The following is a 49,976-nucleotide window of genomic DNA, read 5'->3' on the forward strand; positions in this document are numbered from 1 at the left end:
CGGCGTCTATCTCGATATTAGCCATCGTGGAGCGGACTATATCAAGCGCAAACTGCCGAGTATGTACGAACAGTTTCACGCTCTCGGTGATGTGGATATCACCAAACAACCTATGGAGGTCTATCCAACCATCCACTATACCATGGGCGGAGTAAAAGTAGACCCTGAAACCTGCGCTACTACAGTCCCCGGGCTCTATGCGGCGGGAGAGGTCGCTGCAGGACTTCATGGAGCCAACCGGCTCGGCGGCAACTCTTTATCTGATATTCTCGTCTTCGGAAAACGTGCAGGAGAACATGCTGCTCTCTACGCGAAGACGGCCACCTTAGGCAAAATAGATGAGAAACAGATCGCGGAAGAGGAAGACTATCTCCTCTTACCGCTAGAGACAAAAGAGGGTGAAAACCCCTACGATATCCATCGCGAGCTTCAGGATACCATGCAAAAACATGCCATGATCGCGCGAACCGAGAAGGGGCTTCTTGAAGCGCTCGAGAAGATTCAAGAGCTACAAAAACGCGCGGAACATCTTCACGTAGATGGAGATCGCTGCTTTAATCCTGGTTGGCATGCTGCTCGTGAGGTACGCTTTATGCTGAAAACTTCCGAAATTATCGTACGCTGTGCTTTAGAACGCAAAGAGAGCCGTGGCGCCCAGTGGCGCCTCGACTATCCCGATCGCGATGATGCATTCTGGGGTAAACATAACCTGATTGCAGTGAAAGATGGGCAACGCATTAAAATAGAGCCGCGTCCCCTGCCCGAAATGCCTGAACGATTAAAAGCGCTCTTTAAGTGAGCAACGAGGCCAGAGTAAACGCTCGCACGCATTCAAACGAGGAGAAAAACCGATGGAGAAAATTACCCTCCGTGTTTTTCGAGGAGATATCAATGGAGGCCACATGGCCTCCTACGAGGTGCCCGTACAACCAAGCATGGTTGTGCTCGACGCCATCCATTACATTCAACAGCACATTGACCCCACATTAGCCTGTCGCTGGAACTGTAAGGCGGCAAAATGCGGCTCCTGCAGCGCCGAAATAGATGGAAAACCACGCCTGATGTGCAAAACACGCGTAGACCAATTTCCCTCCGGCATTATTACCGTCGGCCCCATGCGCACCTTCCCTCTCATTAAAGACCTCGTGACCGACGTATCCTGGAACTATCGCATCGCAGCCAAAATTCCACCCCTGCAACCCAAACCGGAATTCGCAGGCAAACCCTTCCGCATGCAACAGGCCGATGTAGAGCGCATTCAAGAGTTCCGTAAATGCATCGAATGTTTCTTGTGTCAGGACGTATGCCATATTCTACGCGAGCATAATCGTAAGGATGCTTTCTTTGGCCCTCGACAGATGGTTCGCATCGCTGCACTAGATATGCACCCCATGGATAATCTCAATCGGCGAGAACAACTTCAGGGCGAAGCCGGAGTCGGAATGTGTAACATCACCAAATGCTGCACCGAAGTCTGCCCTGAGCATATTCATATTACCGATAATGCCATCATTCCGCTGAAGGAACGCGTTGCTGACGATTACTTCGATCCCGTTACTCGTATCCTCCGACGTATCGGTGTTATTCAACACGAACCGAAGCAACCCTTAAGCAGTGTGCCCGAAAGCCAGACTCAAATTATCAGTAAAAGTCCACGCCCTGGTAAGTAATTAGCCCCTCTCTTTAGGTACGAGCCGGCACCATTGACAAGGCTGCCGGCTAACCTTTCCTAGGGGTCATAAATCGCTCATACAGCTCTTCGGAAAAACGTCGTGGTTTGCCGCTCGCACGCTCGATCAACATCTGTAGCGTCTCGGCCTCTGTCAAAAGTTCCTCACCACGCCATACCTCATATCCCATTCGCAACAAACTGTGCCGACACTCCTTAGGCCATGTTCGCACAACCACCAAGTCCTCATAATATGCCGGCTTTATAAAACGACAGTGCAGTTCCACCACGGGCATGGCGTAGCCGTCACGCTCCATCTGCGCATAATCAATGCCTCGCTCGCGGCAAAATGTGCTTCGGGCCGCCTCAAACCATATAGGGTAGTTCGAATGGTGAACCACTCCCATCGGATCGCATTCGGCATATCGAACGCGAATCTCAGTCTGAGAACCTCTTTCCGGTTCCATTCCTTCCTTCATAGAAATGTGCGCGCGGAAACCATGTCACCTCGAAGCAAAGCGAGAGGACTCTTCGGCTTTAGCCGACAGCGGAAGCGCGCCCTCCTTTCTCTGTTGGTAGTTAGCGAATAATTGAGTATACTTCGGTATACGCGATATGTTGAGTCCAAAGGACAAATTGAATACGTCTGGCGGTTCCACTGAAACTGCTTCCTACGCCGCAACAAGCCGAGGCACTCCGCCGCACTCTCGGGCATTTATCGCCTATAAGGCAGCATTGAAAGGGGTTCCTGTTCACTATGTTGACCTTCGTAATACCTCTCGCACCAACTGTGGGCATTGTGCGAAAGAGAACCGTAGAACGCAGTCTTCGTTTGTGTGCACCGCCTGCGGCTTCGAAGGCCTCTCAGCTTCGCTTTCGAGGTGACATTCCTGGCGGATGGGATTGCGGCGGGCAATATTGCCTGTCGGGCCGCCGTAAACCGGCCGTACTGCTCGGAGACCGGTGTTGCATCGAGAGCACAGCGGGTGCGCCAGAGCAAAGCCGCAGCCTTTAGGCGTGCGGTAGTTTACGGTTGGTTCGACTCCAGTTCCGCATCGTAGGCAGAATGAACACGTACCGGAATGCGTATGAGAAAGACATTGCCGCCATGGTCTTCATCGGCTTTCACCTCTAGCCTTCCTTGATGCAATTCGATATAACGACAGGCTAATGAGAGACCGAAATCCCATTCCAGACCTCCTACACCATTAGGCTCCTGCTCCACCGAAAGCCCGTAGATGGCAGAAAGCTTTTGTTGGGGAACGGGCGCAGCAGAATCCTTCACCAGAATAGTAAGTTCCTGCTCCGTCACCTGAGCGTTTAGCCTGACGCTCCCCTCCTTTCTACTTGAGCGCAGGCTCCCAAGTATCATCTGATAGACAATATGTCGAACAAGGCTCTCATCGGCGATAATCCAAGGTAAAGGAGAGTCCAAATCAGACTCGAGTTGCACACCCTGTCGCTGAGCTAAGGGCTTCAGCATTGCGACGATCTCCCTTAGGGAGACGTTCAGATCGAAGAGTCGTGGGTGCAGCTCCCTCCTTTCATCCTGCACTCTCAGCAGGTCGAAGAGATTATCGAGTATCTCTTGCAGATGGAGAGAGGCGTGATAGATATGCCCAAGTGCAGTTTGTTGCGCTTCGTTTAACGGTCCATAAGTCTCCTCCTGCAAAAGCTCTGTAAAACCTAGCAAAGTCGTAAGCGGGGCACGGGCATCATGGGAAGCGTTCGAGAGGAATCGCATAAGCCGATGACGCCTTACCACTTCCGAGTCACGAAGGGCGATCTCTTTTGCCTCACTTTTATGCAAGCGTAGCGAAGCAATACGCAAGAGGAACTCGTTGATGTGGGCCGCGTACTGATAGGAGGCCAGTTCCCCACCCTCAGGCATCTCACAAAGATATTTCATAACCAACCGCTCGAGCACCTTGAAACAAGTGCTCAAATCGCCCCATGCAAGCGGCATGTCCGCGATCTTCCCCGCTAGCAGTCCCTCTTCTTCCGCCACCGGTTCTGAAGACTGTTGTAGCAGATGGGTTTGCACAATACAGTCATGGATTTGAAGGACCATCCGTCGCAGTTCACCACGAGGCCCAATCAGAGAAGGGTCTAAATGCCACAAAATTCGACTGACCTCTTGGCCCCATTCGTTCAGCAGTTTACGACGATGGGATAAAAGCCATTGGGCTGCGACCTCATTTGGTGCAACGTTCTGCATGGACATGACCTGTTAATGTTTCTTCTGTAAGGCCTGAATAACGTCGTTGGTGATATCGTTGTCGGAATAAACGAGGGTATCGGCACTCCATACCTCATGAATACCTTTTTTCTTCGCTACCTCGGCGACCACGTTGCGCAACTGCTCTAACTGGTCTTTGCGGCAATCGTCTACCGATTGAAGCGCCTTATCGCTAAGCTCCTTGTCAATGCCCGGCAACACGTCCTGCACATACTGCTGCTGACGCGCCTGCAGCGTCTGCAGCGTGGTGCGGTCGGCCGGAGTTAGCTCCTTATCCGGCTTGGTAATGAGAGAATTTAACTGTGCACTGCGCTGATCGGAAAGGTTCTGCAGCTCCTTTATGCGTGCCTGCTGCGCCGGGGTTGGATTGTCTAAAGTAATAAGATGTAAAAACTCACCCAACTCTTCCGGGGTTAGAAAAGCCACGCGTCTTGCCAAGCGCGACTGATCGGCTGCTTTCAGCATGGCATCCTGATACTTCTGCTCAACAATGGTAGGCGCATCCGAAGCCTCATAGACTCGCTGCATATCTACCCTTGCAATGTCGGATCGAAGCAGTGGCGATGAGGTGCCCTGATTATCTCCGGCGTTAACACGAAGCCCTCCCGCCGCAATCAACAGTGCAAGCGTAAACGCACCTATATGTAAGAACGTCGTTCCCTTCACTCCGATTCCTCCTTCACTCGTATGACTTAAGGATGATACGTAACCACCCGTCGCCCTTCCACACGCAACCACCTCGACGTGCGTATTTCCACAGCCTCCACATAGGCCCTATGCTCTTCGGGTAAAAGTCGCGCAGCCAGCGTCTCCGGCGTATCCTCATCCAACACCGGTATCGCACGCTGCACGAGAATAGGTCCCGTATCGTAATCATTATCCACAAAATGAACGGTGCAACCGGTCACCTTCATGCCGCTTTCGATGACGGCCTCATGAACCCGTTTTCCATACATTCCCTTCCCACCAAACAGCGGCAGCAATGCCGGATGGATGTTAAGCACGCAATAGGGATACGCTGCCACCACAGGCTCAGGAAGCCGAAGGAGGTAGCCCGCTAAACAGACCAAGTTAATCGCATATCGGCGCAGAATACGCAGGAGCGCCTCGGCATAGGCCTCTTCTTGCCCCTCGTACTTTCTTGGCGAAACAACGTGAACAGGCACTCCGGCGTCGCGTGCTCGTGCCAACGCGGGGGCCTCTGCACGTGTTCCAACCACAACCTGAACCTCACCACGGATTCGTTGCTCCATACAGGCATCTAGCAGCGCCTGCATGTTGCTGCCTCGCGCTTCTCCCGACACCAAGACCGCTATCTGCGCCTCCCCTAAAGGCTCTAAAATCTCCGTCAAGCCAGCTTACCCCCATTTGAGTTCTCACTATCAACGCGTGATCACCCGTTCTATTAGACACTTCTTAGAACGCTGTGTTGGAAGATTCTAGCGCATCCACAGGCCAATTTGTGCAGATGAAACCACCCTGTGCTATAATGATCGGGGTAAGGGCTATTTGGGCAAGTAAAGGCTTCCCTCAATTTGGGTGAGGAGATAGGTTCTGACGATGATCTGCAAACACTGCGGCATGGAAAGCACCACCACCGATCGATGTAGCGTCTGTGGGCTTCCTCTACAATCGCCTCAAGAAACCGCAGAACAAACCACCGCGGAGGTTACTAAAGAGAGCGAGCCTGAGGCCGATTCTACGGCCGCGTCACCTCCCAAGAAGGAGATTATTAAAGCTCATCGTCCCGCTCCCGCCATCGTTCCCCCAGCCAAAAAACACTCCGCTCCCGCCTTTGGTGCCGCCAAACACACCCCTCCTCCTGCCGTTCCTCCTCCGTCGCGTCGCCTGGCCTCCCTATCGGAGATTCTGGAATCGAAATCTACTACCGACAGCATACCGGCACCGGCCTACTCCAATAAGGCACCCGATCCTCTCGCCTCTGTTCTTGCCAACCTGAAGCTCCCACAAAAAGAAACAACAGATACTCAAGCTACTCCTCCTAACGATAACACCCTAACACCAACCGAGACCGCTCTGCCAACCGCTTCTATCGTTCCGTCTCAACCACCTGCACCCGTTGAGTCGGCACCTGCAACAACTCCTCAACAGGAGCCATCTCAACCCACGCAACCAACTCCGCGCCCAACTGCGGCGGAAGAGTTGGAGGCCTATGCCCCGCCCAACCCATGGCCGATCACGGCACGTTATGCCGCAGTGCTTGCCTTACTGCTCGCCTTTGCCGGGCTGTTCCCCCTCTACCAAAAAAATCTGTTTTGGGCTCCCATGCTGCTCGCGCAATTTCTTGGAGGTCTCTTGTTGCCCGTTATGCGCGTTGTTCCATGGTTCGATGAAGACCCTGACGATCTTCCCCTGGCCATCGGCCTGATCTTCTTTTTCGGCCCTCTCATCGGCCTCGTCGTCTACAGTATCATCTCCTTGTTACGGCATAACACCAACCCTGGCCTCGTGGGTTGTCTCATCGTAGGCAGCCTGTCGCTCCTCGTTGTTCAGCCGGCGTGGTTAGGTCACCTAGATGCGCAATGGCTTGCTCCCTTCGCCGGAGTACAAACAAATCCCCTTTTGCTCATCGCTCACCTCGCCATGGGCTGGTCACCCATCGTGGTTATCATTGGCTGGATATTTGCCGGCGTCTTCCATAAACTGTACGAGTGAAGCAGCCTACTCAAGAATCCTCTCTACCTAGCCTACAATAAAGCAGAATTCACTGCGTCAGGTAGAGGCCTCCCTCCTTATGGACAAACGAATCCGTGTTCTTATCGTGGATGATAGTGCCCTTATGCGCCTTTTGCTTGCCAAACTGCTTACCTTCGATCCGCAGATTGAAGTGGTGGGTACTGCTTCTGACCCGCTTCAGGCCTCTCAAAAAATTGAGGAACTCTCCCCTGACGTGATCACACTCGACGTGGAGATGCCCCACATGGATGGGCTTACTTTCCTGGCCAACCTTATGAAAGCACATCCCATCCCCGTGGTTATGGTCTCCTCTCTAACTCAACACGGATGCGAAACGACGATCAGAGCGCTTGAGCTTGGAGCAGTAGATTTCTTCCCAAAACCTACTCTACAACAGCTCAACACATCAAACACTGCGGCCCTAGAGTTGCTCACAAAAGTGAAGACCGCTGCATCTGCCCGTGTCGTTACTCAGGTAGAAAACCCATCCAAGGCTCTCGCTGCGAGACTGGCGCCTCAGCAGCTCATGCATCAAGTGATTCTCATCGGCGCCTCTACCGGTGGCACGGAGGCCATACGCGAAATCCTCACCTCGCTCCCCCCTAACATTCCCGGCATCGTCATGGTGCAACATATGCCTCCCGGCTTCACGGCCTCATTCGCCCAGCGCTTAGATAAACTGTGCGCCTTTCGTGTAAAGGAGGCACAAGACGGCGATAGGGTTCAGCCAGGTCTTGCCCTGCTCGCTCCAGGCGATTTTCAAACCACCCTGCATCGCAATTACACCGGCTATCATGTGCAGGTACAAAAATCCGAGCCGGTAAATCGGCACCGCCCTTCTGTAGATGCTCTTTTCAACTCGGCCGCCGAGAGCGCCAAGGCCAACTCCATCGCCGTACTGCTTACCGGTATGGGAGAAGATGGGGCGCGTGGACTTTATCAATTACGACAAGCCGGAGCCTTTACCATCGCGCAAGATGAGGCAACAAGTGTGGTTTTCGGCATGCCGCGAGCCGCCATTGCGCTCGGTGCCGCTGAGTTCGTCCTCCCTCTGCCCCGCATCGCACGAGAGATCATTCGCCTGCTAGAGAGCATGCAACGCCCTATGAGTGCTTAATCCTTCATAGGGGCCTTATCCGCTTCATGAGAGAGGACTTGGCATTCCATGAACATTCTCTGAGCGTCGGCCTGCTTATGTGTTCGCAAAAAGGCAATCGCAAGCAAGCGAGCGACACGAGCGCGCGCAAGTAAGTGTTTTTGACTATAACCCCCATCCGCATCGGGGAGAGCAGTGACATGCCGAGCTTTCAGTAGGGTCTCGACAGCCTCTCGGTTTCTTTGCAGCCTTAGATAAACGGCACCTAGTTCAGTTAACGCAAGGGCATCTTGGGGTTGCAATGCAACCGCCCGTTGAAGGGCCTGCAGTGCTTTCAGCTCATTAGATGCGCCCGGCTCGTTGTTCAGCGCCCATCCAAGCAGATACCAGGCACGACCGTCGTTCGGGTTAAGCAGCACACAACGACGAGCCTGTTGCTCCGTCAGGCGAACGTTCTGCGCCTGTTGGAAGATATTGGCTCCATGCAACCATATCGTGGCGTTAGAAGGGGCATAACGCTCCGCCAAGAGAACTTCCTGAATACAATCCCCAAGATCGCCACTTTTACCGTAGGCAGCAGAAAGTAGATCGTGGGCCACGCCCGAATGTGGCGATTGAGCCACCGCCTGTTTCGCGGCTTGCAGGGCACATGGGGCATCATTTATTGCCAAACAGGCCTCGGCTAAAACCTGTTGTGCCTCTGGAAACTTGGGATTCTTGCTCACGAGGCGCTGCAATAAGGGAACCGCTTGTGCCGCATGGCCCGTTTGGGTGTAAAAACGCCCTAACTGAAAGTAGGTGTAAGGGAACGAAGGATACTCCACCAAAAGCTGCTGCCAAATGGCAACGGCATGCCCGTAGTCACCCGCCTCCGCAAGATGAACCGCCTCCATATAGCGGTGCATAAGGGACGCCGGTTCAGTAAGGCGCATTCGAAGCCAAACCGCAGCACCGATAAGAATGGCCGCAACCATGAGACAAACTTTGGCTCGAGCAGAGCAGCTTGTCATCCTATAGCAAAGAACTCGCAGTCCCTATTTCGCCTATGGGGCAGTAGAACGGTTGCTCTGCGAATGCGCCGCACTCGCTGCCGGTGGGGGAACCTTATAATCCATCGGCTGTGTTTTTGAACCGCCCCCTCCCCCGAACACCTTGATTCCGATGAGGATGAGGATAATGAGCACCACAACGAAGACGATCCCAGCAACAACTGGGTTCACATTCTGTCGCATTTTCTTCTCCACTTGAGTGTTATTACACAGGGGGAAAGAATCACCTCTCCCCCCATGCTTCCAGGATTGCTGTTAGTTTGTTGGCTGACTACACCCCTTGTCGCTATAATTCTGGTCATACACCTTCGCGCTACGAAACGCTCCGTAGTATAAACCATTCACAAAACCCTGTCCCGCATCTGGTGCGGGCACGCTTAGCACGCCAAACTTGGCATGTCCATCAGCATAAGCGAAGTTTTGCCCATTGAAGTGCCGTGGGTTTCGCGAGTTCCCTTTGAAGTCACCGTACCCAGCCCATACCGAAAGGGGATCAGACCAGTCCCAATAGAAGGCATACCCCCCATTGCCATTTGGTTGACAGGTATGCCAGTTCCATGCATATCGATCATCGCTGATAATAGCCAGATCGGCGGGACTTTGAAGTCGCGCAAGCGTGTAGGGTCCTCCCTGGTCTCCATTTTCATCAAAGATGAAATCGCTCAAGCCATACGTAACACGATAGTTCGGTGCGGTATATCCCCACGTGCTGAACAGCGTGTCGCTGTTGCTGGGGCAGCTGAAAAGCTGCTGGTTTTTGATATAGGGCATGAGCAAATCGCTCCACCACACGGTAGGACAGGGAGCATTTGGATTAGGGGGACATCCGGTATCTCCGGGGTTTTGATGCCAGGGCAACTGGAAAAAGGTCTCATCGTAATCTTGCACATACATCATAGTAGCCAGCCCGATCTGTTTGAGATTAGATAGACACGAGATCGAGCGTGCCTTCTCGCGAGCCTGTGCAAACACAGGGAACAGAATTGCCGCAAGAATCGCTATAATAGCGATTACTACGAGCAATTCAATGAGCGTAAACGCTTTTTTGCCTTGCATTACTATTCCTCCGATTGAGTTGTTTTTAGGATGCTTTGTGCCTTGCATAACAAAGCACAAAAGGTTTGTTCGCGCCTCATTGAGGAGGCGCCGTCGATTCCCTGGCGATGAGACTGCAAGACAGGAAGATTCTGTCGGGGTCGGAAAGCTTCATCGCTCCTCGCTCATGCATCTCCTGCAGCTTTTTAATCGCCTCACGCCCCATGACCTCTAGCGGCTGCTTTACCGTTGTTAGCTTAGGTACCGCGTGTGCTACTGCTGTCGGATCGTCGAAACCAACGATAGAAAGCTGCTCCGGAACCTTAATTCCCTCTTCTTGAGCAAGCTCTAGCAAAGTCCGCGCCAGAAAGGGGCCGGCGGCCAAAAAAGCGGTTGGACGATCCGAGGCCTTCAGCAGTTCGCGCAGCCTTGTGCAAGTCGGTTCCGCGATACCCTCCGCCGTTCCGGCATCTAACATCCAGTCAGGCCGAAACGGCAAGACCTTTGCTTGCAAGGCGGCCTGAAATCCTAGAATTCGGTCTTGGGTGTTGATAGCATTCGGCTCGGCATAGATCAAACCGATCTTGCGGTGCCCTAAACGAAACAGGTGCTCTACGGCCATTTCTGCGCCTTCGCGGTTGTTACTATCTACACAGGGCAGTGGCACCCCTTGCCACGAGGCTCCCACAACCACAGCCCTAGCCCCCTCGGCGGCAAGAGCGTGCAACCCTTCCACATCCTCTTGGCGTGGCGCTACTATGATCCAGCCGGCACTGTGATCCGAGCGCCAAAAACGCACGTAATCACTTCCACGTACATGCTGCAGCGTCAGCGTTACCTCCAATGGACTCACTTGGCAGCGCATCGCCAATAAAAGCGCACAAAGGTACTCGTTGTCGGCCACCATCTCGGTAGGGCCTACGGTAATTACATGATAGATGATGGGCGTTCGACGGCGAGGCCAGTCTAAGGGCCGTTCACGCTTCCCGCGCCCCCCGCCGACAGAGGTGTCCTTTACAAAGGTGCCCCGCCCGACTTCCCTCACAAAAAGCCCTTCCTCTACCAAAGCCAAGATAGCCTTATTTACCGTCATTTTGCTGACCCCCAGACTGCTGGCGATCTCCGTCTCCGCCGGTATTCTGTCTCCGGCCTTCCAGACACCACGGTGCACGAGGTCTCGAAGAATCTGCTTTACCTGGAGATGACGCGGTAAAGGACCGTCCCTCACAACGCGAACGGCTTTGAGCCCAACCATCATTGGCTTTGTAGAACGTGATGACATATCTTCCTAGCTACCTAGTAGTATATACTCATTTTAGCAGAAATATCGTCTCTTGTCAAGGGTTTTCCGAAAAATTTTTGAGGCTATCCCGCCCGCCCGTCATAAACGATACGCCCTCCGATTATCGTCAGGCGCACCGTCCCCTCCTCGTCCACAACTACCAGATCGGCATCATAACCGGGGGCAATGCGCCCTTTCCGATGGTTCAGCCCTAAAGCACATAGGGCATTATAGGATGACATGAGGACCCGCTTTCGCAAATCATAACCTCCCGCGTTGTAAAATGCGCGCTCGAGGGTCAGTAAGCTACCGGCCAAAGTTCCATCCGGCAAACGTGCCGCACCGTTAGAGACCACTACCGGTAAATCGCCTAAGGAAAAGCTATATCCATCCGGCATCCCCGCCCCGGGAATGCCATCGGAAATGAGAATAACCCCTCGCGCTCCCTTAGACTCCACGATAACCTTACAAACGGCGGGATGTACATGAATGTTATCCCAAATCAGCTCCGCCACCAACTCCGAGCGAGCAAGAGCCGCCCCCAGAACACCCGGTTCCCTGCTCTCCATGCCACGCATCGCATTGCCACAATGAGTTACATGACGCGCTCCAAACCCAATGGCCCTATCTACATCGGCATAGGTGGCATTGGTATGGCCAATAGAGACAATAATACCTTCTTTTGCCAACAGCCTCATGAGTCGATCCGCCCCCGGCAATTCAGGCGCCAGTGTCATAATACGCACCACCTCCAAATAAGGCCCCGCCCAACGTAGAAAATCGTCACAGTCCGGTACCAGAATGTACGCCTCCGGCTGCGCACCCTTTTTCTGCGGATTAATGTAAGGTCCTTCGAGATGACAACCGAGAATGCGGGCACCCTCGTAGTCCCCACCTCGCATCAGACGGTGGATTACCTCCAATACGGCGGTCAACCGCTCTCTCGGGCCGGTAACGGTAGTTGGTAAATAGCCGGTTACCCCATGTCGTGCAAGATGATACGAGACTTCCTGCATCGCATCCTCGTCTGCTTCCATCACATAGCGCCCAGCCCCTCCGTGAACATGAATATCCACAAACCCCGGCACAAGGAACCAACGGCGAGCATCTATGTCCGCTTCTTCAGGCCGAGTAGCGCTATCCCATGATTCCACTTCGGTTATTCGACCATCTTCCAGAACCACCATAGCCCTCTCTCGGACATAGAGAGCGTCTGCAACCTTTCCCGCCAATAAGCGCATTTCTCGCACCTCCGATTTGTCGCAGAAAATTCAAAAAAAGCTTGACAAGTGGAACTCTCGTTAAGTATACTGCGTATGAAAGTCTGGCGAAGCGTATGGTGCTCGCCGAAAAATAAAAAATGGGAATTCACCTCGATAGGTGAGGCTCCCGCATACATATAGGCCACTGCCCTTTCGTGTCCAGAGACACTCTAAGGGTTTAACAGGTACTCCCGTTCGAAGGGTCTACCTAACGTGGCTGAGGCCTCTGGCCTCTAAGGTACGCGGTGCCAAAACTTGAGCGAGTGGGGTTCGTTAACCTTCTAGACCGAATTCAACGGCCCGCTTCTCGCTCAAGAGGCGGGCTTTAACCTTTTCTTCTTGCCCAACAGCCGATGGCACACGGAGAGTCTAAAGGAACTATGGATACCAATAGTATCGAGCCTCCAAGTAACGGAGGCAAACCACAATTAGGCCGTGTAGCCGGCGGTATGCTCCTCTAGCCTCATAGGCTATCTCTTGCACGTCCGCTCGGCTCACGGCAGGGCCGACGGGACGTGTGAGGTGATGGCTTTCTTCTCCTCAATCTCCATCTCTTCCCGTCCCTCATCCTATAGCGTCTTGTGCGCTGCCTTGTAGGTAGGTGTAAGGCGTATTGCGTCTCATGGAGAGGCTTTATCCCCTCTTTCAAAGACGTGATCGCGCCTAACAACCTGCCCATAAAGGCGATGCCCGACGTCGGTAGGCTAACCTCAATTTCTCTGAGAGGAGGGTAAAGCCATGCTCAAAATGGTCTGGTTAAAAAATGAAATGGGGCAACTGGTGCCCAAGTGGGTTGTGGACACCGAGTCGCATCCACTTACCTATCTGTTGGAAACGGCTCAGCCCCAGCCGATACATCACGTGTACCGCACAACCAACCGGGTCACCGAAGTGCAAGAGACGCCGACAGAAGACCCTGTCGAATGGGCGCCTCTGGGTCAGCACGAAAACATAGGAATGGCCGCAATCGTTGCCTAAAAGCCATCACTTCAATTAGAGGACGGGAAAATGACTATTCTGAATGAACAAACAAAAACCAAAGGCCGCGCCGTACGTGGCCGTTGGCAGAAGGAGTTACTTACTTTTCTTCTGGTGTTCGGCCCAGGCCTAATCGTTATGGAGGCCGACAACGACGCCGGAGCGGTGTCCACCTATACACAGGCCGGAGCGCAGTATGGCACCCATCTTCTATGGGTGCTCCTGCTGCTCCTGCCTATCACCTATTTTGTCCAAGAGATGGTTGCACGGCTAGGCATCGCCACCGGGCAGGGCCATGCGGCCATGATCTATCGGCGGTTTGGGAAATGGTGGGGCTTCTTCTCTCTGATGGACCTCCTCATCGTTAACTTTCTGACCATTGTCACCGAGTTCGCGGCGATCTCTCTGGCCTGGGCCAAAATGGGGGTAAGTCCCTATATTGCTGTACCGCTCTTTGCTATCGGCTTGATCGTCCTGGTGGTTACGGGTCACTACCTGCGCTGGGAGCGTCCCACCATCGTCCTCTGTCTGCTCGATTCTATCTGGCTTATCGTCGCGATGCTGTGCCATCCCAGCCCAAAGCAGGTTATCCACGATTCGGTCGTCCCCCACATTCCCCCTGGCGGGCTAACAACGAACCTGGTCTTTCTCGTTATCGCTCTGGTAGGAACAACGATCGCGCCATGGCAACTCTTCTTCCAACAGTCGTGCGTGGCCGATAAACGCCTTCGCTTTTCCGACCTTAAGTGGGAACGGCTAGACACATTCCTCGGGGCGTGCTTCACTATCATCGTCGCCGGCTGCATGATCCTTGCCGGAGATGCAGCCTATCGCCACCATATCAACTATACCGATCCAGCTCAAATGGCCGTGGCGCTCGGCCCAACGCTGGGGCCCTTCGTCAAATACGCCATCCTGCTGCTCATGTGCAACGCTGCCGTTCTCGGCGCCACCGCAGTTTCTCTTTCTAGTGCATGGGCGTTTGGGGAGGTTAAAGGCTGGAAGCATACCCTTAATGCCACATTTAAGGAAGCTCCTGGCTTCTATACGATCTATGCTATCTGCGTGCTCTTGGCGGCGGCCATCGTCCTCATCCCAAAAGCTCCGCTGCAGCTTATCATCATCAGCGTGCAGGTGCTTGCCGGCATCATGCTTCCCGCCGCTATCGTCTTTCTGCAACTGCTGCTTAACGATCGCGAGCTTTTGGGAGAAGAGTTCGCCAATAAGCCGTGGAACAACTGGATTAACTGGATTATCATCATCCTGTTGTTCACACTCTCTTTTATCCTCGCAGCTCAAGTGATCGCGCCCAACCTGTTCCCTGCGTCGTCCTAAAACTAATCACTGCAAAGGAGGTTTCAAAATGGCCGTGTCTAAACTGATAAACGATGATAATATCTACTATGTGGTTCATCCGCTTGATGATGATCCCGAAGAGAAGCGCGATCCGGAGAAGGCCGGGCCTATGCCCATGAGCCGCAGCGTGAAGTTCTCTCTCATCACCCTGCGCGCTTACCTGATCATTATGGGACTGCTGCTGCTCTATCGCCTCATCGCCCAAATGCATCTCTTTGGCAGCCATGGGCCACATAGTTAGGTTGTCGTCCCGATCCACAAGAAGCAGCGATGTTTTATTGGTACCCAAATGAACCAATTCGCGCCACCCCTTACGGATCGGGACGCGAGAAGCCTTCATTAAGCAAATTTAGTACCAAAGCACGAATATCAATAATATAAAAAGGAGGAACCAAACGTGATCCGATTTCGACTCGCATCCTGCCCGATTCTCCTCGGCATCCTCTGTGCCTTAAAGTCGCCAGCTCTTGCCGATGTGATCGGGCTTAACCAAATACCAACTCCCCCAACCCACCCAAAAGGCGTGCTGAGCATAACCCTTCAAGCTCAAGATGCTCACATAGGAACCCCTTGGCAAACCCAATTTGAACTTGGGCTTACAAAAAATCTTTCCATAGATTGGTTCCATAACTTCACGCCCACTCAAGAGGACTTAATCAACTTTCAGTATGCCCTCGTCCAACTAAAAACAGGTTTCACCGTTACCACGGGGCTTCTGAACTGGCCTATCTCCCATGGTGGGCCTCAAGAACTGTTTGAGTTTGGCACCAACGCGGGCCGCCAGCAGTGGGTTTTAGGTGCCATATACACAGGCCACCAAACCGAGCCTATCGTCGGCTTTGGCTACCAAATATCCTCGCACTTCACTCTCATGCTTGACCATCAAGGCGGAGGGGAAAACGCGAGCACCATCGGAGGTACCTACTACCTCACTCAAAACCTTAGTCTTAATCCCGCCGTCTACATCAGCAACCACGGCCATCATCGCCTGTTTCCCTATGCCGTTATTTCTTGGAGCGTACAGTTGTTTAAGTAGGCACCCATTTCCCACTTCTTGGGGATATCCTTTTAGGATATCCCCTTTTTCTTATTTGCCTGTTTGGTAATACAACTTAGAGAATTCTAAGCTGCAGTATTTGTGCTTTTATCTACCAAAGCCGTTTATAATAATTAGAGAACACGGTTGGAGACGGAATGATGTCCCCAAGTCAACCCACCCATTCAGCCTACCCTACCGACGCGGGTGAAAATCTCACCCCCCATACCGCCGGAGAGAGACGGGGAGTTCTGCGGCAAATCCTTCTTTGCTTATTACTGCTTGAGATAGCCATTCTCCTGTTTATCCTGCGGCGGGAGGGCACTTTCACCTCCCTTTTCACCCGATGGATCGCCGCCCACACCTCTATCGGCCAAGCCCTTCCTCTATCTGACTACAAGGCCGTGATGAAGAACGATCCAGCACTCGGTTTCCTGCTTCCGAACACCCCGATAGGAAACTGCATTCGGAAGTTACATGTTGTCAAGAGACCTTATCTGCTGGTGTTTGTTGGTGATTGTGCGAGTTGCCTTAGCATTAATCTGGCAGATTGGCAACACGCAGCTATCAGATATTCTACTCCGCTACTGGTTCTCACCACAGCATCGCCGAAAGAGGCAAAGGCATTTCTTAAGCAACAAGGTGTCCATCTGCCGATTGTCAGCGATCCCAAAGGGCAACTCGTTCAAGCGCTAAACGCGGTCTGGCGTAGACGAGCCTATCTCTTCTCATCCCAGAACCGGCTTCTGTGGCTTGGCAAGGATGCGCCATTTCCAACCAATCCATTCACGCAACCGGCATTTTTACATGTGCTAGAGGAGCCTCACCGATGAAACGTTCTGAAGGGTTTACTTTAATCGAAATCCTGCTGGTCGTTGCCATTCTCGCCGTCCTGGCCGGCATCCTCCTCGCCGTGCTCGGCCCCGTTCGTGAACGCGCACGACAAAACACCTGTGTCTCAAACCTCCATCAAATCGGCATCGCACTCACCCTCTATCGTCAAGACTGGGATGGCGCCGATGCTACACGGGGTGTGCCGATGACCAGCGCCCAACTCGGACTGCCGGTAGGAGTGGAGGGTCTTCGCACATTCTTCTTTTCCTACGTTAAAGACCTCAATCTCTTCCGCTGCCCCGACGCCTACCCTATCAACGACCCGAACGTACTCAACCGTCATAACTACGGCTTCGAATGCGACTGGTCATCCGTCCCCGAACCCGAGGTGCCGGAACCCCAGCGATTCGACCAGTGCGTCGCCAGAAGAGGAGAGGAGGTTGTGCTTGTCACCGATGTCAACCACAATGACTTCTGGAACCCGCTTAAAGGCACTCCCCAACCCTCCGATCGGTATGAGGCGGCCCCTTATCTTACCCGCCCCCGCTGGGCTACACAACGTGTTATTCTGCTGCGTCTCAATAATCAGGTGTCCAACGAACTCGTACCGATACACGCGCTTTGCGTGAATGGTGGATGTCCACCCGACTATAATGGACTTTGATAGTCTGAGAAGCTGAAAACAACTAAGGACGAAAGGAGACCAATCACCAATAAGGGAATGCAGAGAGTGTTTGCACACTCTCTCCTCAGATACTCTTTTTTGAGGTAATCCCTATGCAAGCGATTCTGAAAAAATACCCGACGCTGCAGCATCACAAACGAGCTGTCGCCGCAGGGGCTGTTGCTGCTGGCATCATCCTCGCGGTGGGCATTATTCTCTCGTTCGTCTATCTCTATCTAAAAACTACGCTAGTCAGGATGAAATCTGAGGTGATCAGAGCCATCCAGGATGAAGACGCTGTCGCTCTATGGCGTATGGCAGACCCGATGGAACGACAACGGCTTAACCTTACACCGGGGAACGCTATACCTTTTTAAAAAAGACTCTCTGGAGTGCCGGCCCACTAAAGCTGTTTCGAGAGCACAAAGAGACGACTTCGCCCGACCTCGCGGAATGGACCACCTTCTGGACGGCTCCAAAGCTTTCTCCTCAAGATGCGGAAACGCATTCCCTGGCCATCCCCATCTTTCAAAATCCTAACGGTAGCTGGAAACTGAATCTCAGTAGCCTGCTTGCTTTTTCTTGTATCTGGAAGACCGGATCGGTTAGCGATGGCTTCGCGATGTATCCCAAATTGGCAAAACAGCTTGGGATAAGAGGCGTCCTTGACTATCATTCCGCTGAGTACGTTCTCTTTAGTAAGTAGAAAGTCGTTGGAATGCGTGTGGCGATCTTCCAACCAAGCGGTTTCCTGCGGCGGATGAGCTTATCACACCTTACACCTCACCCGAATACTACATGCCTGCACTAGCATCCTCGGCAACAGCTCCCACGATGAAAGAGGAAACCGACTACCATGACGACACATAAATGTGAAACATGCTTCCGAAAGCTTCTGCAGCACTACATGAAACACTTCAGCGTCCCTCTTCAAGATCGAGGCGATTGTGAGCAGTGTGCCGTTATCAAGCTCTTTCTCCGCCACGCGCTTGGCCGCTGCACCTCGCCAGAGGAATGCGATTCTCGTCAACCTTGGCTGGCCAAAGTTGCCCACAGCGCCGTGCTAGACTATAAAGAAAAGCAAGGCACAATACAAAAACATGAGGTCTCATTTACCTCCCTGTGCAGCGACACCCTCAACCCACTAGACCACGTTCCCGCCCCATCTCCCACTCCCGAAGAGGTGCTAATCGAGACAGAGAGCCGGGCGCAGATGCAACAGGCGGTACAAGAAGCGCTGCAGAGTCTCACCTCAGGTGAACGTCGGCTGCTGATCGATCATTTCCAAAATGATCTTTCCGTTAAAGCCATCGCACAACGAGATGGTCTCTGCGAGCGCACCGTTCAATACCGACTGAAGAGGGCTAGAACGCGCTTCTTAGATTCTCTCGCCCGCCTCTCCAACTCGTAATAAACTTATTCTCCCTATCTCCCAATTCCCCTTGCCGGCTCCTGACATCTCAAAAATAGCGATTTTCCGGTAAAATAGATTCCGCTATGTCAGAAATCTTTGTCAAAAATCTCAACGCTCTCATCGTATCGCGAGTGGCACCACATAGCCCGGCAGCAGAGGCCGGTATTCGCCCGGGCGATCTTCTCAAACGCATCAACGATAAACCGATCCTCGATATCCTCGATTACCGGTTTTACGCTGCCGATGAGTCGCTCCAGCTCACGATTCAACGTGACGGCCAAGAGATGCAAATCGCGCTCTACAAAGAGCCGGAAGAAGACCTTGGCCTGGAATTTGAACACGAATTAGGCGATAAGGTGCATACCTGTAAAAACCGCTGCGTCTTCTGCTTCATTCACCAACAACCCAAAGGCATGCGACGTTCTCTCTATCTCATGGATGATGACTTCCGTCTCTCCTTCATGCACGGCAATTACGTTACCCTTACCAATATTACCGCTCAAGAGTGGGAACGCATTCTTGAACAACGCCTCTCACCCCTCTATGTCTCCGTGCATGCCACCGATCCCATCTTACGCGCCCGCCTTTTGGGCAGAAAAGAGCCGGCACCCATCCTACCCCAGTTGCGCCAATTGGCCGATAACCGCATTGACGTCCACGCACAGATTGTTCTCTGCCCCGATCTCAACGATGGCCCCGCTCTCGACCAAACCCTTGTTGAGCTTGCCGCCGAACATCGTGCGATTACCGGAAAGCGAGCAGGAGTCTGCTCGGTTGCCATTGTTCCTGTAGGGCTTACCCGTTTCCGCTCCAAACTTACACCGCTTCGCTGTGCCGACCGTGACTACGCACGCGCGCTCATCGCGCAGGTGTACCACCATACACGTCGCTTTCGTAAGATGTTAGGCACACGTTTCGCTTGGCTCGGCGACGAGTGGTACTATGTGGCCCAATATCCCTATCCAGGTCGCGCGCACTATGAGGAGTTTCCTCAGCTCGAAGACGGCATCGGCACCATGCGCCTTTTCCTCGAGGAACTGCGCCGCATCACACCACGATTGCCCCGTAAGGCACCCTACCCTGTATCGGCCACCCTCGTTACTGCCGAACTGCCGGCCGCTCAAATCCAACAGATGGCCGACCTTTTCAATCGTATAGAAGGCATCGCCCTGAATGTCTGTGTGGTGAAAAACCATTTCTTCGGGGGCAACATCCATATCGCCGGCCTACTCACCGCACAAGATATCCTTCATCAACTGGCGCAGTTTCCTAGCTGCCGTTCAACGGTATTTATTCCTAGCATCTGTCTACGAGATAACACCCTCTTTCTCGATGATATCACCATCGCACAGGCTCGAGAATCGTCAGGGCTAAATCTGCAGGTTGTAGGCAACTCTCCACGAGCGCTTGCCGCAGCCCTAGGCCTACTTCATCCCAAGTCCTCTTCCCCTCGAACACAGGGTTCGGCTTGGGTTGTAGACGAACAGCTTGCAGAATACCAAATGGCCACATAGACGCTGTGCCAGGACATTATCCAATAAAAATCCGAAAATAGTTTTTAATGTTCATACGTACTCTTTATATGAGGGCCGTCGCCGATGCAGCACGAACCGCTCGAAAGCCGCAAACCAAATCGTAAATTGCGACACAAAGTTCAGTCGCCGCTGTTCTTTAATCGAGAACTGAGCTGGCTTGAATTTAACGCACGTGTGCTTGATGAAGCCAATAACCCCCGCAATCCACTGCTGGAACGATTGAAGTTTCTGGCCATCTTTAGCAGCAATCTCGATGAGTTCTTCATGATCTATGTCTCCGGCATGCGCGAACGGGTGAGCCAAGAGACCGGAAAACTGCCCACCGAACAGAGTTATCTCGACGATCTTCGCGCCATTAAAGCGCGCCTCGAGCCGCTTCTTAAAGCCCAATACGACTGCTATCGTGCTCTTCTTCCTTGCCTAGCCCAACACGGCGTTCATATTGATAGCTATCAAGACCTCGGTGACAAAGAAAAAGCGGAACTAACAACCTACTTTGAAAAACAGGTCTTTCCGGTGCTAACTCCGCTCGCGGTGGACCCCGGCCACCCATTCCCGTACATTTCGAACTTAAGTCTTAGCCTGGCTGTCATCGTACGCGACCCCTACTCACATCAAAAACGCTTCGCACGTGTTAAGGTTCCGGAACCTTCCGCCCTTCCCAGAATGGTGCTTGTTCCAGGCCATCGCTACCGCTACATCTACCTTGAAGAGCTGATCATGGCACATCTGGACAGGCTCTTCGTGGGAATGGAGATACTGGGGGCCTATCCTTTTCGCATCACTCGCAACGCAGACCTCGAGCTTCAAGAGCATGTCGCCACCGACCTGCTGGAGTTTATAGAAGAAGCGCTCGTGCGCCGCCGCTTTGGTGAGGTCGAGCGAGTGGAGTTCACCAGCCAAATGCCCGAAGAGATACGTCGCACGATTATCGCGGGAGTTAAAGCCCTGGAAGAAGAAGTGTATACTGTAGACGGTCCGCTTGCTCTAAATGACCTCATGCCCATCGCCTCGCTCGACATCCCCGAACTGCGTGACCCGCCCTTTACCCCCTCGATCCCTCCCGCCCTGCGCGGTGGCCAAAACCCGTTCGATGCTATTAAAAAACAGGACATTCTGCTGCACCACCCCTATCAGTCATTCGACTGCGTTACCGACTTTCTGCGCGCCGCTGCCGACGACCCTAATGTGCTCACCATCAAGCATACCCTGTACCGTACCAGTGGCGACTCACCTATCCTAAACGCCCTCATGGATGCCGCCCTCAACGGCAAGCAGGTGGCCTGCCTAGTAGAACTTAAAGCGCGTTTCGATGAGGCAAATAACATCACCTGGGCGCGGCAGCTTGAAAACGCAGGCGTGCATGTGGTCTACGGATTGCTTGGCCTTAAGACCCACTGCAAGGTGACTCTCGTCGTGCGTCGGGAGGCAGATGGCCTTCGCCGCTACCTCCATGTCGGCACGGGAAACTATAACCCCCGTACCGCTACCGTCTACACCGATATCGGGCTTCTTACCTGCGACGACGATTTCGGTGCCGATGCTACCGAGCTTTTTAACTACCTTACCGGTTACTCACATCAGAAGAACTACCGCCGCTTCCTCGTCGCTCCAATCAATCTCCGATCTCGACTACTGGAGCTTATTGAACGCGAAATATCCGTTCACCGTGCAGACACCCCAGGGCGCATTATCGCAAAAATGAATGCGCTTGTAGACCCCGAGATCATCCAAAGCCTCTATCGAGCCTCTCAAGCAGGCGTTCAGATTGACCTCATCGTGCGCGGCATGTGCTGCCTCCGCCCAGGAGTGCCAGGGCTATCTGAAAACATCCGAGTCATCAGCATCGTCGGGCGCTTCCTCGAACATAGCCGAATTTTCTACTTCCGCAATGGCGGAAACGAAGACCTCTATATCGGCAGCGCAGATTGGATGCCGCGTAATCTTGATCGCCGCATCGAGGTTGTCGTTCCTATCCTCGACCCAAACAACCGTAAAGAGCTTCTGGAGGTCCTCCAAATAATGCTCGAGGATAACATGCAAGCCTGGGACCTCCATCCCGATGGATGCTACACGCGCCGACACCCGGCGCTTGGGGAAGCCGAAAGAAGCTCACAACGTATCTTGCTACAGCGATTAGCCAATGTATAGGAGCGCCACCCCATGTCTCTCACACCCCGTGAACGACAGGAGCAGTGGGAACTAAGCTATCTCGCCCCTTGGGCGGCTAAGGCCGCTCTCTCGCGGGGGCGCGAAAAGCCGGAACCGCCCGACTCCGTCCGCACGGCCTTTCAGCGAGATCGCGATCGCATTCTCCATTCCAAAGCGTTCCGGCGCCTGAAACATAAAACGCAGGTCTTTATTGATCCAGAAGAAGATCACTACCGTACGCGATTAACCCATACCCTCGAAGTCGCCCAAATAGCCCGCACCATCGCCCGCGCCCTGCGGCTGAACGAAGACCTTACCGAGGCCATCGCCCTCGCCCATGACCTAGGACATCCCCCATTTGGCCACGCCGGCGAGGAGGCCCTCGATGCCGCCTATCGTGAGTTCGTTCCCGATGCAGGCTTCCGCCATTATGAGCAGAGCCTGCGCGTGGTGGAACTGCTAGAATACAGAACGGACTTCGTGCCCGAAGAAAATACCGATCCCTCTGACGGAACCCCTAAGCAGCCCGGCTTGAATTTAACTTGGGAGGTAAAAGACGGCATTGCAAGGCATAGTAAAGGGAAGGCCGACCTTAGTCAGGAAACAGACCTGCCCACTACCCTAGAAGGTAAAGTCGTTCGGATTGCCGATCGGGTGGCCTACATCAATCACGATATAGACGACGCCATCCGGGCAAAAGTCATCACCTACTCCGATCTGCCCCAAGATATCATGAAAACGTTGGGGCGTTCTTATTCACAGCGCATTGCCAGAATGGTGGAGGATATCGTGCTTACAAGCTCCGACCGTCCCGACGTCACAATGTCTGCAGCGATGTCGGAGTGCGTTGATCGCCTCAAAGACTTCATGTTCGAGCGTGTCTATTGGAACGCGGCTAAGGGGAACGAGGATTTAAGGAAAGCTCAGCACGTCATCCGCGCGCTTTTCCACCTGTATATGGAGCAACCGGAGCTTATGAAAGGCGAGACGCATCTACGTGACTGCTCGCCAGCCGAACGTGCCCAGTACGTATGCGACTTCATAGCCGGCATGACCGACCGCTACGCCGTTTCCCGCTTCGTGGCCCACTTCGTTCCCAAACCTATTCGACGTGACGGAATGCCTACTTCTTAGCCGGCGCAGTTGTCGTCCCTGAGGAACTCGAGTTAGATGTTGTAGCCGACAGCTTGGCCGCACGCTCCTTAGCCTGCATGATGATGGTGTTCACCGATTCAGCCGGAACCAAAAAAACCTGTCCGAATCCCCCTCCGCTAAACAGACGCTGCATGAACTGCATTCCCATACCGCCTGAATCGGTCTCCACCACCGTCGGAGCCAGTGTGGTAAGAATGCCTAAAGGCTTCCCACTTAGATTGTACACGGGTAGACCTATCGGCAGACCGGCTCCATCCAGCAGATAGGCATGACGAGGAATCTGTATCTCTCCGCAAACCGTGGTTATATGAAAATAGGGAGCGTAATCGTATCCCTTGCTCAGACGCGAGAAGAGTATCACCTTCTCCCCCAAGGCAGGCTGCACGCCGTGGCTCATGTCCACCGCCTCTAACTTCTTTCCTTGCAGATCGGTAATTTGGATGAAAGTAAGCCCTAAGATGGTATCGGTAGCGACCAGTTTAGCGCTGTAATCTTTCTGATCATGACCGACCGTTACCTTGAAGTCGGTAGGAATGGTTTTTGACTTAAAATCGGGGTTATCCCCACCCCCTCCAATATTGCCGAAAAAGCTACCAAAGTCAAACGAGTAGCTGCTAGTTGCCAGCATCACAAGCCCATCCGGCGATACGACCACGCCTGTGGTCTCTGTTTTCCCCTCCGAGGTTGACGACTGCCCTTCCGCGCTCACCTGAGTCTTGTAAACGATCTTTACCGTGACGAGCGCTGGGGTCAGTGATTGCAAAAGCTGCACAGGGTTTTGTGCCTCCTGTGCTGTCGGCGAGGCATTTTCTGGTGTCTGTTGAGCGTAAGCACTGCCTAGAAAGCCCGCAAACGCAGCGAACACAACACAGTGTCCGATAAGGTTTGTTATGATGTGACGAATCAACATCGCCTCCCGCCTCCTCCCTCTACCCTAGTTTAAATGAGCCCAGTCCGGCTGGATAAACACAAAATACGTCAACGCACCACGATGCACAAATAAGGTTACCACCTTCGGCTTGCGCGACACAACTTCCGACATCACCCGCTTGAAACTGCCGACGTCCTCAATAGGTTGCCCGTTTACCGATAAGATGATATCGTCTACATTTAAGCCGGCAATGTTTGCCCATCCTCCTTCCGTCGTGTCCGTTACGATAACACCCTTCTGATCCAGCGGTAAATGACGCTCGATCCGATCAAAAAGCGTTAAATCCCTCACCGTAAACTCAAAGGTCTTCTCTTGATACGATGCAACCTCCGACGCTGAACTGGGCGATGCTTGTAAAGTGACCCCGATCTCAAGCGGCTTGCCCCCTCGCAAAATACCTAACGTTGCCTTGCTTCCAACATCCAAATTCTCAATGGCATGGGTTAACATCTCCTCATCTTGTGGGCGTGAAGCCTCTAAGCGCTGCCCGTTTAAAGAGGTTATAATATCGCCAACGCGTAGCCCAGCCTCACTCGCGTTGGTTCCTGGAAAGACCTCCGTTACCAAAAACCCCTGCGTACCGGGAACATGCAGTACCTCCGCAATCTCCGGAGTCACCACCTCCGTGCGTACCCCAAGCCAAGCATGAGGAAGCTCAAAATCGTTGCCGGATGTCTCCGGCCTCTCCATGCGCAACACGCTTAAGCAACTTTGGTTCTGCCGCAAATAGGCCACCACCAATCGCCCCTGCTGCTTATCTGCCTTCACCACCTGTTCCAACGCCGCTAAATTCGGCGTCGGCTTCCCATCCACCGCCCGAATCACATCTCCTACGGCAAGCTTTGGCTGCGAGTTGTCCGCCGGATACCCCGGACGTATCCCCGTTACCATCAACCCGTTCGTATCCGGCAGATGGTTAAGCAGGGCCATCATGGGGGTGATCGAACGAACGGTAAGCCCTAAATCCGCTACCTCGCTCTCATGACCCAAATAGGGCTGCATCGGCGCCACAACCGTATGCAGCGTAAGAACTTTGCCTTGCCGCAGCACCCGCAAGCTCACCCGCGTGCCGGGTTTTATGGCCGTTACCTGCTGATAAAGTAGTGGCACCTGCTCCAAGAATCGAATGTTAGTGGGTACTCCATTAATGCTTAACAGCACATCCCCAGGCCTTAACCCGGCCTCTGCTGCCGGCGATTTCGGAATAACGGCGGCAACTAATGTGCCCGTCTTACGACCTAACTTATCTACCGGCAACGGCTCAAATCCCAAGTACCCACGAATCACTTTCCCGTGCGCAAGCACCTGCTCGAATACTCGTCGCACGAGATTGGAAGGAATTGCAAAACCTACACCGCTACCTCCTAACTCGTTAATCCCCACGACCTCGCCTTGCATGTTCACTAAAGGTCCGCCGGAATTCCCAGGCAAAATGAGGGCATCATGCTGAATCCACCGCGTTAAAAGCCCCGTCTGCTGCCCGCTATCCAACTCAACCTGCTCAATGCGACTCCCGGTAAAATCCGTAAACACACGCTGCGTGTTAGAGACGATCCCTAAGGTCATCGAAGAGGACAGCATCAATGGGTTGCCCATAGCCAGCACAAAATCGCCCACATGCAGATCATCCGAATTTCCTAAAACGGCATAGTGCAGCGGCGCCTTCGGGTTGGCTCGCTGGTTAAGGTTCAACTTCAAGATGCTGATGTCGGTAAGTGGGTCATCATAGATATCCTTGGCCTCTACCCGTTCCCCATCGGTAAGGGTACATTCGATATACGTCGTATGCCCCGCTACGTGGTAGTTGGTAATAACATAGCCGTCTGGGCTGATGATAACGCCGCTGCCTCCTGCTAGATCGCGCTGCGCCCGACCACTATCGTAATAGCGATAGACAACAAGGATATTCACCAAGGCCGGATACACTCGCGCCTTGGCAAAGGCGATCTCCCTATGCAGGGTGTCTATGAGTTCCACCTTGTGGCGCACCACCGATGCAGGCATCCCTCCCCTCACCGGACGTGCGTCGCTAGATGCGACTCCATAGCCTAATAGCAAACTACCCAAAATGAACCCGATAAGATACCGCTTCATCATCCCTTCCCTTCTCTCCCTACGAACCGCACTCTTACGCCGATTCTACCAAAGGAGCAAGAGCCTGATAGCAGCGCCGCACCACGTCATCCACCTTCTCCAACGGAAAGTCCTTTGTTCCTACAATCTCAAGCGTGAGATACTTCAGATCGGGCTTCTTTTTGAACGCTGCGATGATCGCCGGTAAATTCATGGCTCCTCCTCCAGGTATCTGGTCTTCCACCGAGCCGATCGGCTTCTCACGCCCTTTCGTGTCGCGAATGCGGGCTGTACAAAGGTAAGGTAAGAGCGATGGGATCGTCTCCTCAGGGTTTTCCTGCTCCGGTGTGCGCCAAAGATGCGATGCATCCACATTCAAACCGATGTAGTTCGGGTCTACATGTTCCATAAGCCGCAAAGCGGTGCGCGTGGAGTAGACCGCACAGTTCACATGTGGCTTGATACTGATCTTTACCCCGGTCTCCCGCACCACACGCGATAACTCGTTCAGCAAGTTTACAACGGTTTTGAACGATTCCTCGTCATCAGAGACGCCACCAGAACCGGTGGTGATGGCCGGCGCTCCTAAAACACTGCCCACCTCCATGAGGCGAATAAAGCGTTGTCGCGCATCAGGGTTTAGTAGATTTGTGCTGGCTCCAATCGACTCCAAAGCTAAGCCGCTGTCGGAAATTTTGCGGCCCAGCTCCTTGAGCAACGTTGGAGATTGATAGACCTCCTGCGAAAGATGATCCCCCATTCCGGGTATCGCCGCCAGCTCAATAGCCCGGTACCCTAACCGTGAGATATGCTCCAAAGCTACCTCCACAGGGAAACCACCGTATAGCAACGTACTGCATCCAAGTTCCATCGTTTTTCTTTCCTCTTCTAATAGACTCTCGTTCAGTTCACTTCGTTGCGGTTATGTGGGAATATACGTTCCCCTCTTAGAAGATTCCTGCCCCTCTCCATTCCCTGCTTCGTGAAGTTTCTACGGAGGCTTCTGCCGATGAGGTTCCTCACCTAGCCGCGTGGTATACTTAGGGCATGAAACGTATCTTGCTTGTTCCCGACGGCGCTGCGGACGAACCGCTAGAGATACTCGATCACCGTACCCCGTTACAGGTGGCACAAACGCCCTACCTCGACGAGCTTGCCCGGGCCGGTATGGTGGGCACAGTTCAAGTGACCCCGCCCGACATGTACCCCGGCAGCGATGCGGCGAATATGGCTTTGCTTAGTTATGACCCCAAACGCTACTATACCGGTCGAGGCCCCATCGAGGCGGCCGCAATGGGGATTCCTCTCGGGAAAGAGGATGTGGCTTTTCGCTGTTCGCTCATCTCTACCGACGGAAAGCAGCTCGTAGACTACAGCGCCGGCCATATCACCACCGAAGAGGCGCGTCCCCTTATCGAGTGGGTTAATGAACGTCTTGCTACCCCCTCCCGTCGCCTCTACCCCGGAGTGAGCTATCGGCATATTCTGGTCTGGAAAAATGGCCCGGCACACGCCCAAACGGCCCTCCCCCATGAAAATATGGGCAGGGCACTTCAGGAAATCTATCCAACAGGCGAAGGGGCCGAACAGCTTCGACAGTTCATTGTGGAATCTTATGCTTTGCTAGATAATCACCCCTTTAATCAACAACGCCGTGCCGAAGGCAAACCACCCGCCAACATGCTCTGGCCTTGGAGCCCCGGTAAGACTCCCGAACTAACACCCTTTCCTCATCTCCATGGCACTACCGGCGCCGTTATAGCCGCCGTAGATGTCATCAGAGGTCTCGGCCGCTTGGCCGGCCTCGAAGTAGTCCATGTTCCCGGAGCAACTGGCTACTTCGATACCGACTACGCCGCCAAAGGCCGCTATGCGCTCGCTGCGCTTCAACGCCATGACTTCGTTTGGGTACACCTGGAAGCGCCAGATGAGGCTGGCCACCAGGCAAATGTTGAAGAGAAGATTCGGGCCATAGAAAACTTCGACCGTTTGATCGTTGGTACCCTTGTGGAAGGGCTTCGAGGCAAGGAACCCTTTCGCCTCTTGTGCGCCCCCGATCACAAAACCCCTATCTCTACCCGAGGGCACGCAAAAGGTCCCGTCCCCTTTCTCTTCTTCGATTCCCAACGGACGTCCCAACCGCCTAACCTCATCATGTTCGACGAAAACGCACTTACCCAAGCCTCTGTCCATATCAAAGAGGGTTGGAAACTTATCCATCTACTCTTCGACGATGCCTAGACACCTCGAGTATAGGGACCTAAACTCTAGGGACAATATTGCCGCTTTGGCCTACCAACGAAAGTCCACAGCCTGTAAAAAGGCTCTTGCGAGCACCATGTGGCCAAGAGGGTTTGGGTGAACCCTGTCCCACGCGATCGAGGCAGGATAGGAGTAACGCATTACCTCGTCAAAAGCCGCTTGCGTATCCACAAAGTAAGCACCGTGCTTTTCCGCGATGCCTCGTACAATCGCCCCGTACCTATCCATCATAGCACGCATCGCATCTTCCCGATTCGGCTCGATGTAGAAGGGGGTCATCAGCACCAGCCCACGCAGCAACGGCTTGGTTTGCACAACAAGCTCCTCTAGTGTTTCTTCATACTCCTCAGCGTAGACATGAAGGGTGGGGTTCAACGGTGCGTCGAACTGGCGCCATACATCGTTGATCCCAATCATAATCGAAAGCCAGTCAGGCCTCAACTCGAGAACATCGCTCTGCCATCGCGCCTTTAGATCGCGCACCGTGTTGCCACTTACCCCCATATTGATTACCCGAATCTGCCTATCGGGATAGACAGCCCCAAGCAGAGCATCCACATAACAGACGTAACCTTGCCCTAATCCTCCGAAGGCGCGCTCCCCCACCGGGCGCGCACGACCGGCATCGGTAATCGAATCTCCGATCATAAGCAGCGTCTGGCCTGTTTCTATTTTCATAGGCGACCTCCATGCAACGTTATCGTTCCTGTTATTCCGACATGGAAGCCGCAACTTCCTGCCCGCGCGAAGCGTAAACCAATACGAACACCGATTATCTTGAATTCAAGATAATTTTCATGGAGGCTTTTTCGATGGAACTCTATCCCACTCACAACGACCTGCCACAGGCAACCCGAGAACAGATCATTGAGCTACTCAACGCCCGTCTTGCCGATGCCATAGACCTCTACACCCAAACCAAGCAAGCGCATTGGAACGTAAAAGGCCCCTCTTTTATCGCGCTGCATGAGCTTTTCGACGATGTCGCCGAAGCCGTTGAAGACTATGCCGATCTCCTTGCCGAACGTGCCGTGCAACTCGGTGGTGTCGCTCTAGGTACCGCCCGTATCGCTGCAGAAAAATCTTCCCTCTACGAATATCCTCTCAGCATCACAACCGGGCGAGAACATGTGGAAGCTCTTGCAAGTGCACTTGGCGCCTATGGTCACCTCGTGCGTCGCGCTATAGATGTTTGCGACGGCCTTGGCGATAAGGATACGGCCGACATCTTTACGGAGATATCCCGCGGTATAGACAAATACACCTGGTTCGTAGAAGCTCATCTGCAGGCCGAAAAGTAAGTTCCGCTTGCCTATGGACTCCGATATCGAACGCGCGCTTAAGCTTTTTGTTGTTCTCGCTCGCTGCCATAACAGCATCATGAGCTTGACCCATCACCACCTACGGCAGCGAGGCCTTAGTATTAGTGAATTCGGAGTTCTGGAAGTGCTCTATCACAAAGGGCCGCTTTCACTAGGTGAAATTGCCCAGAAAGTTTTGCTGAAATCGGGCAGCTTCACCTATGTGGTAAACCGACTTGTCACTAAAGGGCTTGTCTGCTGTAGTCCTTGCCCTCAAGACAAACGCAAACGCTACGCTCAGCTAACCCCGAAGGGAAGGGAACTTATAGAGCATCTCTTCCCGCTTCACGCACAGATCGTATACCAAGCGATGAACCCGCTAAGCGCTGATGAGCAAGAGGAGGCTACCCGACTGCTCAAGCGCCTAGGGCTTGCTGCAGCAGAACAAGTTAGAAACCTTCCCTAGCTCTATCTCAGATGTCTAGAATATCAAGGGAGAAGAAAGGAGTGAAAAGAGGCAGTGTCTGCACCGAATGTATTGATTGTGTTCTATTCTCGTAACGGCTCTACAGAAAAACTGGCACTCGCTGTCGCAGAAGGAGCCCGCGCAGAAGGGGCCGAAGTGCGCATTCGCCGTGTACGGGATTTTGTGCCGGAAGAGATCATTCAGCGAGTACCGGGTTGGGCAGAAAATCGCGACCGTATGTACGCCCTGTATGAGGCGCCAACGGAGGCCGACGTGGAGTGGGCCGACGCCATTGTGTTCGGCACTCCCACCCGCTTCGGAAACGTCTCTGCTGAACTAAAAGCGTTCGTGGATAGCCTAGGAGGGCTTTGGTTCCAGGGAAAACTAAACGGCAAGGTTGGCAGCGCCTTCAATTCCACCCAAACAACCCATGGTGGCAACGAAAGCACCAACCTAAGTATGTACAACTTCATGGCCCATCTGGGGCTGATCATTGTGCCAACCGGCTACGCCGACCCTGTCATGTTCCAAGGAGGCACACCCTATGGAGCCACGCATATCTCCGGCCCCCAAGGCAATCCGCCAGGTGAAAATGCTCTTGCTGCCGCACGCTTTCAAGGGAGAAGAGTAACCCAGGTTGCTCGTGCCTTAAAAGCGGCAAAGATCGGTTAGAAAGGAGCGCTACGATGCTGTGGAATACCCTTGCTCCCAAAGAAAAACAGGAAGCGTTCGCCCTGTTATCTATTCGCCTGGCGTCTGCCGCTGCGTTTCTCTATCACGGCACGCATATTCTGGGGATTATCGGCGGCCCCGGCATTCAGGGTTTTGCCGAATTTACCCACTTACCGGTTCCCATCGCCTTTCTTGTGGGATTGGGTCAACTTTGTGGCGGGCTTGCCATGCTTACCGGCGTGCTTGCCCGCCTTGGTGGGGCCGTGATTAGCATCATCATGCTCGGAGCCATTGTCCTTGTGCACTGGCACAACGGCTTCGACATCAGTAAACAAGGCTACGAGTACGCGCTCACCCAACTCCTCATCGGTGTGGCCATTCTCATCCGCGGTGCCGGTCCCATCTCCCTTGTGGAATGGTTTCGTGCAAAGCCGGCCTCGCCATCGAATTAGCTGCACCCTCATCGCCCAAAATCAGGGGGCCTCCTTAGAGGCCCCCTTCAACTTTCCGACGGCAAAAAACCTTACGGCTCTTGCCCAGGCCCCAACGGCATAATCTGATTGGGCACGATGTCTTTATCCGTAATGGGCTGCAAGCCTAAGATTTGATCCCGCGACAGCTTGTAGGTGATCATGATAAGCCGCCGAGGCTGAGAAGGCGGATAGATATCCTTAGGAGGCGTATGTCCGTCCCAAATCGGAATGGTTTTTCCATCCCAATTAGGCCCCGTACCCCCGAAGCCATCTATCATCTTCGTGCCCAGCATTGTAGGTGTGTTATCTACAACCACATGAGCCGCATTGCTATCCGTCATACCCTCCCCGCTCCATCCGAAACGATCTTGAAGGTGTGGGGCGGTCGTGCGCGGGTCATAGCTCAGTACTAACCGATAGTACTCATGCGCAAAGCTGTACATCTTGGGGTCTTTACTCATATCTATCTCACGCTCGAACTCCGCCTTGCGTACAGCGATGGAATCCATCATGATCGTCTGGTTTGGGTCAACCGCAAATGCGGTGGTAGTGTTGCTCACAATGTGCGGCTTGTAGTCCCAATCTTCAAGCAGCACGTCAATCCGGGCACCATCGGCAGCATTGAAATAGCCTTTGATATCGAGAACTTTCGGTCGTTTCACCGTCACGGTCGCCGAGAAGCTAACGTCCCAAGGACCGGGCTTGCTGCTACCCCCGAAAGGCCACTCCACACCTGGGTAAGGCGATGTGTTCACATGATCGTGGTTTATGCTGGTATACCGGTCGAAATACCGCTGATAGTCCTCGGCGCGATTGTGCAGCTCCGCTTGGTGAAGCTCGAAGTCGGCAAAGTCCTTCGTTCGACCTCCACGTTGCTTCAAACGCTGGGTGCTGATCTGTATCGCCTGATCCCAAACGGCAATCGCGTCAGGAATGCGCCCCATCCGCTCGTAAGTATGCGCAAGAATATGCCATACCTTTAACGGAGCCCCATAGGGATAGTCGTCCGCATCTACCTCTTTATTGGCAGGCGTATTAATGGCATCTTGGAAGGCCTCTGCCGCGATGGCGTAGTTCTTAATCTTATCGAAATTCTCCCACCCCTTCTCAAACTTCACGTCATAGATACGAGGGTTGTTACGAATGCCCTCGTTGAGCAGAGCCTCCGAGGGTGCGATGTAGCGTCTATCAGAACGTTCCCCGGTGGAGTCGGTAAAGTTATATGCCATGTGCCATGCCCCGGTCACGTAAACGTTGGCGGCGTGAGGATCAAGCCACGTGATGATGCGGACTAAAGGCAAAATGGCATCGTAGTCCCCACTGTGGAAGAACTCATCACAACGAACCCATAGCAGTCCGGCTGCAGCCTCGCGAAACCCTAACAAAGGCAGCAACAGAAACTCGCTATTGAGGCCCCCAAGGGCTAAGGCCTCATTGCGTTCTGTCTTATCGAGTTGCATGCGGTAGGGATCAACAGCTACATGCTGTACGATTCCCGCCAATATCAACAGCACCACAATAAAGACGATGAGGCCTCTGCCGCGACGCTGCACGTCCGCAGGAATAATTTTTGCCGGTCGCTTCTCTGTTACTGCAGCCATGGCTACACCTCACGCCGGTCGAAGATGAAGACCGCCAATGCCAGCAAAACGGCTGAATAGAGAAGCGCGTAGGCGATGTTATTACGCATGTAGACCGACATATTGACGATATCTTCTTCGGGATGGATGAGCTGATTCTGAACGTTGAAGTTGCCGAACTGCGGCAGCAGATAGTGAATAGCCAACCCAACCATCTGGGATATCTTGTTATGCGAGGTCGTGAGAGTATCCGTTACCGAGCTTAAATTCCCCACCAAAAAGATTCCGAAGGAGAGGAAGAAGTTGACCACCGGGGTGGCAAAGGTGGAAAAGAAAATGGTGAGGGCTGCCAAGAGCATCATCTGGAAAAAGGTGAAGATAACTCCCCGAACCATCTCCGGTGGTATCTGATGCTCTTGCATGCGCAGCATAGCCAAAAAGACAACCCCCATGGCGGCAATGTTAATGAACACCACCGCAAACCCCCCGAGAAACTTTCCTAAAACGAACTCAAAGCGCTGAACCGGCTTTGACAACACCGTATAGATCGTCCTGCGTTCTATCTCGACGGGGATAAGATAGATGCAGGTGACGATTGTGGTGAAAAGGCCCGCTAAAAGAATCGCCGCCAAACCAAGGCTTCGTAACACGGTTTGGCTATCCCGCGGGCTGAGAAAACCGAACACCGGCCCCATGGCGATGAGGAAAATTCCGGTAACGAGGAATATCCACATAACACGACGCCGCAGGGCCTCACGAACCGTCTGATGAGCGATCGCATAGATAGCTGCAAACATTCGTTCAGACTCCCTCTTCCTGAGCGGCTCCTGCCGAAGCCAACTCTTCTTTACGTACTGTTTCCACGAAGACCTCCTCTAAGGTTCGGCGATGAGGCATTACAGAGATAACCTGTCCCTTTGCGCCTCGAACCAAATCAATAAGCGTGGATACACGCTCTGGATCGTTGCTCGATAGCTTTAGCGTATCGTTGCCTATGGGTTCTATACTGGTGGCAATCGGACGCAACCGATCGATCAGTCCGTTCGCTAACTCTTTTCCACGAACGGTGATCTCAGTGCGCTCTCCCTCTACCAACTCTTTGATGGTACCGGTCGTTAATAGCTTGCCACGATGAATGATGGCAACACGTGTACAGATCATCTCGACATCGGCTAACTGATGCGAAGAGAGAAAAACCGTCTTCCCTTCATCTTTCAGGCTGGCTACGATATCGCGCAACTCCGCATGAGCAATCGGGTCGAGGCCTGACGTCGGTTCATCGAGGAAGAGCAGTTGCGGATCGTTGATCAACGCTTGCGCAATGCCGATGCGCTGACGCATTCCTTTCGAGTAGCCCCGAATTGCACGATGCCATGCCTCCGGCTGCAAACGCACCTTCTCAAGGCATATCTGTATACGACGCTTTCTCTCCGGCTGGGGAATGCGGAACAGCCTGCCATAGAAGTCCATCAAGTCCCAACCGGTCATCGACTCATAGAAGTAGGTCTCTTCGGGAAGATAGGAGATCAGATGCTTCACCGAGTTGTCTCCCATCGGTTTACCGAGGATCACCGCATCCCCCGCCGTGGGGAAAATGAGACCGAGCAGCATCTTGATGGTTGTGGTTTTGCCGGCACCGTTGCGGCCGAGAAAACCGAATATCTCTCCCTCTTCCACATCGAGGTCGAGGTTGTTAACGGCTACAACCTCCTGCCTCTGCCAAACGTCAATGTACTTTTTGGTGAGACCTCGGATCGAGATCGCAGTGGTCATAGGTTAGAATTCCTCCCTCCGCACGTGACGGAGCTGTTGTTTTGTGTTTGGGTAATGATGACGAAGTACACTGGTGGTTTCCATCCGAAACCACCAAAATCGGCGTATTATACCTTACCACCCTCTTGGGGTAGTGCACAACCTCAAAAATACGAGAAGTGCCATACTCTCCCGTCTTATTTACGTACTTTCATACAAGTTTTGTCACAAACATTTTAACCTAGCCCGCATTGGGCAAACCATAACCTCAAAACTAGTCCCCCAACCCCAACTCTGCTGCCAGTCTATCGCATAACTCTCGCGCCTCTGTGTTCGTCGGGTCATGCTCTAACACGGTGTGAAAAGCACACAAAGCCTCGCGAGGCTTATTCAATGCCCAATAAACACAGCCAAGCTTAATAGCCACCTCGCATCGTAAGGCCCCCTCCTCCGCCAGAGCCATTACCGATTCATATTCTGTACAAGCCTGCTCGGTTTTACCTAAACCACGCAAAATATCGGCACGCTCCACGCGTGCATAAAGGTTGCCGGGATCGTGTAATAACGCCTCGTCGTATGCGGAAAGAACGCGCGGGTCAAAGTCGCCATAAACGCCTCGCATCAGCCCGGCCCGAAGCCACCATGCCTCGGCCGGCACGCCCTTTTGGTTGAGCACCTCTTCCACCGTAGTAAGGGCCTCACGCCAACTGCCGGCACTATACAGCGCATAAGCGCGCCAAAAACCCTCCCTAGCGTCTCCGTCTTGACTCAACGAACCCCCTCCAGTTTTTCAAAACGGAGTCGCCCTCTGAACTTCATCTTTACAAAAACGGATGCGGAGAGGACAGGATTCGAACCTGCGTACCCTTGCGGGTAACCTGTTTTCAAGACAGGCGCCTTCAACCACTCGGCCACCTCTCCAGTCTTCTTAAGATAACCCAGAATACCGATTTTCGTCAAGTCGGCCTCATCGCAGCTGCCTGCCTTACAAATGGCAGGAGCGTAACCCGCGCTTCTCTAAATAACGCTGGTGGTACTCCTCGGCGGGGTAAAACTCCGGTGCAGGCAGAATCTGTGTAACAATTGGCCGAGAATACCTTCCAGAACGCTCCAAACGCTCTCTTGAAGCCTCCGCCGCCTCTCGCTGCTCTGGCGTAAATGCAAAAATCACCGAGCGGTATTGGGTTCCCACATCCGGCCCTTGTCGGTTAAGCTGTGTGGGATCGTGGCAGTTCCAAAACACCTCAAGCAACTGCTCATAGCTTACTTTCTCCGGATCGTACTCCACCAAAACCACCTCGGCATGGCCCGTGAGGTCTGTGCAAACCTCCTCGTAGGTAGGGTTCTTTGTGTGCCCTCCCGCGTACCCTACCGTCGTATTTACGACCCCAGGTACAGCGCGAAAGGTCGTCTCGACCCCCCAAAAACACCCGGCACCAAACATCGCTTTCTCTATGGCCATTTCGGTTACCCCCAAGAGTATTTCTATACCTTAGAACGCAATCCACTACCCGTCCGTTCCCTTAGCATCACAAAAGGAAAAAAGAATAAGTTCGCACCGTTGACACCACCAACAACGGGGTGCTATACTTATTAGTGAAATTATGCACAAAGTCACTGCTGACGCCGTTACCATGGATCAATCTGCCTCACCCACTTCGCCGGCATCCTCTCGCGCACGTGAGGTGTTCTACGAGCGCGAACGTGGAGTCTATGCACTGCGTATCTTGCGCGACGTCGCCCATGCCGTTGTCCGTATTCCCTCAGAGGATTCGCGCACCGACGCCATCCAAAACCTGTTCAACACCGTGGCTAAAGCCGGCATCCCCCTCTTTCTCATTAAACTCCATCGCTCTTCTGTCACCTTTGCGCTCGCCGGAGCCTACCTTGAAAGAGCTGCGGAGGTGCTGCGGGCCGCAGGCTACGATGTCTCTACCCGACGTGACCTGGCTATGGTAACTGTCGTTGCCTCCTCCATGAGAGAGATGGCCGGCATCATGGTGGATATCGCCGATGCCCTTTACGAAGCCGGCGCACGCATCTATGAGGCCGGAGATTCGCACGATACCGTGCAGTGTCTTATTGAAGCCAATCGCGTTCCTGACGCCGTCGAGCAGCTTTGCAAAACTTTTCATCTGGATAAGAGCGCCATCCACGAAGAGCATCTGCCTATTCAAGAGTTGCCATCATGAGAATCCTGGTCCAAAAATTCGGAGGCACCTCCGTAGATACCAAAGAGCATCGAGAGATGGCCGTGCGCAAGGTCATCAAAGCACGAGAGGCCGGCTACCACCCCGTTGTCGTTGTCTCGGCGATAGGACGTGCCGGCGCCCCTTACGCCACCGATACCCTCGTGCAGTTTCTCAAAAGCATTGACCCGCAAGTGCCCCCAGCCCCGCGCGAACTTGACATGATCATGGCCTGTGGCGAGATCATCTCCACAGTGGTGTTCGCTCATACCCTCCAAACGTTTGGCTATAAATCCATCGCGCTCTCCGGCGGGCAAGCCGGCATCATCACCGATCCGCAATTCGGTGACGCCCGCATCCGAGAAATACGCCCTCAATACATCCTGCGCCTGCTTGAACAGGGTTATATCCCTGTGGTCTGCGGCTTTCAAGGAACCACCGAGCCGGAAGATACCCACGAACATGGGGCCATCACCACCCTCGGTCGTGGAGGCAGCGATACCACCGCATCAGCGCTCGGTGCCGCTTTGTGCGCCGAAGCCGTTGAGATATATACCGACGTAGATGGCGTCAAAACGGCAGACCCCGATATCGTGCCCACAGCGCGTACCCTCGACGTCTGCTCCTACGAGGAGGTCGCAGAGATCGCTCATCAGGGAGCCAAGGTCGTTCATCCACGTGCTGCCGAGATTGCGATGGACTACAACATCCCCCTGTGGGTGAAATCAACCTTCTCCGACTCCCCGGGAACGCGCATTGTGGGACGCCAAGCTTCTGAAACAACCTATCCGCGCATTACCGGTATCACCCATACCGGAAAAATTGTCTACATCCGCTTAGAGATCGGAGAGACCGAGTACAAACCGCTTATCGAGCGCGAAGTCTATCGCATGATGGCACGCGCCGGCGTTTCTATCTATCTCGTTACCTTCAGCAATCGCTCGCTCTCCTTCGCCGTCGAGCGTAAAGTATATCCCATCGCCCGCGATCTGCTCGACGGCATGGTGGTGCCCATCACATTTGAACGGCCAGATGAAACGGGGCGCCTTGCCGCTTTCTACATCTTTAAATTCTCCGAAGGGCTTGATCTAGCCTACAGCGTGCAGCGGCCGCTGCTCCGGCCCTTAGAACAATACGTGCACGTCATAGATGTAAATGCCAGCGTCATTGAAAGCTGCACAATGGTGTCCGTCATCACCAGTGGGCATCGTACCATGCCAGGCGTTATGGCTCGGATATACTCACTACTAACGAAGGCCGGAATCGCCGTCTACCAAACGGCCGATTCCGAGATGTCGGTCTCTTGCCTTATCCCTGAAAGCGAGGTGGAACGGGCCGTCCGTCTCCTTCATGCCGAGCTGTGCGAGCAGGTATCCAAACCAACCGAGGCACTCCCATGAAATCTGAAGATGAGGACTACCCACCCGAAGATACCGAGTCGCCGCAATTGCCAACTCCCCCCGAAGTCCCTTCCGCCCCGCAATTGCCGGAGGTACCTCGACTACAAAAAGTGGAAAAACCGACTTGGCAGCCTAAAAAACCCTCTTCAAAAAGCAGTAGCCTCTTCGGGTTTGGCGCCGATAGTCCCGATAGCGCCACACGAACCTATTCAAAAGTCGTTATGGCCGCTACGGTAGCCACAAGCCTCATTGGCCCGATGGTGGTGTTCGCTCTCGTAGGTTTTTGGCTCGACGGCAAGCTTCACCACTCCGTGGCCTATCTCGCAGGCATCGGATGCATCGTCGGCTTCTTCGCCGGGCTTGCGTCGGTAATGGATATTCTGCGGAGGCTAAAAAAGTAGCTTCGAACGTCCTATCGTAGACAGAAATCCAAGCTTGATGTGCTATAATATTAGCCGCACTGTAAGCAGGCTAAGTGATACCGTCTTATCGAAAAAGGGAGTCTCCATAACGGAACCGCAACAATGCGAGATAACCGACTGATCTTTCAAACCATCAAACAAAGCGGTCTTTGTGCAGGGATTGCGGCACTGGGGCTGATCGCCCTCCGCAACGATGCAGCTGCAGCAGGCTTCCTTATGGGGGTAGGGCTGGCGCTTTTTGGCCTTTACGGTCTCGAACGCGCATCGCTACGCTGCTTCCATACAAACTCGTCCTCTCGCGTAGGGCGTATCATGGGAGTAGCCCTCCTTTTTCGTCTACCTGTTTATGTGGGAGGAATACTGCTCCTCGTGCACTTCTATGGCGGCTCCTTCCCGCTTGCCTTGGGTGGCGTCGGGGGCATTCTCTGTGTGCTTCTCTCACTCATCCATACCGTCCTAAAAACAGCGTCGCAAAGAACCCAACAAATTTAAGGGCTAGTTCACTAATAGAGGAAGAAAGGTTTTCATGCCGAGCAGTCTTCAATCAGCACAACCATTCGGTAACATGCATAAGAGTCATCTGCCCATCCAGATCGCGCAGGCAGGTGGTTCTCCTAATGTTTCTACAGATGCTCCTATCTCTCAACATGCCGAACAGACCTCCGAAAAACCACAGATCGGAGATATACCCGACCCTACCCTGCTGCTCGAAAACGCCGTGCTCGCCGCCCTGCTGCTCATCCTTTTCGCCTTCCTTTCCCGACGCAACCTTCAAAAAGTGCCGCGCGGCCTCCAAAATATCGGCGAGTTCATCGTCGAAACCATTGATCGCTTCGTTGTGGAACTCATGGGGCATCACGGAAGAAAGTACGTCCCCTTTGCGGGCACGCTCTTCCTGTTCATCTTTGTTATGAACGTTCTTGGTGACATCCCAGGGTTCCATGCACCCACCAGCAACCTTACCTACACCTTTGCCCTCGGCCTCACCGTATTCTGCTATGTTCAGTGGGAGGGAATACGCGCTCGTGGGCTGTTCGGCTATATCAAACACTTCTCCGGCCCTCCGCTACCTCCCCTTATGGCTATCTTTCTTAAGCCGCTTCTATTTGTCATCGAGGTCATCTCCGAACTTTTTAAACCGATCACTCTTTCCGTCCGACTTTTCGGTAATATCTTCGGTGAGGATGTCATCATCCTCGTCTTCGCTAGCCTCTTCACCATGATCGGCCTTAAAATGTTTGGCTGGTTTCCACTGCAGTTTCCGGTGCTCCTCTTGGCCTATCTCACCGATTTCGTACAAGCCCTTGTCTTCATGGTGCTCGCCTGCATCTATCTCGCCCTCATGACCCATGAAGAGGAGATGGAAGAGGAGGAATCGGAACAAGCGCTCGCACATGCGCACTAATCGTCTCTATGTAACTAACTTAAACAAACCAAACATTACGACAGAAAGGGTTTCAGAAGAACATGATCTATTTCGCTGCACTTGCAATTGCGGCCGGACTTGCAGTCCCGATCGCGGTTATCGGAGCCGGTATCGGACAAGGACGCGCGGTGGCATCTGGGCTTGAATCGATGGCACGGCAGCCCGGTATGGCAGGCCAACTTCTTATCAATATGATCATCGGTCTCGCCTTCATCGAGTCGCTCGTGCTCTTTGCCCTCGTGCTCGTCTTCATCTTTCTCGGCTCCCGCCTCCCTAATACCAACCAGGTGCTGCAAACCATCCAGAGCACGCAGGTAAGCAAATAGTCTTTTCGGCTCCCAGAAACTTCTGGGAGCCGAAGGAGAGAATAGATGTTACAGATCGAGCAAGCCATAAAATTTAACCCGGTCTACTTCGGCATACAGATTCTGATCTTTCTGCTCCTTCTGCAGATACTTACCAGGGTCTTTTGGCGCCCTTTCCTGCACGATATGGAAAAACGTACCCAAGACCTTGACGCCCGCTATCGCCGTAGGGAGGAGCTACAACAAGAGATGGAGCGCCTACGCGCCGATTATCAGCAGCGTATCGCCCTCGTGGATGCCGAAGCTCGCGCCCATATTCAAGAGGCGGTAAAAAAAGCGCAAGGGGAAAGGGAACGCCTGATCAAAGAGGCGCGCTCCCAAGCAGAACAGGTGTTGCTTCAGGGCCGTGAGAGCATCGAACGAGAGCGCGAAGCGACTCTCCAAGCACTCAAAGAGCAGATGATCGCCATGGCAACCGATGTCGCCGACCACGCCTTGGGTTCTCTGTACCCTAAAGGAGAGCTGCGACGTTCGATTGAAGCCCATGTGGCACAGGCAACAACCCCTGTTAATATGACTAACAAATGGGGAACCAATGAAACTTTTTCTACGGAGTTGGCACCGTGATCCCTGAGGTTAGCCTCGGTCCGTTTAAAATAGAACAGCCCGATGCGTTTCCGGCGCTTATTTTGGGCTTTCTTATCTTGCTGTGGCTGGCATATAAGTATGCCTACCCGCTAGCGCGCGACCTGCTAAAAGCGCGCACGGAACGCATCGAACAGGCCGAAAAACAGGCCGATGCCCTCCTCGCCGAAGCCCAAGCCATACACGATGACTACGTTCAGCGCCTGGCGCATATCGAAGAGGAGCACCGCGCTCGTGTTGAACAGGCCGTGCGCGAAGCCGAAGCGCTCTCTGCCCAAATTATAGCCGAGGCGCAACAGACAGCACAAACTATTCTGCAGCGTGCACAACAAGAGGTCGAGCGGGAGCGTGCCTACCACCAAATCCTTATGCGCCAACAGATCGTCCAGATCGTCCTCGATGCCGCTGAAAATGCCATCCGCACCATGGCGTCCGAAGAGACGCAACATAAGCTCGTGAGCGATTTCATCCATCAACTCGCCCAAAGTAGCCTTAACGGCTATACTTCTGTAAATCGTAACAGCCTCGCCCATGGTGGAGGAGAATCCTAAATGGCAACCCGTGATGTGCGTGCAGCACGACGCTACGCCGCAGCGCTCTTTCACGCTGCCCAAAGAGAAGGCGCTCTCGATGTGGTAGAGCACGAACTCGAGGAGCTACTCACAACCCTCCACGATACGCCAGTCTTAAAAGAGTTCTGGCACAGCCCCCTTGTGCCCGCTCCCAAAAAAAGTGCTCTCATCGAGAAAACCCTCGCCGATAGGCTACATCCAATCACCATCGGGTTCCTGAACCTGCTCATCAACAAACGCCGCGAAGAGCTGTTAGAATATATCTATACCGATTTTAGACGCCTGGTTGATCAGGCACAACACCTGCTTCGTGCAGAAGCCGTCTTCGCCGTCCCACCCACCCCCGATGAAGAACAGGCTCTGCGAGAAAGCCTACAAAAACGAACGGGTGCCAACGTGGAATTGCGTGTACGGCTCGATCCGGAAATTCTCGGCGGAGTCGTCATCCGACTGCAAGATACCATCATTGATGGAAGCGTGCGCGGAAGCCTCGAAAGATTACGCGAGCGCTTCCTACAAAAAGCTTAGTTCTAACCGAAAAACCCGAAACGTCTACAATACGACGTTGCGCTGGAGATAGAGATAACGATGGCCATTCGACCAGAAGAGATAACTTCAATACTCGAGCGAGAGTTGCTCGAAACCACAAAACGTGAAATTGCAACTTATGATTCTGGAACCGTTCTCCAGGTGGGAGACGGAATCGCACGCATCTACGGTCTGCAAGGCTGCATGGTGTCAGAGTTGTTGGAGTTCCTCGATGAAAAGGGGAACCCCATCGTAGACGAAAACGGCGCCGTTATTCGTGCGATTGCCCTCAACCTCGAAGAAGATAATGTCGGCGCCATTATCCTCGGCCCCTGCGAACAGATTTTTGAGGGAACCACGGTTCGACGCACAAACCGCATCATCGAGGTACCCGTAGGCGAAGGTCTGCTAGGCCGCGTGGTAAGTGCCCTAGGCGACCCCCTCGATGGCAAAGGTCCCATCACCGCTACGCGATATGCCTATATCGAAGCCCGTGCCCCAGGCGTTGTGGAGCGCCAACCCGTAAAAGAGCCGCTGCAAACGGGTCTCAAAGCCATAGATGCACTCGTGCCCATCGGGCGTGGACAACGGGAGCTGATCATCGGCGACCGCGGTATCGGAAAAACCGCCATCGCCCTCGATACCATCATCAACCAAAAGGGCGGCGACGTTATCTGCATCTACGTCGCTATCGGCCAGAAGGCCTCGACCGTCGAAAATGTTCGCCGTACCCTAGAGGCTGCTGGTGCCATGGACTACACCATCATTGTGGCCGCCAACGCCTCCGACCCGGCTCCGATGCAGTACATCGCTCCCTACACCGGTTGCACCATCGGAGAGTACTTCCGCGATAAAGGACAACATGCCGTCGTCATCTACGACGACCTCTCCAAACATGCCGTCGCCTACCGCCAAGTCTCCCTGCTTCTCCGACGCCCCCCCGGACGCGAAGCCTACCCCGGCGACATCTTCTATCTGCATAGCCGTCTCCTTGAACGGGCCGCAAAAATTCGCGAGGACTATATCATCGTAGAGAAAACCGCCCCCGCAGAAACGACAGAAGGCATCAACGGTAAACTTTACGAGGGTAGCCATGGGCTAAGTGAGGCCAAAAAAGACCTTGCCGCCATGCCCAATGCCGATTCCCTCGAAGTTCGCAAAAAGCCGGGAACCGGTGGAAGTCTCACGGCGCTGCCCATCATCGAAACATTGGCCTCCGACGTCTCTGCCTACATCCCCACCAACGTCATCTCCATTACGGATGGACAAATATTCCTTGAACCAGACCTCTTTTTTGCCGGCGTGCGTCCCGCTATCAACGTGGGTATCTCGGTGTCCCGTGTAGGACGCTCGGCACAAATTTCGGCGATGAAAAGCGCTAAAGTGGCAGGCCGACTGCGACTTGACCTCGCCCAGTTCCGGGAGGTGCAAGCGTTCGCCCAGTTCGCCTCCGATCTCGATAAGGTGACCCGTGACCAGCTCGAGCGTGGTTCGCGACTCATCGAAATACTTAAGCAACCGCAGTTCCAACCCATGCCCGTGGAAAAACAGGTCACCATCATCTACGCCGGCAACAATGGTTATCTCGATGATATTCCCGTGAACGCCGTAAGCAAATTCGAGGCGGAGTTTCATCCCTTCATGGAAAAGAACTATCCCGACATCCTTGAAAAAATCCGACTCACCAAAGATTTGGATGAGACCACAGAGGCAGAACTAAATAAAGCTATACAAGCCTTTAAAGCCCAGTTCCACCCCTAAGGCTTTGTTGAAAAGTTCGTTAAGGGCTTTTTGCGATCTCCCTTAGTGTTTTGGGCTAAGGGAGATCGCGTACAAGGAGGTTTTCTATGAACCCGGAGACATCCCTACAAGAGGCTATCGAACAAACAAAACGTGCGATCGAACAGCTACGCGAACGAGTCGTTACAGCCATCATGCAGCGCAATCGCCTGCAAGAGGAGGTAACGAAGCGAGAGCGCGACCTCGCCATGAGAAAAGAGAAGCTCGTTCAGGCCAATAAACTGCAGGATCCATCCGTAGCTAACGAACTGCGCGAAGAGATCGCCACCCTCGAAAAAGAGCTTCAAACCCTCAAAGACAGCCTTGCAAAAGCGGAGGTAGAAGCCGAAACACTTAAGGCGCAGCGCCCTGCAGAGGAGGCTCGTCTTAATCTCATGCTACGCGATCTGCAAGCGCGCCTCGCCATGGGCTATACCACTTTAGTGGAGGACCAACAGCCGGGTTCCGGTATAGGCGAAGCCGAAGAGATGTTTCAACGGGCTAGCGACAAAATCGAAGGCTTGCAGTCCGAAGCGGCAGCTCGGCAAGAGGTCACGGGCACCCCAACTCAGGCACCCACTCCTGCCCAATCTGCAGAGCAGTTGCTCTCCGATCTTGAGCGCCGACTGGGACTTTCCACCACCGAACCCTCCGCGCCCCCATCTACCGAACCGGTAGAAACAACCGCCTCTCCTCCAACGACCGCCTCCACGGAAGCAGAGCCGGCCGTTTCTGAACAGCCGATGACCTATGAAACTCCTACGCCGGCCGAGGAGCCACCAACGGCCCCGTCTACACCCCAAGAGACGCCCCAAACTACGCCGATTATAACCGGCATCACTCCGGAAGAGATGGAGGCCTTGCTCTCTCATCCGTCGGCACAAGGAGAAGCAACACCCGCTCCCACTGTAGACGAGCAAGTTGCTCAACCTTCCACTTCCCCGTGGGACTATACAACGTCAACAACCGCTTCGACCGAAACGTTAGAAGTCGTCTCCTTCCCGGTTGAAGAAGAACCGGAGGAAGTGTCTCAAGCGACAATCGAAGGTCAAGATGCAGAGCCATCCCAACCTATCGCTATGGCAGAAACCGCCACGGTCGAAGCCCCAACCGCACCTGCTGAATCGCATAGCGAGACGATAACCCTCGAAAGAGAGGAACAACCAAAAGAAGAGGTCGCCTTCTATCCAGTCACCCAACCAACCCCCAAACCGGTTGGCTACGATCCCTCATACCGTGTTCGCGTCGCCGCTATAGGCACAGGCGGCATCTTTCGTGGCGCCCACCTACCCTGTTACCCCCTCATTCCACAGGCGAAACTCGTCGCCCTGTGCGATCCGGATTCGGATGCGCTTCAGCACGCCTACCGCCGCCTTCAAAACCTTACCGCGGAACAGATCGAGCGAGCACGTGAGCGCCACGATGACGACGCTATCGAACGCCTCATGCGCGACCTCGAGGAGGTTCGTCTCTTCTCTGATATCAGTGAAGTCATCAGCGAGATTCAGCCCGATCTCGTGGACATCTGCACCCAGCCCGTGCTTCATGTACCCCTCGCTATCAAGGCATTGGAAGCCGGCATTCATGTCATGTGTGAAAAACCACTCTGTCGTAGTTGGCTGGAAAGCGAACGCCTCATCGCCACCATTCAACGCACCGGCCGCTTCTACCAGCATAACGAAAACTGGCTTTTCGACCCGGACTACTACACCGCCAGCAAACTCATCCATGCCGGAGCTATTGGCGAGCCATTGCTTATGTTCCTCGCAACGGCACATGGTGGGCCGGAAGGCAATCCCAAATTCTGGAACCCTGAATTCGGTGGGGGCGGCTCTCTCCTCGATAACGGCATTCACGCCATCGGGGCCGCATGGTTTCTTAGCGGCTTGAAGAAACGTCCTACCGTGGTCAAGGCCGTAGAGCCTTTCGGGATGGCGATCCGAATGCCGCTACGCATTATTGATGGACACTACCAAACCGTTACCGTAGATGACGACGCCCATATTCTCATCCGCTTTGAAGATGCAGAAACCGGTGCCTGGACGAACGCTCACGTTGAGGGGTCGTGGAGCCACCGCGATTCACCCGATACCGTGGTCATCGGCACTACAGGCCGGCTCTACTTCACATCCCAAGAGGGACACCGCTATGTCGTCATAACCGATGCCTATGACCGAGAGGTTCGACGTATCGAAGCTACCGGCCCCACGTGGCAGTTTTGGCCGTCCTCCTTCTACGGCGAAATCCTCAATATGGTGCAGTGCATTCGCACCGGCCGTCCACCTCTCTGTGACGCCCAATTCGGTGCCGATTGCTCCGCCGTTGTCGGAGCCGCCTATCTCTCCGAAAAGAACGGTCGCCGCGCCGTTCATCTCGACGAATTTCGCGATTTTGCCCATTCAATCGCCCAACGCTATCCCAACGACCCTCAGGCGGCTGACGATGCGCTTGTAGAAACGCTTCTTTCTGCGGTAAGAAAATCTTAACGAAATACCCACAAGTGAATCCTAACGGATAGAAGATAAAGATGGCAACTATTCGACAAGTTCGTGCTCGTATTCGAGCAGCAAAAAATATCCAGCAGATTACCAAAGCTATGAAAATGGTGGCGGCAGCCCGTTTTAAGCGTGCCCAAGATAGGGTACAGGCGGCTCGTCCCTATGCCGAGATCATGCGTGATATGATGGTTCGACTCGCTAGCTCCGCAGGAGAACTCTTAGATCATCCTCTCCTGCAACAGAGAGAGCTGGAGAACACCGGCTTTCTCATCATCACCTCAGATAGAGGTTTGGCAGGCTCCTACAACTCCGCGATGCTTCGTCGCGCCACCGAACTGCTTCGCCCCTACGACCGCTCCAAAGTCAAGCTCTACCTAGTAGGCCGCAAAGGCATTCAGTTCTTCCGTCGGCGTGGCTACCAGATCGCAGCCGAGTTCAGCATTCCAGGAACCGGCGCTACCTTTGCCGATGCTCAAGATATCGCGCGCGTTGTTCGTGAAGCCTTCCTCAATGGCGAGATCGACCGGCTCTACCTGCTCTATACACGCTTCTACACCGCAATCACCACCCGGCCCACCGATCTCCAACTTCTTCCTATCCAGCCACCCGAGAAACAGGAAGAAACAACGGAGGCCCCACAGTATTTCGATGACTACATCTTTGAGCCATCCGCCAACGAGATTCTGAGTGCGCTTCTACCTCGTTACATTGATGGACAGATCTATCAATGCCTTCTCGAATCGACCGCCAGCGAGCATGGCGCCCGCATGACCGCCATGAGTGCCGCAACCGACAACGCAGGCAAAATGATCCAAACTCTTACTCTACAACTCAATCGCGCGCGTCAAGCCAACATTACTCGTGAGATATCTGAGATCGTTGGCGGTGCCGAGGCCTTAAAAGGCTAACCGTTTGGAAAGAGGGGAAGAGCCAGTTCTTCCCCCCTTCATGAATAGTTACCAATCTAACGGCAAAGAGGATAAAAGCCGCGATAAACACGCTCTGCTGGACCGGTCATCTCGATCTCAGCACCAGGCCGCCAGCGGACGATAAGCTCGCCCCCTTTGCTTCGCACGACGATCGGCGCATCAGGAGAAGCACAGTTTTTAAGCACGGCCGCTACTGCAGCTGCACAGGCACCTGTCCCGCACCCCCAGGTCTCTCCTGCCCCACGCTCCCAAATGCGCATCGAAAGCACGTTAGGTGCGACCAATACGCACCACATCAGTGAGGCGCGCTCCGGGAAAAGCGGGTGTTTCTCCACAAGAGGACTGATGGTAAAGAAGCGCTCATCATCCGGTAGCTCCGCCACAAATGTAACGGCATGAGTCGTGCCGGTTGAAAGTGCAGTGATCAGGAGGGTCTCTGTCGGTGTCACATCAAGAGGAAAATCTATCACCGGTTCTTGGGCTACACGCATGGGAATAGAGGCCGGCTCAAACTGTGGCCGCCCCATGCTCACTGTGATCGAAACGATCTGTCCCTCTGCGTTTCGATGCAACTTGGCTCGGCGCACTCCGGCTAAGGTGCCTATAAAAAGGTCGTCTTTGCTTACTATCCCCTCTTCCACAGCATATCGTGCCACACACCGCAGACCGTTCCCACAAACATCCGGTGTGCCGTCGGGATTGTACATGCGCATCATGAGATCGGCAAAAAGCGTTCGCTCTAGAATAATGAGGCCATCCGCACCGATGCCCGTATGACGATCGCACATTTCGATAGCAAGCGCCGACCAATCCTGGTCGTTTGCGTCCCGCCCATCCACGACCACGAAATCGTTCCCAACGCCATGCATCTTTGTGAAGGCAATCTTTTCGGCCACGATGGCAACCTCACCTCATGGTGCGATCTCAAGCATACCCCCATCCCGAGGACACATCGCGTGGCTTGAGGGATATATAGAATACCTTACATGAGATGGTCTTTAGAACACACTGAATCTCTTCTAGGCAATGTTGGAACGGCAAACGGCTACTTTCTTGCTCCATCAACCTGCTAGCGACAGAACTTGACAAAAATCCGGCCTATCGAGTATTCTTTGTTAGCACTCGAAGGTGGAGAGCGCTAAAACGGAACTCCCTCCCCTTCCAAGCCAATACCAAGAAAGGAGACACAAAATGGGTCTGCGTCCTTTGGGTGACAAAGTGGTCGTGAAACCGAGCGAAGAAGAGGAGAAGACTCCCGGTGGGATTCTGTTGCCCGATACCGCGAAGAAAAAGCCTCAAGAGGGCAAAGTGGTGGCCGTAGGGAATGGGCGCATCCTCGAAAACGGCGAGATCAAACCCATGTCCGTTAAGGTCGGCGATACCGTCCTCTATGCTAAATACGGTGGCACCGAAGTTACCATTGATGGCCAAGACTACGTCCTCCTCGATGAAGATCAGGTCTTCGCAATCATTGAGGGGTAGGGCGTTGGCCTTGAGGGGTAGAGCGAAGAGCTTGCCCGCAAAGCCTCTGTACACAACATGAGAATTGTCTGTATCCATTTCCGAAACCCATCGTAAGGAGAAACGAAGCCATGGCAGCAAAAATGCTATTGTATGATGAAGAGGCCCGTCGTGCTCTCGAAAGAGGTGCCGAGGCCGTTGCGAATGCAGTAAAAGTAACCCTTGGCCCCAAAGGCCGAAATGTGGTTCTCGATAAAAAATGGGGTTCCCCCACCATCACCAAAGATGGGGTCACCGTCGCTAAAGAGATCGAGTTGGAAGACCCCTACGAGAACATGGGGGCGCAACTGGTAAAAGAGGTTGCCAGCAAAACCAATGATGTGGCTGGCGATGGAACCACCACCGCCACCGTGTTGGCTCAAGCTATTCTTAAGGAAGGCCTCCGCTATGTAGCTGCCGGCGGTAACCCCCTGCAAGTCAAGCACGGTATTGAGCGCGCTGTGGAGCGCGCCGTGGAAGAGCTGAAGAAGCTCGCCGTGGAAGTGCGCGGAGACAAGGCCAAAGTCGCCAGCGTCGCCGCTATCGCCGGGAACGATGCGGAGATCGGCCAGCTCGTCGCAGATGCTATCGAACGTGTAGGGCAAGATGGAGTGATTACCGTAGAAGAGAGCCGAAGCCTCCAAACCTACACCGAGTTCGTAGACGGCATGCAGTTTGACAAGGGCTACATCTCCCCTTACTTCGTCACCGACACCGAGCGTATGGAGGCCGTCCTCGAAAATCCCTACATCCTCATCTATGAGAAAAAGATTAGCTCCGCAACCGATCTCATCCCCTTGCTGGAGAAGATCGCGCAGCAG

Annotated in this window: 55 protein-coding genes, 1 tRNA gene and 1 riboswitch; of the genes, 36 read left to right on the forward strand and 20 right to left on the reverse strand. The window is 53.7% G+C overall.

Annotated elements, in window-relative coordinates; genetic code table 11:
- On the forward strand, window positions 1-799 hold a 799-nt coding region (locus tag VKV18_RS09680), incomplete at its 5' end, for an FAD-binding protein (RefSeq protein ID WP_324204003.1).
- Between the two features lie 52 nt (window positions 800-851).
- Window positions 852-1,670, forward strand: a complete 819-nt coding sequence (locus VKV18_RS09685; protein WP_324204004.1) for a succinate dehydrogenase/fumarate reductase iron-sulfur subunit — start codon at window positions 852-854, stop codon at window positions 1,668-1,670.
- Window positions 1,671-1,719: 49 nt separating this feature from the next.
- Here VKV18_RS09685 and VKV18_RS09690 read toward each other — a convergent pair whose 3' ends face one another.
- Window positions 1,720-2,136, reverse strand: coding sequence for a thioesterase family protein (locus tag VKV18_RS09690; protein ID WP_324204005.1), 417 nt, complete (start codon window positions 2,134-2,136; stop codon window positions 1,720-1,722).
- Between the two features lie 197 nt (window positions 2,137-2,333).
- On the opposite strand from VKV18_RS09690, the gene VKV18_RS15945 reads away from it, so the two are divergent.
- Together VKV18_RS15945 and VKV18_RS15950 are read left to right on the forward strand one after the other, a co-directional pair.
- Entirely contained in the window at window positions 2,334-2,408 is a 75-nt protein-coding gene (locus VKV18_RS15945) for a hypothetical protein (protein ID WP_414647191.1), read from the forward strand.
- The gene (locus tag VKV18_RS15950; RefSeq protein ID WP_414647192.1) at window positions 2,405-2,554 is read left to right on the forward strand and encodes a zinc ribbon domain-containing protein; all 150 of its coding nucleotides are present in this window, start codon (window positions 2,405-2,407) and stop codon (window positions 2,552-2,554) included. The genes VKV18_RS15945 and VKV18_RS15950 overlap by 4 nt, the downstream gene beginning before the upstream one ends.
- A gap of 142 nt (window positions 2,555-2,696) precedes the next feature.
- Here the strand turns inward: VKV18_RS15950 and VKV18_RS09695 are convergent, their stop codons facing one another.
- From VKV18_RS09695 to purN, 3 genes are read right to left on the reverse strand one after another with little or no spacing between them, the layout of a single operon-like run.
- On the reverse strand, window positions 2,697-3,893 hold the full coding sequence (locus VKV18_RS09695) for a HAMP domain-containing sensor histidine kinase (protein ID WP_324204006.1): 1,197 nt from the start codon (window positions 3,891-3,893) through the stop codon (window positions 2,697-2,699).
- Between the two features lie 6 nt (window positions 3,894-3,899).
- Entirely contained in the window at window positions 3,900-4,574 is a 675-nt protein-coding gene (locus tag VKV18_RS09700) for an OmpH family outer membrane protein (protein ID WP_324204007.1), read from the reverse strand.
- A gap of 26 nt (window positions 4,575-4,600) precedes the next feature.
- On the reverse strand, window positions 4,601-5,260 hold the full coding sequence (gene purN / locus VKV18_RS09705; protein ID WP_324204008.1) for a phosphoribosylglycinamide formyltransferase: 660 nt from the start codon (window positions 5,258-5,260) through the stop codon (window positions 4,601-4,603).
- 208 nt (window positions 5,261-5,468) lie between these two features.
- On the opposite strand from purN, the gene VKV18_RS09710 reads away from it, so the two are divergent.
- A complete protein-coding gene (locus VKV18_RS09710) occupies window positions 5,469-6,584 on the forward strand; it encodes a hypothetical protein (RefSeq protein ID WP_324204009.1) in 1,116 nt (371 codons plus the stop codon).
- A 79-nt stretch (window positions 6,585-6,663) separates the two neighbouring features.
- Window positions 6,664-7,722: a chemotaxis response regulator protein-glutamate methylesterase gene (locus VKV18_RS09715; RefSeq protein ID WP_324204010.1), complete on the forward strand. Its 1,059-nt coding sequence runs from the start codon at window positions 6,664-6,666 to the stop codon at window positions 7,720-7,722.
- Here VKV18_RS09715 and VKV18_RS09720 read toward each other — a convergent pair.
- From VKV18_RS09720 to nagA, 5 genes are all read right to left on the reverse strand, one after another.
- Window positions 7,719-8,675 (reverse strand): tetratricopeptide repeat protein, encoded by a 957-nt coding sequence (locus tag VKV18_RS09720; RefSeq protein WP_324204011.1) that lies wholly within the window; start codon window positions 8,673-8,675, stop codon window positions 7,719-7,721. The genes VKV18_RS09715 and VKV18_RS09720 overlap by 4 nt on opposite strands.
- A 69-nt stretch (window positions 8,676-8,744) precedes the next feature.
- Window positions 8,745-8,933: a hypothetical protein gene (locus VKV18_RS09725; RefSeq protein ID WP_324204012.1), complete on the reverse strand. Its 189-nt coding sequence runs from the start codon at window positions 8,931-8,933 to the stop codon at window positions 8,745-8,747.
- Between the two features lie 72 nt (window positions 8,934-9,005).
- A complete protein-coding gene (locus VKV18_RS09730; protein ID WP_324204013.1) occupies window positions 9,006-9,806 on the reverse strand; it encodes a DUF1559 domain-containing protein in 801 nt (266 codons plus the stop codon).
- 76 nt (window positions 9,807-9,882) lie between these two features.
- Window positions 9,883-11,067 carry a GntR family transcriptional regulator gene (locus VKV18_RS09735; RefSeq protein ID WP_324204014.1) on the reverse strand — a complete coding sequence of 395 codons (1,185 nt, stop codon included), beginning with the start codon at window positions 11,065-11,067 and terminating at the stop codon, window positions 9,883-9,885.
- Between the two features lie 83 nt (window positions 11,068-11,150).
- Window positions 11,151-12,308: an N-acetylglucosamine-6-phosphate deacetylase gene (nagA, locus tag VKV18_RS09740; RefSeq protein WP_324204015.1), complete on the reverse strand. Its 1,158-nt coding sequence runs from the start codon at window positions 12,306-12,308 to the stop codon at window positions 11,151-11,153.
- A gap of 124 nt (window positions 12,309-12,432) precedes the next feature.
- Window positions 12,433-12,604, forward strand: a riboswitch (M-box (ykoK) riboswitch).
- A gap of 463 nt (window positions 12,605-13,067) precedes the next feature.
- Between nagA and VKV18_RS09745 the strand changes: the two genes are divergently transcribed.
- The 11 genes from VKV18_RS09745 (at window position 13,068) to VKV18_RS09795 (ending at window position 23,431) form a co-directional block, all read left to right on the forward strand.
- Window positions 13,068-13,307 (forward strand): hypothetical protein, encoded by a 240-nt coding sequence (locus tag VKV18_RS09745; protein ID WP_324204016.1) that lies wholly within the window; start codon window positions 13,068-13,070, stop codon window positions 13,305-13,307.
- A 30-nt stretch (window positions 13,308-13,337) separates the two neighbouring features.
- Complete coding sequence (locus VKV18_RS09750) at window positions 13,338-14,642, forward strand: Nramp family divalent metal transporter (RefSeq protein ID WP_324204017.1); 1,305 nt, start codon at window positions 13,338-13,340, stop codon at window positions 14,640-14,642.
- A gap of 28 nt (window positions 14,643-14,670) precedes the next feature.
- Window positions 14,671-14,904: a hypothetical protein gene (locus VKV18_RS09755; RefSeq protein WP_324204018.1), complete on the forward strand. Its 234-nt coding sequence runs from the start codon at window positions 14,671-14,673 to the stop codon at window positions 14,902-14,904.
- A gap of 156 nt (window positions 14,905-15,060) precedes the next feature.
- Complete coding sequence (locus VKV18_RS09760; RefSeq protein ID WP_324204019.1) at window positions 15,061-15,699, forward strand: hypothetical protein; 639 nt, start codon at window positions 15,061-15,063, stop codon at window positions 15,697-15,699.
- Window positions 15,700-15,857: 158 nt separating this feature from the next.
- Window positions 15,858-16,532, forward strand: coding sequence for a hypothetical protein (locus VKV18_RS09765; protein ID WP_324204020.1), 675 nt, complete (start codon window positions 15,858-15,860; stop codon window positions 16,530-16,532).
- Window positions 16,529-17,197, forward strand: coding sequence for a type II secretion system protein (locus tag VKV18_RS09770; protein ID WP_324204021.1), 669 nt, complete (start codon window positions 16,529-16,531; stop codon window positions 17,195-17,197). Before VKV18_RS09765 ends, VKV18_RS09770 begins: the two co-directional genes overlap by 4 nt.
- A 113-nt stretch (window positions 17,198-17,310) precedes the next feature.
- Window positions 17,311-17,574, forward strand: coding sequence for a hypothetical protein (locus tag VKV18_RS09775; RefSeq protein ID WP_324204022.1), 264 nt, complete (start codon window positions 17,311-17,313; stop codon window positions 17,572-17,574).
- Between the two features lie 479 nt (window positions 17,575-18,053).
- On the forward strand, window positions 18,054-18,608 hold the full coding sequence (locus VKV18_RS09780; protein ID WP_324204023.1) for a sigma-70 family RNA polymerase sigma factor: 555 nt from the start codon (window positions 18,054-18,056) through the stop codon (window positions 18,606-18,608).
- A gap of 86 nt (window positions 18,609-18,694) precedes the next feature.
- A complete protein-coding gene (locus VKV18_RS09785; protein ID WP_324204024.1) occupies window positions 18,695-20,125 on the forward strand; it encodes a DUF512 domain-containing protein in 1,431 nt (476 codons plus the stop codon).
- Between the two features lie 84 nt (window positions 20,126-20,209).
- Window positions 20,210-22,297, forward strand: coding sequence for a polyphosphate kinase 1 (gene ppk1, locus VKV18_RS09790; protein WP_324204025.1), 2,088 nt, complete (start codon window positions 20,210-20,212; stop codon window positions 22,295-22,297).
- Window positions 22,298-22,309: 12 nt separating this feature from the next.
- A complete protein-coding gene (locus VKV18_RS09795) occupies window positions 22,310-23,431 on the forward strand; it encodes a deoxyguanosinetriphosphate triphosphohydrolase (protein ID WP_324204026.1) in 1,122 nt (373 codons plus the stop codon).
- On the opposite strand, the gene VKV18_RS09800 is transcribed toward VKV18_RS09795, so the two are convergent.
- From VKV18_RS09800 to VKV18_RS09810, 3 genes are read right to left on the reverse strand one after another with little or no spacing between them, the layout of a single operon-like run.
- The gene (locus VKV18_RS09800; protein ID WP_324204027.1) at window positions 23,421-24,362 is read right to left on the reverse strand and encodes a hypothetical protein; all 942 of its coding nucleotides are present in this window, start codon (window positions 24,360-24,362) and stop codon (window positions 23,421-23,423) included. The genes VKV18_RS09795 and VKV18_RS09800 overlap by 11 nt on opposite strands.
- A gap of 24 nt (window positions 24,363-24,386) precedes the next feature.
- Window positions 24,387-26,480, reverse strand: coding sequence for a PDZ domain-containing protein (locus VKV18_RS09805; RefSeq protein WP_324204028.1), 2,094 nt, complete (start codon window positions 26,478-26,480; stop codon window positions 24,387-24,389).
- A 31-nt stretch (window positions 26,481-26,511) separates the two neighbouring features.
- Entirely contained in the window at window positions 26,512-27,327 is an 816-nt protein-coding gene (locus tag VKV18_RS09810; protein ID WP_324204029.1) for a sugar phosphate isomerase/epimerase, read from the reverse strand.
- Window positions 27,328-27,503: 176 nt separating this feature from the next.
- On the opposite strand from VKV18_RS09810, the gene VKV18_RS09815 reads away from it, so the two are divergent.
- Window positions 27,504-28,697 carry a cofactor-independent phosphoglycerate mutase gene (locus VKV18_RS09815; RefSeq protein WP_324204030.1) on the forward strand — a complete coding sequence of 398 codons (1,194 nt, stop codon included), beginning with the start codon at window positions 27,504-27,506 and terminating at the stop codon, window positions 28,695-28,697.
- Between the two features lie 51 nt (window positions 28,698-28,748).
- Here VKV18_RS09815 and VKV18_RS09820 read toward each other — a convergent pair whose 3' ends face one another.
- Window positions 28,749-29,396: an SGNH/GDSL hydrolase family protein gene (locus tag VKV18_RS09820; protein WP_324204031.1), complete on the reverse strand. Its 648-nt coding sequence runs from the start codon at window positions 29,394-29,396 to the stop codon at window positions 28,749-28,751.
- 134 nt (window positions 29,397-29,530) lie between these two features.
- On the opposite strand from VKV18_RS09820, the gene dps reads away from it, so the two are divergent.
- Genes dps through VKV18_RS09840 form a run of 4 tightly spaced genes read left to right on the forward strand, consistent with a single transcriptional unit; the run spans window position 29,531 to window position 31,609 of the window.
- Window positions 29,531-30,019, forward strand: a complete 489-nt coding sequence (dps, locus tag VKV18_RS09825; RefSeq protein ID WP_324204032.1) for a DNA starvation/stationary phase protection protein Dps — start codon at window positions 29,531-29,533, stop codon at window positions 30,017-30,019.
- 13 nt (window positions 30,020-30,032) lie between these two features.
- A complete protein-coding gene (locus VKV18_RS09830) occupies window positions 30,033-30,485 on the forward strand; it encodes a MarR family transcriptional regulator (RefSeq protein WP_324204033.1) in 453 nt (150 codons plus the stop codon).
- Window positions 30,486-30,539: 54 nt separating this feature from the next.
- On the forward strand, window positions 30,540-31,157 hold the full coding sequence (gene wrbA / locus VKV18_RS09835) for an NAD(P)H:quinone oxidoreductase (protein ID WP_324204034.1): 618 nt from the start codon (window positions 30,540-30,542) through the stop codon (window positions 31,155-31,157).
- Between the two features lie 14 nt (window positions 31,158-31,171).
- A complete protein-coding gene (locus tag VKV18_RS09840; RefSeq protein ID WP_324204035.1) occupies window positions 31,172-31,609 on the forward strand; it encodes a DoxX family protein in 438 nt (145 codons plus the stop codon).
- Window positions 31,610-31,680: 71 nt separating this feature from the next.
- On the opposite strand, the gene VKV18_RS09845 is transcribed toward VKV18_RS09840, so the two are convergent.
- From VKV18_RS09845 to msrA, 6 genes are all read right to left on the reverse strand, one after another.
- Window positions 31,681-33,231 carry a hypothetical protein gene (locus VKV18_RS09845; RefSeq protein ID WP_324204036.1) on the reverse strand — a complete coding sequence of 517 codons (1,551 nt, stop codon included), beginning with the start codon at window positions 33,229-33,231 and terminating at the stop codon, window positions 31,681-31,683.
- A gap of 2 nt (window positions 33,232-33,233) precedes the next feature.
- A complete protein-coding gene (locus VKV18_RS09850; protein WP_324204037.1) occupies window positions 33,234-34,007 on the reverse strand; it encodes an ABC transporter permease in 774 nt (257 codons plus the stop codon).
- A gap of 4 nt (window positions 34,008-34,011) precedes the next feature.
- Window positions 34,012-34,983, reverse strand: coding sequence for an ABC transporter ATP-binding protein (locus VKV18_RS09855; RefSeq protein ID WP_324201021.1), 972 nt, complete (start codon window positions 34,981-34,983; stop codon window positions 34,012-34,014).
- Window positions 34,984-35,236: 253 nt separating this feature from the next.
- A complete protein-coding gene (locus tag VKV18_RS09860; RefSeq protein WP_324204038.1) occupies window positions 35,237-35,734 on the reverse strand; it encodes a hypothetical protein in 498 nt (165 codons plus the stop codon).
- A 64-nt stretch (window positions 35,735-35,798) separates the two neighbouring features.
- Window positions 35,799-35,883: transfer RNA gene (locus VKV18_RS09865), tRNA-Ser, on the reverse strand.
- Window positions 35,884-35,947: 64 nt separating this feature from the next.
- The gene (gene msrA / locus VKV18_RS09870) at window positions 35,948-36,424 is read right to left on the reverse strand and encodes a peptide-methionine (S)-S-oxide reductase MsrA (RefSeq protein ID WP_324204039.1); all 477 of its coding nucleotides are present in this window, start codon (window positions 36,422-36,424) and stop codon (window positions 35,948-35,950) included.
- Window positions 36,425-36,566: 142 nt separating this feature from the next.
- Here msrA and VKV18_RS09875 point away from each other — a divergent pair, with 142 nt between their 5' ends.
- The 12 genes from VKV18_RS09875 to atpG all read left to right on the forward strand — a co-directional run bounded on the left by VKV18_RS09875 (window position 36,567) and on the right by atpG (window position 47,634).
- Window positions 36,567-37,154, forward strand: a complete 588-nt coding sequence (locus VKV18_RS09875; protein ID WP_324204040.1) for an ACT domain-containing protein — start codon at window positions 36,567-36,569, stop codon at window positions 37,152-37,154.
- On the forward strand, window positions 37,151-38,551 hold the full coding sequence (locus tag VKV18_RS09880) for an aspartate kinase (RefSeq protein WP_324204041.1): 1,401 nt from the start codon (window positions 37,151-37,153) through the stop codon (window positions 38,549-38,551). The genes VKV18_RS09875 and VKV18_RS09880 overlap by 4 nt, the downstream gene beginning before the upstream one ends.
- Window positions 38,548-38,952: an AtpZ/AtpI family protein gene (locus VKV18_RS09885; protein WP_324204042.1), complete on the forward strand. Its 405-nt coding sequence runs from the start codon at window positions 38,548-38,550 to the stop codon at window positions 38,950-38,952. Before VKV18_RS09880 ends, VKV18_RS09885 begins: the two co-directional genes overlap by 4 nt.
- Window positions 38,953-39,075: 123 nt before the next feature.
- The gene (locus tag VKV18_RS09890) at window positions 39,076-39,465 is read left to right on the forward strand and encodes a hypothetical protein (RefSeq protein WP_324204043.1); all 390 of its coding nucleotides are present in this window, start codon (window positions 39,076-39,078) and stop codon (window positions 39,463-39,465) included.
- Between the two features lie 34 nt (window positions 39,466-39,499).
- Entirely contained in the window at window positions 39,500-40,378 is an 879-nt protein-coding gene (gene atpB / locus VKV18_RS09895; protein ID WP_324204044.1) for a F0F1 ATP synthase subunit A, read from the forward strand.
- A gap of 62 nt (window positions 40,379-40,440) precedes the next feature.
- Window positions 40,441-40,725, forward strand: a complete 285-nt coding sequence (gene atpE / locus VKV18_RS09900) for an ATP synthase F0 subunit C (protein WP_016481909.1) — start codon at window positions 40,441-40,443, stop codon at window positions 40,723-40,725.
- A gap of 45 nt (window positions 40,726-40,770) precedes the next feature.
- Complete coding sequence (locus tag VKV18_RS09905) at window positions 40,771-41,331, forward strand: ATP synthase F0 subunit B (protein WP_324204045.1); 561 nt, start codon at window positions 40,771-40,773, stop codon at window positions 41,329-41,331.
- Complete coding sequence (locus VKV18_RS09910; RefSeq protein WP_324204046.1) at window positions 41,328-41,900, forward strand: ATP synthase F0 subunit B; 573 nt, start codon at window positions 41,328-41,330, stop codon at window positions 41,898-41,900. Before VKV18_RS09905 ends, VKV18_RS09910 begins: the two co-directional genes overlap by 4 nt.
- On the forward strand, window positions 41,901-42,449 hold the full coding sequence (atpH, locus tag VKV18_RS09915; RefSeq protein ID WP_324204047.1) for an ATP synthase F1 subunit delta: 549 nt from the start codon (window positions 41,901-41,903) through the stop codon (window positions 42,447-42,449). It abuts the gene before it with no gap.
- A 54-nt stretch (window positions 42,450-42,503) separates the two neighbouring features.
- Window positions 42,504-44,210 (forward strand): F0F1 ATP synthase subunit alpha, encoded by a 1,707-nt coding sequence (atpA, locus tag VKV18_RS09920; protein ID WP_345786409.1) that lies wholly within the window; start codon window positions 42,504-42,506, stop codon window positions 44,208-44,210.
- Window positions 44,211-44,296: 86 nt separating this feature from the next.
- A complete protein-coding gene (locus VKV18_RS09925) occupies window positions 44,297-46,714 on the forward strand; it encodes a Gfo/Idh/MocA family oxidoreductase (protein WP_324204049.1) in 2,418 nt (805 codons plus the stop codon).
- Window positions 46,715-46,755: 41 nt separating this feature from the next.
- The gene (gene atpG / locus VKV18_RS09930) at window positions 46,756-47,634 is read left to right on the forward strand and encodes an ATP synthase F1 subunit gamma (protein WP_324204050.1); all 879 of its coding nucleotides are present in this window, start codon (window positions 46,756-46,758) and stop codon (window positions 47,632-47,634) included.
- A 56-nt stretch (window positions 47,635-47,690) separates the two neighbouring features.
- Here atpG and dapF read toward each other — a convergent pair whose 3' ends face one another.
- Window positions 47,691-48,551, reverse strand: a complete 861-nt coding sequence (gene dapF, locus VKV18_RS09935) for a diaminopimelate epimerase (RefSeq protein WP_324204051.1) — start codon at window positions 48,549-48,551, stop codon at window positions 47,691-47,693.
- 295 nt (window positions 48,552-48,846) lie between these two features.
- Here dapF and groES point away from each other — a divergent pair, with 295 nt between their 5' ends.
- Entirely contained in the window at window positions 48,847-49,137 is a 291-nt protein-coding gene (gene groES / locus VKV18_RS09940; protein ID WP_016481917.1) for a co-chaperone GroES, read from the forward strand.
- 110 nt (window positions 49,138-49,247) lie between these two features.
- Window positions 49,248-49,976 (forward strand): chaperonin GroEL (groEL, locus tag VKV18_RS09945; RefSeq protein ID WP_324201006.1); only part of this gene is annotated, 729 nt, incomplete at its 3' end.

It is taken from the genome of Chthonomonas sp. (assembly GCF_035294505.1).
In the GTDB taxonomy this organism is placed as follows: domain Bacteria; phylum Armatimonadota; class Chthonomonadetes; order Chthonomonadales; family Chthonomonadaceae; genus Chthonomonas.

Excerpts from the sequence above, each read along its gene's own strand:
- VKV18_RS09685 (WP_324204004.1), top strand. The coding sequence starts at position 852 with ATGGAGAAAATTACCCTCCGTGTTTTTCGAGGAGATATCAATGGAGGC.
- VKV18_RS09690 (WP_324204005.1), bottom strand. The coding sequence starts at position 2,136 with ATGGAACCGGAAAGAGGTTCTCAGACTGAGATTCGCGTTCGATATGCC.
- VKV18_RS09695 (WP_324204006.1), bottom strand. The coding sequence starts at position 3,893 with ATGTCCATGCAGAACGTTGCACCAAATGAGGTCGCAGCCCAATGGCTT.
- VKV18_RS09710 (WP_324204009.1), top strand. The coding sequence starts at position 5,469 with ATGATCTGCAAACACTGCGGCATGGAAAGCACCACCACCGATCGATGT.
- VKV18_RS09715 (WP_324204010.1), top strand. The coding sequence starts at position 6,664 with ATGGACAAACGAATCCGTGTTCTTATCGTGGATGATAGTGCCCTTATG.
- VKV18_RS09720 (WP_324204011.1), bottom strand. The coding sequence starts at position 8,675 with ATGGTTGCGGCCATTCTTATCGGTGCTGCGGTTTGGCTTCGAATGCGC.
- VKV18_RS09725 (WP_324204012.1), bottom strand. The coding sequence starts at position 8,933 with ATGCGACAGAATGTGAACCCAGTTGTTGCTGGGATCGTCTTCGTTGTG.
- VKV18_RS09730 (WP_324204013.1), bottom strand. The coding sequence starts at position 9,806 with ATGCAAGGCAAAAAAGCGTTTACGCTCATTGAATTGCTCGTAGTAATC.
- VKV18_RS09735 (WP_324204014.1), bottom strand. The coding sequence starts at position 11,067 with ATGTCATCACGTTCTACAAAGCCAATGATGGTTGGGCTCAAAGCCGTT.
- nagA (WP_324204015.1), bottom strand. The coding sequence starts at position 12,308 with ATGCGCTTATTGGCGGGAAAGGTTGCAGACGCTCTCTATGTCCGAGAG.
- VKV18_RS09745 (WP_324204016.1), top strand. The coding sequence starts at position 13,068 with ATGCTCAAAATGGTCTGGTTAAAAAATGAAATGGGGCAACTGGTGCCC.
- VKV18_RS09750 (WP_324204017.1), top strand. The coding sequence starts at position 13,338 with ATGACTATTCTGAATGAACAAACAAAAACCAAAGGCCGCGCCGTACGT.
- VKV18_RS09755 (WP_324204018.1), top strand. The coding sequence starts at position 14,671 with ATGGCCGTGTCTAAACTGATAAACGATGATAATATCTACTATGTGGTT.
- VKV18_RS09765 (WP_324204020.1), top strand. The coding sequence starts at position 15,858 with ATGATGTCCCCAAGTCAACCCACCCATTCAGCCTACCCTACCGACGCG.
- VKV18_RS09770 (WP_324204021.1), top strand. The coding sequence starts at position 16,529 with ATGAAACGTTCTGAAGGGTTTACTTTAATCGAAATCCTGCTGGTCGTT.
- VKV18_RS09775 (WP_324204022.1), top strand. The coding sequence starts at position 17,311 with ATGCAAGCGATTCTGAAAAAATACCCGACGCTGCAGCATCACAAACGA.
- VKV18_RS09780 (WP_324204023.1), top strand. The coding sequence starts at position 18,054 with ATGACGACACATAAATGTGAAACATGCTTCCGAAAGCTTCTGCAGCAC.
- VKV18_RS09785 (WP_324204024.1), top strand. The coding sequence starts at position 18,695 with ATGTCAGAAATCTTTGTCAAAAATCTCAACGCTCTCATCGTATCGCGA.
- ppk1 (WP_324204025.1), top strand. The coding sequence starts at position 20,210 with ATGCAGCACGAACCGCTCGAAAGCCGCAAACCAAATCGTAAATTGCGA.
- VKV18_RS09795 (WP_324204026.1), top strand. The coding sequence starts at position 22,310 with ATGTCTCTCACACCCCGTGAACGACAGGAGCAGTGGGAACTAAGCTAT.
- VKV18_RS09800 (WP_324204027.1), bottom strand. The coding sequence starts at position 24,362 with ATGTTGATTCGTCACATCATAACAAACCTTATCGGACACTGTGTTGTG.
- VKV18_RS09805 (WP_324204028.1), bottom strand. The coding sequence starts at position 26,480 with ATGATGAAGCGGTATCTTATCGGGTTCATTTTGGGTAGTTTGCTATTA.
- VKV18_RS09810 (WP_324204029.1), bottom strand. The coding sequence starts at position 27,327 with ATGGAACTTGGATGCAGTACGTTGCTATACGGTGGTTTCCCTGTGGAG.
- VKV18_RS09815 (WP_324204030.1), top strand. The coding sequence starts at position 27,504 with ATGAAACGTATCTTGCTTGTTCCCGACGGCGCTGCGGACGAACCGCTA.
- VKV18_RS09820 (WP_324204031.1), bottom strand. The coding sequence starts at position 29,396 with ATGAAAATAGAAACAGGCCAGACGCTGCTTATGATCGGAGATTCGATT.
- dps (WP_324204032.1), top strand. The coding sequence starts at position 29,531 with ATGGAACTCTATCCCACTCACAACGACCTGCCACAGGCAACCCGAGAA.
- VKV18_RS09830 (WP_324204033.1), top strand. The coding sequence starts at position 30,033 with ATGGACTCCGATATCGAACGCGCGCTTAAGCTTTTTGTTGTTCTCGCT.
- VKV18_RS09840 (WP_324204035.1), top strand. The coding sequence starts at position 31,172 with ATGCTGTGGAATACCCTTGCTCCCAAAGAAAAACAGGAAGCGTTCGCC.
- VKV18_RS09845 (WP_324204036.1), bottom strand. The coding sequence starts at position 33,231 with ATGGCTGCAGTAACAGAGAAGCGACCGGCAAAAATTATTCCTGCGGAC.
- VKV18_RS09850 (WP_324204037.1), bottom strand. The coding sequence starts at position 34,007 with ATGTTTGCAGCTATCTATGCGATCGCTCATCAGACGGTTCGTGAGGCC.
- VKV18_RS09855 (WP_324201021.1), bottom strand. The coding sequence starts at position 34,983 with ATGACCACTGCGATCTCGATCCGAGGTCTCACCAAAAAGTACATTGAC.
- msrA (WP_324204039.1), bottom strand. The coding sequence starts at position 36,424 with ATGGCCATAGAGAAAGCGATGTTTGGTGCCGGGTGTTTTTGGGGGGTC.
- VKV18_RS09875 (WP_324204040.1), top strand. The coding sequence starts at position 36,567 with ATGCACAAAGTCACTGCTGACGCCGTTACCATGGATCAATCTGCCTCA.
- VKV18_RS09880 (WP_324204041.1), top strand. The coding sequence starts at position 37,151 with ATGAGAATCCTGGTCCAAAAATTCGGAGGCACCTCCGTAGATACCAAA.
- VKV18_RS09885 (WP_324204042.1), top strand. The coding sequence starts at position 38,548 with ATGAAATCTGAAGATGAGGACTACCCACCCGAAGATACCGAGTCGCCG.
- VKV18_RS09890 (WP_324204043.1), top strand. The coding sequence starts at position 39,076 with ATGCGAGATAACCGACTGATCTTTCAAACCATCAAACAAAGCGGTCTT.
- atpB (WP_324204044.1), top strand. The coding sequence starts at position 39,500 with ATGCCGAGCAGTCTTCAATCAGCACAACCATTCGGTAACATGCATAAG.
- atpE (WP_016481909.1), top strand. The coding sequence starts at position 40,441 with ATGATCTATTTCGCTGCACTTGCAATTGCGGCCGGACTTGCAGTCCCG.
- VKV18_RS09905 (WP_324204045.1), top strand. The coding sequence starts at position 40,771 with ATGTTACAGATCGAGCAAGCCATAAAATTTAACCCGGTCTACTTCGGC.
- atpH (WP_324204047.1), top strand. The coding sequence starts at position 41,901 with ATGGCAACCCGTGATGTGCGTGCAGCACGACGCTACGCCGCAGCGCTC.
- VKV18_RS09925 (WP_324204049.1), top strand. The coding sequence starts at position 44,297 with ATGAACCCGGAGACATCCCTACAAGAGGCTATCGAACAAACAAAACGT.
- atpG (WP_324204050.1), top strand. The coding sequence starts at position 46,756 with ATGGCAACTATTCGACAAGTTCGTGCTCGTATTCGAGCAGCAAAAAAT.
- groES (WP_016481917.1), top strand. The coding sequence starts at position 48,847 with ATGGGTCTGCGTCCTTTGGGTGACAAAGTGGTCGTGAAACCGAGCGAA.